The 57550-nt window shown below is 67.3% G+C and carries 51 protein-coding genes (1 of these 51 cut by a window edge); 37 read left to right on the top strand and 14 right to left on the bottom strand.

What is annotated here, in order from left to right:
- A protein-coding gene (locus JHD80_RS09530; RefSeq protein ID WP_199086435.1) for a methyl-accepting chemotaxis protein crosses the window boundary here: on the bottom strand, window positions 1-1398 show its 5' portion. Its footprint begins 75 nt before the window's first position; 1398 of the gene's 1473 nt are visible here — the first part of the coding sequence; its start codon is at window positions 1396-1398; the stop codon falls past the left edge of the window.
- Between the two features lie 280 nt (window positions 1399-1678).
- On the opposite strand from JHD80_RS09530, the gene JHD80_RS09525 reads away from it, so the two are divergent.
- Complete coding sequence (locus JHD80_RS09525; RefSeq protein WP_199086433.1) at window positions 1679-2425, top strand: superoxide dismutase; 747 nt, start codon at window positions 1679-1681, stop codon at window positions 2423-2425.
- A 114-nt stretch (window positions 2426-2539) separates the two neighbouring features.
- Here the strand turns inward: JHD80_RS09525 and JHD80_RS09520 are convergent, their stop codons facing one another.
- From JHD80_RS09520 to JHD80_RS09495, 6 genes are all read right to left on the bottom strand, one after another.
- On the bottom strand, window positions 2540-3763 hold the full coding sequence (locus JHD80_RS09520) for an MFS transporter (protein ID WP_199086431.1): 1224 nt from the start codon (window positions 3761-3763) through the stop codon (window positions 2540-2542).
- A 169-nt stretch (window positions 3764-3932) separates the two neighbouring features.
- Window positions 3933-5420 (bottom strand): M81 family metallopeptidase, encoded by a 1488-nt coding sequence (locus tag JHD80_RS09515; RefSeq protein ID WP_199086429.1) that lies wholly within the window; start codon window positions 5418-5420, stop codon window positions 3933-3935.
- Between the two features lie 37 nt (window positions 5421-5457).
- Window positions 5458-6303, bottom strand: a complete 846-nt coding sequence (locus JHD80_RS09510) for an ABC transporter permease (RefSeq protein ID WP_199086427.1) — start codon at window positions 6301-6303, stop codon at window positions 5458-5460.
- Complete coding sequence (locus JHD80_RS09505) at window positions 6300-7232, bottom strand: ABC transporter permease subunit (RefSeq protein WP_199086425.1); 933 nt, start codon at window positions 7230-7232, stop codon at window positions 6300-6302. The genes JHD80_RS09510 and JHD80_RS09505 overlap by 4 nt, the downstream gene beginning before the upstream one ends.
- Before the next feature lie 30 nt (window positions 7233-7262).
- Window positions 7263-8822: an ABC transporter substrate-binding protein gene (locus JHD80_RS09500; protein ID WP_199086423.1), complete on the bottom strand. Its 1560-nt coding sequence runs from the start codon at window positions 8820-8822 to the stop codon at window positions 7263-7265.
- A 62-nt stretch (window positions 8823-8884) separates the two neighbouring features.
- A complete protein-coding gene (locus JHD80_RS09495) occupies window positions 8885-9763 on the bottom strand; it encodes a MurR/RpiR family transcriptional regulator (RefSeq protein ID WP_199086421.1) in 879 nt (292 codons plus the stop codon).
- Window positions 9764-9904: 141 nt separating this feature from the next.
- Here JHD80_RS09495 and JHD80_RS09490 point away from each other — a divergent pair, with 141 nt between their 5' ends.
- The 10 genes from JHD80_RS09490 (at window position 9905) to JHD80_RS09445 (ending at window position 22100) form a co-directional block, all read left to right on the top strand.
- Window positions 9905-11182 carry an NAD(P)/FAD-dependent oxidoreductase gene (locus JHD80_RS09490; RefSeq protein WP_199086419.1) on the top strand — a complete coding sequence of 426 codons (1278 nt, stop codon included), beginning with the start codon at window positions 9905-9907 and terminating at the stop codon, window positions 11180-11182.
- A 159-nt stretch (window positions 11183-11341) separates the two neighbouring features.
- Window positions 11342-12979 (top strand): methyl-accepting chemotaxis protein, encoded by a 1638-nt coding sequence (locus JHD80_RS09485; RefSeq protein WP_199086417.1) that lies wholly within the window; start codon window positions 11342-11344, stop codon window positions 12977-12979.
- Window positions 12980-13004: 25 nt separating this feature from the next.
- Window positions 13005-13469 (top strand): chemotaxis protein CheW, encoded by a 465-nt coding sequence (locus JHD80_RS09480; protein ID WP_199086415.1) that lies wholly within the window; start codon window positions 13005-13007, stop codon window positions 13467-13469.
- Entirely contained in the window at window positions 13469-14740 is a 1272-nt protein-coding gene (locus tag JHD80_RS09475) for a CheR family methyltransferase (RefSeq protein ID WP_199086413.1), read from the top strand. The genes JHD80_RS09480 and JHD80_RS09475 overlap by 1 nt, the downstream gene beginning before the upstream one ends.
- Complete coding sequence (locus JHD80_RS09470; protein WP_199086411.1) at window positions 14740-15435, top strand: chemotaxis protein CheW; 696 nt, start codon at window positions 14740-14742, stop codon at window positions 15433-15435. Before JHD80_RS09475 ends, JHD80_RS09470 begins: the two co-directional genes overlap by 1 nt.
- Window positions 15432-17699: a hybrid sensor histidine kinase/response regulator gene (locus tag JHD80_RS09465; RefSeq protein ID WP_199086409.1), complete on the top strand. Its 2268-nt coding sequence runs from the start codon at window positions 15432-15434 to the stop codon at window positions 17697-17699. Before JHD80_RS09470 ends, JHD80_RS09465 begins: the two co-directional genes overlap by 4 nt.
- 28 nt (window positions 17700-17727) lie before the next feature.
- Window positions 17728-18747, top strand: coding sequence for a chemotaxis response regulator protein-glutamate methylesterase (gene cheB / locus JHD80_RS09460; protein ID WP_199086406.1), 1020 nt, complete (start codon window positions 17728-17730; stop codon window positions 18745-18747).
- A gap of 12 nt (window positions 18748-18759) precedes the next feature.
- Window positions 18760-19782 (top strand): GGDEF domain-containing response regulator, encoded by a 1023-nt coding sequence (locus JHD80_RS09455; protein ID WP_199086404.1) that lies wholly within the window; start codon window positions 18760-18762, stop codon window positions 19780-19782.
- A 162-nt stretch (window positions 19783-19944) separates the two neighbouring features.
- Window positions 19945-20940 (top strand): sterol desaturase family protein, encoded by a 996-nt coding sequence (locus tag JHD80_RS09450; RefSeq protein WP_465246510.1) that lies wholly within the window; start codon window positions 19945-19947, stop codon window positions 20938-20940.
- The gene (locus JHD80_RS09445) at window positions 20937-22100 is read left to right on the top strand and encodes a GNAT family N-acetyltransferase (protein WP_199086400.1); all 1164 of its coding nucleotides are present in this window, start codon (window positions 20937-20939) and stop codon (window positions 22098-22100) included. The genes JHD80_RS09450 and JHD80_RS09445 overlap by 4 nt, the downstream gene beginning before the upstream one ends.
- Here JHD80_RS09445 and JHD80_RS09440 read toward each other — a convergent pair.
- Entirely contained in the window at window positions 22024-23547 is a 1524-nt protein-coding gene (locus JHD80_RS09440) for a glucosamine inositolphosphorylceramide transferase family protein (RefSeq protein WP_199086398.1), read from the bottom strand. The two genes, JHD80_RS09445 and JHD80_RS09440, sit on opposite strands and share 77 nt — an antisense overlap.
- Before the next feature lie 206 nt (window positions 23548-23753).
- On the opposite strand from JHD80_RS09440, the gene JHD80_RS09435 reads away from it, so the two are divergent.
- Together JHD80_RS09435 and JHD80_RS09430 are read left to right on the top strand one after the other, a co-directional pair.
- On the top strand, window positions 23754-25892 hold the full coding sequence (locus JHD80_RS09435; RefSeq protein WP_199086396.1) for a GumC family protein: 2139 nt from the start codon (window positions 23754-23756) through the stop codon (window positions 25890-25892).
- A gap of 59 nt (window positions 25893-25951) precedes the next feature.
- A complete protein-coding gene (locus JHD80_RS09430; RefSeq protein WP_199086394.1) occupies window positions 25952-27286 on the top strand; it encodes a VpsF family polysaccharide biosynthesis protein in 1335 nt (444 codons plus the stop codon).
- Here the strand turns inward: JHD80_RS09430 and JHD80_RS09425 are convergent.
- Window positions 27228-28472: a glycoside hydrolase family 5 protein gene (locus tag JHD80_RS09425; protein ID WP_199086392.1), complete on the bottom strand. Its 1245-nt coding sequence runs from the start codon at window positions 28470-28472 to the stop codon at window positions 27228-27230. The two genes, JHD80_RS09430 and JHD80_RS09425, sit on opposite strands and share 59 nt — an antisense overlap.
- Window positions 28469-29641: a DUF1972 domain-containing protein gene (locus JHD80_RS09420; protein WP_199086390.1), complete on the bottom strand. Its 1173-nt coding sequence runs from the start codon at window positions 29639-29641 to the stop codon at window positions 28469-28471. Before JHD80_RS09420 ends, JHD80_RS09425 begins: the two co-directional genes overlap by 4 nt.
- 171 nt (window positions 29642-29812) lie before the next feature.
- Here JHD80_RS09420 and JHD80_RS09415 point away from each other — a divergent pair, with 171 nt between their 5' ends.
- The 3 genes from JHD80_RS09415 to JHD80_RS09405 all read left to right on the top strand — a co-directional run bounded on the left by JHD80_RS09415 (window position 29813) and on the right by JHD80_RS09405 (window position 33604).
- Window positions 29813-30952 carry a glycosyltransferase family 4 protein gene (locus JHD80_RS09415; protein WP_349237240.1) on the top strand — a complete coding sequence of 380 codons (1140 nt, stop codon included), beginning with the start codon at window positions 29813-29815 and terminating at the stop codon, window positions 30950-30952.
- Window positions 30949-32205, top strand: a complete 1257-nt coding sequence (locus JHD80_RS09410; protein WP_199086386.1) for a hypothetical protein — start codon at window positions 30949-30951, stop codon at window positions 32203-32205. Before JHD80_RS09415 ends, JHD80_RS09410 begins: the two co-directional genes overlap by 4 nt.
- Window positions 32206-32359: 154 nt before the next feature.
- Window positions 32360-33604: a Zn-dependent hydrolase gene (locus JHD80_RS09405; protein WP_199086384.1), complete on the top strand. Its 1245-nt coding sequence runs from the start codon at window positions 32360-32362 to the stop codon at window positions 33602-33604.
- Between the two features lie 188 nt (window positions 33605-33792).
- On the opposite strand, the gene JHD80_RS09400 is transcribed toward JHD80_RS09405, so the two are convergent.
- On the bottom strand, window positions 33793-34743 hold the full coding sequence (locus JHD80_RS09400) for a LysR family transcriptional regulator (protein ID WP_199086382.1): 951 nt from the start codon (window positions 34741-34743) through the stop codon (window positions 33793-33795).
- Window positions 34744-34895: 152 nt separating this feature from the next.
- On the opposite strand from JHD80_RS09400, the gene JHD80_RS09395 reads away from it, so the two are divergent.
- The 5 genes from JHD80_RS09395 to JHD80_RS09375 all read left to right on the top strand — a co-directional run bounded on the left by JHD80_RS09395 (window position 34896) and on the right by JHD80_RS09375 (window position 39773).
- On the top strand, window positions 34896-35570 hold the full coding sequence (locus JHD80_RS09395; RefSeq protein WP_199086380.1) for an RraA family protein: 675 nt from the start codon (window positions 34896-34898) through the stop codon (window positions 35568-35570).
- 79 nt (window positions 35571-35649) lie between these two features.
- Entirely contained in the window at window positions 35650-37173 is a 1524-nt protein-coding gene (locus JHD80_RS09390; protein ID WP_199086378.1) for an ABC transporter substrate-binding protein, read from the top strand.
- A gap of 94 nt (window positions 37174-37267) precedes the next feature.
- A complete protein-coding gene (locus JHD80_RS09385) occupies window positions 37268-38185 on the top strand; it encodes an ABC transporter permease (RefSeq protein WP_199086376.1) in 918 nt (305 codons plus the stop codon).
- Window positions 38185-39057 carry an ABC transporter permease gene (locus JHD80_RS09380; protein WP_199086374.1) on the top strand — a complete coding sequence of 291 codons (873 nt, stop codon included), beginning with the start codon at window positions 38185-38187 and terminating at the stop codon, window positions 39055-39057. The genes JHD80_RS09385 and JHD80_RS09380 overlap by 1 nt, the downstream gene beginning before the upstream one ends.
- 92 nt (window positions 39058-39149) lie before the next feature.
- Window positions 39150-39773, top strand: a complete 624-nt coding sequence (locus JHD80_RS09375; protein WP_199086372.1) for an FMN-binding negative transcriptional regulator — start codon at window positions 39150-39152, stop codon at window positions 39771-39773.
- A gap of 17 nt (window positions 39774-39790) precedes the next feature.
- Here JHD80_RS09375 and JHD80_RS09370 read toward each other — a convergent pair whose 3' ends face one another.
- The 3 genes from JHD80_RS09370 to JHD80_RS09360 all read right to left on the bottom strand — a co-directional run bounded on the left by JHD80_RS09370 (window position 39791) and on the right by JHD80_RS09360 (window position 42597).
- A complete protein-coding gene (locus JHD80_RS09370) occupies window positions 39791-40186 on the bottom strand; it encodes a hypothetical protein (protein WP_199086370.1) in 396 nt (131 codons plus the stop codon).
- 84 nt (window positions 40187-40270) lie between these two features.
- The gene (locus JHD80_RS09365) at window positions 40271-41419 is read right to left on the bottom strand and encodes an acyl-CoA dehydrogenase family protein (RefSeq protein ID WP_248311459.1); all 1149 of its coding nucleotides are present in this window, start codon (window positions 41417-41419) and stop codon (window positions 40271-40273) included.
- A 14-nt stretch (window positions 41420-41433) separates the two neighbouring features.
- On the bottom strand, window positions 41434-42597 hold the full coding sequence (locus JHD80_RS09360) for a dihydrodipicolinate synthase family protein (RefSeq protein ID WP_199086369.1): 1164 nt from the start codon (window positions 42595-42597) through the stop codon (window positions 41434-41436).
- A gap of 165 nt (window positions 42598-42762) precedes the next feature.
- Here JHD80_RS09360 and JHD80_RS09355 point away from each other — a divergent pair, with 165 nt between their 5' ends.
- From JHD80_RS09355 to JHD80_RS09280, 16 genes are all read left to right on the top strand, one after another.
- Window positions 42763-43815, top strand: coding sequence for a LacI family DNA-binding transcriptional regulator (locus JHD80_RS09355; RefSeq protein ID WP_199086367.1), 1053 nt, complete (start codon window positions 42763-42765; stop codon window positions 43813-43815).
- Window positions 43816-43840: 25 nt separating this feature from the next.
- Window positions 43841-45433 (top strand): acyl CoA:acetate/3-ketoacid CoA transferase, encoded by a 1593-nt coding sequence (locus JHD80_RS09350; protein WP_199086365.1) that lies wholly within the window; start codon window positions 43841-43843, stop codon window positions 45431-45433.
- The gene (locus JHD80_RS09345; protein ID WP_199086364.1) at window positions 45430-46203 is read left to right on the top strand and encodes an enoyl-CoA hydratase/isomerase family protein; all 774 of its coding nucleotides are present in this window, start codon (window positions 45430-45432) and stop codon (window positions 46201-46203) included. The genes JHD80_RS09350 and JHD80_RS09345 overlap by 4 nt, the downstream gene beginning before the upstream one ends.
- A 1-nt stretch (window position 46204) precedes the next feature.
- Window positions 46205-46966: a 3-ketoacyl-ACP reductase gene (locus JHD80_RS09340; RefSeq protein ID WP_199086362.1), complete on the top strand. Its 762-nt coding sequence runs from the start codon at window positions 46205-46207 to the stop codon at window positions 46964-46966.
- 112 nt (window positions 46967-47078) lie between these two features.
- A complete protein-coding gene (locus tag JHD80_RS09335) occupies window positions 47079-47747 on the top strand; it encodes an amino acid ABC transporter permease (RefSeq protein ID WP_199086360.1) in 669 nt (222 codons plus the stop codon).
- Window positions 47748-47756: 9 nt separating this feature from the next.
- Window positions 47757-48407, top strand: coding sequence for an amino acid ABC transporter permease (locus JHD80_RS09330; RefSeq protein ID WP_199086358.1), 651 nt, complete (start codon window positions 47757-47759; stop codon window positions 48405-48407).
- Window positions 48408-48452: 45 nt separating this feature from the next.
- Window positions 48453-49289, top strand: coding sequence for a transporter substrate-binding domain-containing protein (locus tag JHD80_RS09325; protein ID WP_199086356.1), 837 nt, complete (start codon window positions 48453-48455; stop codon window positions 49287-49289).
- A gap of 197 nt (window positions 49290-49486) precedes the next feature.
- Window positions 49487-50209 carry an amino acid ABC transporter ATP-binding protein gene (locus JHD80_RS09320; RefSeq protein ID WP_282568374.1) on the top strand — a complete coding sequence of 241 codons (723 nt, stop codon included), beginning with the start codon at window positions 49487-49489 and terminating at the stop codon, window positions 50207-50209.
- Between the two features lie 93 nt (window positions 50210-50302).
- Entirely contained in the window at window positions 50303-51217 is a 915-nt protein-coding gene (locus JHD80_RS09315; RefSeq protein ID WP_199086354.1) for a LysR family transcriptional regulator, read from the top strand.
- A gap of 140 nt (window positions 51218-51357) precedes the next feature.
- A complete protein-coding gene (locus JHD80_RS09310) occupies window positions 51358-52164 on the top strand; it encodes a nitrilase-related carbon-nitrogen hydrolase (protein WP_199086352.1) in 807 nt (268 codons plus the stop codon).
- Window positions 52165-52179: 15 nt separating this feature from the next.
- Complete coding sequence (locus JHD80_RS09305) at window positions 52180-52848, top strand: RraA family protein (protein WP_199086350.1); 669 nt, start codon at window positions 52180-52182, stop codon at window positions 52846-52848.
- A gap of 95 nt (window positions 52849-52943) precedes the next feature.
- Complete coding sequence (locus tag JHD80_RS09300) at window positions 52944-53984, top strand: ABC transporter substrate-binding protein (RefSeq protein ID WP_465246509.1); 1041 nt, start codon at window positions 52944-52946, stop codon at window positions 53982-53984.
- Window positions 53985-53996: 12 nt separating this feature from the next.
- Window positions 53997-55088 carry an ABC transporter ATP-binding protein gene (locus JHD80_RS09295; RefSeq protein WP_199086348.1) on the top strand — a complete coding sequence of 364 codons (1092 nt, stop codon included), beginning with the start codon at window positions 53997-53999 and terminating at the stop codon, window positions 55086-55088.
- Window positions 55085-55960, top strand: coding sequence for an ABC transporter permease (locus JHD80_RS09290; RefSeq protein ID WP_199086347.1), 876 nt, complete (start codon window positions 55085-55087; stop codon window positions 55958-55960). Before JHD80_RS09295 ends, JHD80_RS09290 begins: the two co-directional genes overlap by 4 nt.
- A 12-nt stretch (window positions 55961-55972) precedes the next feature.
- On the top strand, window positions 55973-56767 hold the full coding sequence (locus tag JHD80_RS09285) for an ABC transporter permease (RefSeq protein WP_199086344.1): 795 nt from the start codon (window positions 55973-55975) through the stop codon (window positions 56765-56767).
- Window positions 56768-56881: 114 nt separating this feature from the next.
- A partial coding sequence (locus JHD80_RS09280) for a hydantoinase/oxoprolinase N-terminal domain-containing protein (RefSeq protein WP_199086342.1) occupies window positions 56882-57550 on the top strand: 669 nt, incomplete at its 3' end.

Below are 57550 nucleotides of genomic sequence, written 5' to 3'. Positions count from 1 at the left end.
CACCAGGAACTGCCCGCCGCCCATGTCACGCCGGTAGCTCTGCAGCAGGAACGGCTTGCGGTTGCGCGCGGCGGCAAGCCCGGTCCGGTCGTCGAAGATGCGCCGGTTGCGGCAATTCGCATTGTTCCAGACCGGATCGTTGCCCTGGGCTTGCGCATACTTGCGGTTATGCGTCGGCAGGAAGCCGTTGCGGTCGACGGCCGCGCAGAACACGATCCGCCCGTTCGAGGTCAGCAATTCCTCCTGCAACGGCGGCAGCAGCCGGTCGGTCAGCGCGACGAAGCGCGTCATGTGCTGGACGGGGTCCGAGCCCCGCACCGGCTGGTAGGCCTCGTCGAACAGGTCCGCTAGCCCGATCTCCCCACGCGCCAGCGCCGCCTCGAACAACTCACCGATCCGGCCGGCGGTCTCCATGGCCGTCGCGATCAGCTCCGACTGCGCAGTGCGCACGCCCGACGCCGCGATCGAGCCGAGGATGCCTTCGCTGATAGCCACCAGCGCCTCGGTGCGCTGCCCCGCCTGCTGGAGATTGTCGGTGGAAGCGTCGACTCCGCTGACCAGCGCCGCGAGGTCCTGCCCCGCCTTGGCGCAAGCCTCCGCATTCTCGCGCGTGGGACGTGACACCGCCTCGATCTCGCCGATCAGCCCGACCACCGAACGGCCGAAGCTGTCGAACTCCCCGATCTGCTGCGAGATGGTCTGGCTGCCCACCTGCGCGCGCTGCGCGGTCTGCGCATTCTCCTGGCTGCGGCGGGCGACGGCATCGACCGCCTTGACCAGCAGGTCGAGCTGGGCGGCGCTGGCCGCCGTCGCCTCGCGGGTCTGCTCCGCCAGGGCCTTCACGGCAGCAGCAATGACCGCGAAACCCTTGCCGGCCTCGCCGCTGCGCGCCGCCTCGACGCCGGCATTGATCGACAGGAGCTGGATCTCGCGTGTGATCGACTGGATCGCATCGCTGGACGCCCGCGCCTTGTGCGCGTCGCCGACGGCCTGCGCCAGCGCCTGCGACATCGATTGCGCTTCCTGGGACAGGGTCTCGATATCGGCCTGCGCGGCATTGAGTCCGAGCCGGACCGATTTCGTCACGCGTTCCAACCCGTTGCGGACACCGGAAGCGGCCGCCTGCGCGCCCTCGGCCGCCTGCCGGATCGCGTTATTGGCCTGCGAGACCTGCTCGACGGCGCCGACCACCCGGCGCAGGCCCGCCGTCTGCTTGTCGAATTGCTGCGTCACGTCGCCGACACGCCCGGCGATATCGGTGATCTCGGCGCTGAGCTTGCCGAAGCGGGCGGCGATTTCGCGCACCGCGCGCTCGGCGCCGGCCCCTGCCGGCTCGCCATCGGGGCCTGGCAGCACAGCACGAACGGGCAGATCGAGCTTGCGAGCCAGTGCATGCATGGCGGGACGCCCCTTCAACCCGGGAAGATTTCTTCCAGAACCGTAGAGAAACGCGGTAAATCGCAGGTTAAGAGCTGTTTCCGGCGACTTAACCAGATCGCTGCGCCCGGCATGATCGCATGGCTGCCCCTGGGTCAACCCGCCGCATTCTCGTGCTACAGCTCCTTGATCGACAGCGGACCCGTGACGGGCATCGCGCGTTGAGCAGGAAGAAACCAAGACGCCCTGGCCCGACCGTTCCCGCGTCGCGCGCCGCCCGAATGCTTTCAGGAGGATCGTCATGACCGCAGTTTCCGCCCTCTCCCGCCGCGGCCTGATCGGCCTCGGTGCTGCCACGCTCGCCATCGCCGCCGCGCCGAAGGTCTGGGCCCAGGCGGCTGCGCCCGCCGCGCCGGCCGCGCCGTTCGCGCTGCCCAAGCGTGCCTATGAGGCCAATGCGCTGGAGCCGCATATCGACGCGGCCACGATGGACATCCATTACAACCGCCACCACGCGGCCTATGTCGCGGCGCTGAACAACGCCGCCAAGGACAATGGCGTCATCGCCAAGGCCTCGGTCGGGGAGCTGATCGCCGATCTCAACCAGGTGCCGGAGAGCATCCGGACCGTCATCCGCAACAATGGTGGCGGCCATGCCAACCACAGCATGTTCTGGGAAGTGATGGGTCCGGGCGCCGGCGGCGCGCCGACCGGCGAGGTCGCCGAGGCGATCACGCGCGATCTCGGCGGCTTCGACAAGTTCAAGGCCGATTTCGAGGCGGCGGGCCTGCGCGTCTTCGGCTCGGGCTGGGTCTTCGTCACCGTCGACAAGGCCGGCAAGCTCGCCCTGCTCGGCAAGCCGAACCAGGACAGCCCGATCATGGACAAGCAGATGGTCCTGCTCGGCAACGACGTCTGGGAGCACGCCTATTACCTGAAATACCAGAACCGCCGCGCCGACTACCTCAAGGGCTGGTGGAACGTGGTCGACTGGAAGAAGGTCAACGAGCGCTACGCCGCCGCCAAGGCCGGCAAGCTGGCGCTCTGACAATACGCGTCATTCTCGGGCGAAGCGACGCTTCGACCCGAGAATCTCGCGCAGGATAAGGCGCTCATCGTCCAGAGATGCTCGGGTCAAGCCCGAGCATGACGGCGCTATGCGCTAGTGGCCGACCTTGGCGCCCTTCGTGCCCTCGCTCAATCGCGGCAGGAACCAGGCGAGCAGGCCCATCAGCGGGATGAAAGAGCAGATCTTGTAGACCATCTCGATGCCGAGATGGTCGGCGAACTCGCCGAGCAGCGCGGCGGCAAGCCCGCCGAGCCCGAACGACAGCCCGTAGAAGAAGCCGCCGACCAGCCCGACGCGGCCGGGCAGCAGCTCCAGCGCGTAGATCAGGATCGCCGCAAACGCGCTCGACATGATCAGGTTGATCACGATCGTCAGCACGCCGGTCCAGAACAGGTCGGCATAGGGCAGGATCAGCGTGAACGGCAGCGCGCCCAGGATCGAGAACCAGATGATCTTGTTGCGGCCGATCCGGTCGCCCAGCATGCCGCCGGCCAGCGCGCCCGCCGCCGAGGAGGCGAGGAACAGGAACAGCATCACCTGCGAGTTCTGGATCGAGATGCCGAACTTGCCCATCAGGTAGAAGGTGTAGAACGAGGAGAAGCTCGCCGAATAGGCGTTCTTCGAGAACAGCAGGATGATCAGGATCGAAATCGCGAAGGCGACCGAGCGCTTGCCGGGACGGGCGGGCGCTGCGCTCGCAGCCGCGGCTTTCGGAGGCCTTGCCCTGTCGAGCCGGGCATAGCTCGCCGCCGTCCAGACCATCAGCATCATCGCGACCAGCGCCGCGACCGAGAACCAGGCGAGGCTCCCCTGCCCGCGCGGCACGATGACGAAGGCGGCGAGCAGCGGCCCGAGTGCCCCGCCGGTCTGCCCGCCGACCTGGAAGATGCCTTGCGCCAGGCCGTGCTGGCCGCCCGAAGCGTTACGCGCCATGCGCGTCGCTTCCGGATGGAAGATCGAGGAGCCGATGCCGACGCAGGCCGCCGAGAGCAGCAGGAAGCCGTAGCTGCCGGCATAGGCGAGCCCGATCAGGCCGGCGAGGGTGAAGCCCATGCCGACCACCATCGAATAGGGCATCGGATGCTTGTCGGTATAGAGCCCGACCGCCGGCTGGAGCAGCGAGGCCGAAACCTGGAAGGTCAGCGTGATCAGGCCGATCTGGCCGAAATCGAGCCGGTAGGAGTCCTTGATGATCGGATAGATCGCCGGGATCAGCGACTGGATCATGTCGTTGAGCAGATGCGTGAAGCTCAGCGCGATCAGCACCGGCATCATGGCGCGTTGCGGCAGGGAGGCGGTCGGCGCGCTGGCGGTCATCTGGCAGGTTCCGCAGCGTCTCCGGCAGGCCGATTCCTGCCTCGTGACGCGGCCGAAGGCTCTAGACGATCATCGCCACGCGCACAATTTCATCAGCCGGCGTCACGGCATTGCGCTGGCCGCATGGACCGGCGGCGGGCGCCCCGAACGGGACACCCGCGTTTCGGGCTCACGCCACCTTGTCGAGCGGATAGAGCGGCCGCCGCACGCGGCGATAGGGCAGCTTGCTGAGATCCGGCGTGCAGAGCGCTCCGCTGTCGCAGACGATGACCTTGCCGGCGATCGGCTCGAAGGCGGCGCGGAAATGCTGCATCGACTTCAGCCCCACGACGCGCTTGGCCGCCGGATCGATGCCGAAGGCGCGGAACTGCTGGAGATCGTTCATCTGCGCGCGGATCGTGGTGACGAGGATATCGATATCGCCGACGCGCAGCACGGCACAAGGTCCCCAGCTCGCGCTCAACCCGCCCATCATCGGGCCGTCGCCGACATAATCGCCATCGCTGACGCGGACGAGAATACCGGTGAGGTCGAGCGGCCCGCCGCCGATCTCCGGATCGACCTTGCCGCCGAGCCGGACCGAAACCGTCGCGCCCGGTTGGCCCTTGCGCAATTCGGCCGCGACCTCCGGATCGACCATCGGCCCGAAGCAGGCATCCCCAAGATCGGCGGCGATCATGCCCTTGAGCAGGCCGGTCGCGTCGCCATAACCGCCACCACCGGGATTGTCGGCATAATCCGCGATGATCAGCGGCCCCTTCGTCGCGACATAGGATTTCGCTTCCGCGACCGCATCCTCGACCGAGAGGAAGGGCGTCACCACGTCGAAGCGGCGTTGCCACATGTCCTCGACCAGCGCCTCCGCGAAGGCCTGGTGTTTCTCGCGCTCGCCCTCGCAGGTGACGAGCACGGTCGGGCCGACCTCACGGATATCTGCATTACCGAAGCCGCCATTGACGCTGACCGCGAAGACGCCCGCTTCCGTCTCATAGGCCTTGGCCTTGGCGATGCGTTCGACCATCGGGCCGATATCGGTGCGCCCGCCATTGACCTCCTCCAGCATCGGCCGCTCGGCCCGCAGCGTCACCGGCCTGATCTCGCCCTTCATCGTCCGCTGCAGGATGCCGGCCGCGAGCTTGCCGGTCTCGCGCATGTCGACATGCGGATAGGTCTTGTAGGACACGACGATATTGGCGAGCTCGGTCATCTTGCGGGTGACGTTGGCATGGGGATCGAGCGTGATGCCGATCGGCACGTCCGGTCCCAGCACGGCGCGGACCCGCTCCAGCAATTCCCCCTCCCCGTCCTCGCAGAACTCCGTGACCATCGCGCCGTGCAGGCCGAGCAGCATGCCGTCGATCTTGCCGGCATGGGCTTTCGCAGTCTCGACGATGACGCCCGCAATCCGGTCGAAGGCATCGCGCGTCACCGGGCCGGAGGGCTGCGCGGCGGCGCTGATCGCATGGATGACCGTCCAGCCGGCCGGGCGGCCGATATCGAGGAAGCCGGCGATCGGCGTATTGGCCTCGCCCCGCGCGGCGATAGCGTCGTCGCCGAGCTTGATGCCGCGATCGGTGAAGGCGGCGTAATCGGCCGGGCAGCGGCTGAAGGTGTTGCTCTCATGCGAGAACTCGGCGGTCAGGACGGTGAAGCTCATGGCGTTCCTCTGGCTGTTTCGCGCGTTTCTTGTCGTGTCAGCCGTCCCGAAGCGGGCGGCGGATATCGAGCGCCTCGATCAGCGCATCGCCGAACAGGTTGATGGCGATGACCGCGGTGGCGATGACGAGGCCGGGAAAGATGATGATCCAGGGCGCAATGAAGATCTGCGCGGTGCCGGAGCTCATCATCGCCCCCCAGCTCGGAACCGGCGGCTGTGCGCCCAGCCCGAAGAAGCCGAGCGTGGCTTCGAGCACGATCGCATCGCCCGTCGCCAGCATGCCGGCGACGATGACCGGCGTCATCGCGTTGGGCAGGAGATGCATGAACAGCACGCGCGCGGGTCTTGCCCCCGCCGTCACCGCTGCATCGACGAAGAGTTCGCCCTTCAGCGCCATCACCTGCGCCCGCGTCAGCCGGGTGAACTGCGCGAGATAGGCGATAGCAATGGCAATGGCCGTCGAATGCAGCCCGGGCCCCAGGATCGCGATGAGGATCAGCGCCAGCAGGATTTCCGGAAAGGACCAGGTTAGGTCGACGAAGACCGTGACGACCTTGTCGAAGATGCCGCCGAAATAGCCGGCGGCGGCGCCAAGCGTCGCGCCCATCAGGACCGAGAGCGCGATCGAGAGCACGCTGACGCTGAGCGAGGTGCGTGCGCCCTGGACGATGCGTGAGAGCAAATCGCGCCCGAACTCGTCGGTGCCGAGCCAATGCGCCGCCGAGGGCGGTGTGTTGGCGATGGAGAGCTTCTGCGCGGCATAATCATAGGGCGCGATCCACGGCGCGAAGATCGCGCAGAGCACGAGCGCGAGCAGGAACAGCGCGCAGATGGCGCCGCGCGGCGACCGGAGGATGCGACCGGCGAGAGAGGAGCGGCTCATCGGGCACCCATGGCTTCGCGCAGGCGCGGATCGAGGGCCGCCTGGGCAAGATCGCCGATCAGCGTGCCGAGCATTACCGCGATCGCCAGCATCAGCAGGCAGCCCTGCACCAGCGGATAGTCGCGTTGGCCGAGCCCCGTGATCAGCAGCGAGCCGAGCCCCGGCCGGGCGAAGACGTATTCGACCGTGACCGCACCGCCCAGAATCCAGCCGATGCGCAGGCCGAGAATGGTCATCACCGGCAGCATCGCCTGCTGCAGGATATGGCGCAGCTGGATGCGCCAGAACGGCACCCCCTTGGCCTGCAGCACGCGCACGAAATCACGGCTCGCGATCTCGACCATGGCGGCGCGGGTGACGCGGGCGATCAGCGCTGTGCCGCCGATGCCGATGGTCAGCGCCGGCAGCACCAGCGCGTCCCATGTCCGTGCGCCCGAGACGGGGAACCATTCGAACTGCACCGCGAACATCAGGATCATCAGGAGCGCCAGCCAGAAGCTCGGCAGCGTCGAGCCCAGCAGGATGAAGCCCATCACCGCCCGGTCGAACAGGCTATCGCGGAAGGAGGCTGCGAGCACGCCGGTGACGATCCCGACCACCGTCGAGAAGAGCAGCGCCGTGCCGCCGAGCGCGAGGCTATGCGGCATGTTCTCGGCGATGAGCTGCGAAACCGGCTGGCGCATCACGATGGCGTCGCCGAAATCGCCGGTGACGACCTTGGCGAGCCAGCGCTCGTACTGGACCAGCAGCGGCTGGTCCAGGCCGTAGCGCGCAATCATCTGCGCCCGCTGCTCGGGCGAGGAGCCGACCTGGATCAGGTGTTCCAGCGGGTCGCCCGGCACGAGATGGATGATCATGAAGATCACCAGCGAGACGGCGAGGAAGACCGGCACCAGCATGGCGAGACGCCGGATCGCGAAGCGCAGCACGGGATATCTCCGGCGTGAGTTCGTCCCGGCTCAGTTCGCCGGGGCGATGTCGATCATCGACTGGCTGGAGAAGCCGATGCCGCGGATCGTCTCGGGCATCACGACGCGCTTGCCATAGGCCAGGCTCTGCACCGGCTGGTAGATCGGCGCGAACGGGTACTGCGACAGCACGTATTCGTGGTACTTCGTGAAGTTCGCGACGCGCTCGTCCCAGGTCTTCGACTTGTTCATCGCGATGTCGTTGAGCTTCTCGGCCTCGGGATCGTTGAACATCGAGACATTGGGGTAGCCCGCGCGCTTGGCCGCGAAGAACCAGTCGACGATATCGGCATTGGTCCACTGATAGGCGCGCACCGCGAGCTGGTGCTCGGTCTTCTTGCGGTACTGCGCATTGATCGAGCCGGCGTCGACGATGCTGATATCGGCCTGCATGCCGACCGCCTTGAGCTGCGCCTGGACGATCTCGGCGAGGCGCTTGAACTCGGTGCCGTTCTGGGCCCAGAGCTTCACCTCGAGGCGCTTGCCGTCCTTGACGCGGATGCCGTCAGGGCCGGGCTTCCAGCCGGCTGCGTCGAACACCTTCTTGGAGCGCTCGGGATCGTAGGCGATCTTGTACTTGGGATCGACCTGCGACTCCTTCAGCGAGGAGATCAGGAAGGTGTCGGCGACCGCGCCGTTGCCGCCATAGAGGCTGGTCAGGATTTCGGTCTGGTTCACGGCGAAGGCGGTCGCCTCGCGCATCTTGATGTCGGTGAACGGCTCGACGCTGGTGTTGATCGGCATATAGACCACCTCGTTGCCGGGGATAGTCACGAGCTTCACCGCCTTGTCGGCCTGGATGCGCGGCAGGAAGTCGGTGGGGACATTGACGAGCACGTCGGCGCCGCCGGTCTTCAGTTCGAGATAGGCGGTCGATTCCTCGCCGATCTCGCGGAAGGTCAGCTTCTTGAACTTGGCCGGCCCCTGGTTCTTCGAAAGGTCAGAGGCCGATTTGTAGTCGTCGTTGCGGACGAGCACGGTCTGCTGGCCGACCGTGAACTGCTGCATCTTGTAGGGGCCGGTGCCGATCGCCTCTGTCACGCCGAACTTGTCGCCGAGCGCCTCGTAGGATTTCGGCTCGGGCACGCACATGAACGAGCTGGCGAGGTTGAACAGCAGGTTCGGGTCGGGATGCTTCATGTGGAAGCGGACCGTCACGTCGTCGACCACCTCGACCTTGTCGATCGCCTCGACGGTGAAGGCGTTCTCGGTGCCCTTGAACTGCGGCACCCACCATTCGATCGTCTTGGCGTTGAACGGCTCGCCATTGTGGAACTTCACGCCGGGCTTCAGCTTGAACGTCCAGAGCATGCCGTCCGGGCTCGACTCCCACGAGGTCGCGAGCTGGCCATGGAAGCTCTGGTCGGCATCCTGCACGACCAGGCGATCGAAGATCAGCGTCGTCGCGGTGTTGAGCTTCGTCGCCTTGATCGGGTTGTAGGTCGGCGCGCCGACGAGGCGCGCGGTCATCACGAACGTGGCCTCCTGGGCCAGCGCCGTGGAGGCGGCGAGTGCCGACAGGCCCAGCGCCAACAGGCTCCCCTTGATCATCGTCTTCATCCCGCTTCCCCTTTTGTTTCGAGATGTTGCGAAAGTCGTATCGCCGGCTGCCGTCAGCCGAGCGGGCCGGAACTGTCCCCGACATGGCCGGTGAAGCGGCCGTAGAGCTCTGCCATCCGGTTCAGCCGCGCCTCGACCTGCGGACCGAGCTCGACGAAGACCGCGTTGATCAGCAGGTTGCTGAGGCTCGCCATCTGGGCGGTCGAGTCCCAGAACAGGTTGAACTCGGTCGACACGACCAGCATCTCGTCGACGAGCCCCTGCCCCCAGTCACAGAAGGAATCGGTAATGAGCGTGGTCCTGATGCCCGCCGCCTTCGCCTGCTCGGCCAGCACCTTGGCCATGCGCGAATAGCGCCGCGCCTCGAAGATCACGAGGCAGCGCTCGGTCTCGGACGAGAGCAGCAGGTCCGAGAAATTCCCGGCCGCGAGATCGGCCAGATGCACGCCGTCGCGCAGGTACTGGAGCTGGTTGGCGAGATATTGCGCGAGCCCGCGCTCGGTCTGGAAACCCGTGACATAGACGGAGGACGCCGTCGCCAACCGGCGGGCGACGCGCTTCCACTCCTCGCTCTGCGCCAGTTCGTAGATGCGCACGAGCCCGGCGATCTCCAGTTGCAGACTGCGCGCCAACTGGTCGTCGCCGGCGAGGCTGCGCTGCTGGAAATCGCGCAGGCGGTCGCTGATCAGCCAGGGCCGGTCGCCGATCTCCTCGCCGAGGCTGGCCTTGAGATCCTTCAGGCTCTTGTAGCCGAGCGTCCGGCAGAAGCGCCCCACCGTCGGCTCGCTGAGCGAGACTTTCTCGGCCAGGCTCGCCGCCGTCTCGAAGGGCAGGCTCGCCATCTGCGCCAGCATATAGCTCGCCAGCGCCTTGTCGGCCCTGGAGCCGTTGGCGAGGCAAGCCTGCAATCTCTGGCGAAGCGTCTGCGACATCGGCACTCCCGGACTGCGGGAGATGAAGAAATTTTTCTTTCAATCTGTCAAACGATTTTTATTTTCTTGCAAAACCGGTCCAATTCGGGCTCGGTTCCGCTATGCCCGGTCTCGGGCCGAAGGGGATGGATTCGACGGGCGATGGCGAGCGCGACTGAACAGGCCGATGTGATCGTGCTCGGTGCCGGCATCGTCGGCATCAGCGTGGCGCTACACCTGCAGGAGCGCGGCCGGCGCGTGCTGCTGGTCGATCGCGGCGAGCCTGGCGCCGAGACCAGCCACGGCAATGCCGGGCTGATCGAGCGCTCATCCGTCGTGCCCTATGCCTTCCCGCGCGATATCGCGACGCTGGCCAGCTTGGCCTCGAACCGCTCGATCGCTGTGCGTTATCGCCCAGCGGCCTTGCTGCGGATGGCGCCCTGGCTCGCGCGCTACTGGTGGAATTCGGCCCCGGACCGGCTCGACAGGTTAGGCCGCTCCATCCTGCCGCTGATCGAGCGCTGCATCGATGAGCACCGCCGCTGGACTGTGGCCGCCGGCACCGAGGCCCTGATGCGGGGCGAAGGCTGGATCGAGCTCTACCGCACCCGGCAGGGGCTCGACGCGGCGACCCGGGGGGTAGCCGAGCTTGCTGCCTACGGCCTGACCTACGACCTCCTCGACGAGGATGCGCTGCGCCGCCTTGAGCCGGGCCTGCTCGGCGGGGGCGTTTCCGGCGCCGTGCATTGGCGCGACCCTGTTACCGTCAGCGACCCCGGTGCGGTGACCCGCGCCTATGCCGCGCTGTTCGTCGCGCGGGGCGGCGTCTTGAAGCATGCGGATGCGGGAGGGCTGAACCAGGACGCTGGGGGATGGCGCCTCTCCGCCGACGGCCAGGAATGGCACGCCCCCGAAACCGTCGTCGCGCTCGGCCCCTGGTCGAACGATCTTGTCGAGCGCTTCGGCTACCGTTTCCCGATCGGCTTCAAGCGCGGCTACCACATGCATTACGAAAGCGCTGCCGAAACGGCACCGCGGCATCCGCTCTGCGACGCCCAGGCCGGTTTCGTGCTGACCTCCATGCAGCGCGGCGTGCGCCTGACCACGGGGATCGAACTCGCCGGGCGCGACGAACCCTCGGACTCCTGGCAGCTCGATCGGGCCGAGCGCATCGCGCGGCGGATCGTGCCGCTGGGCCGCCGCCTCGATGCCGAGCCCTGGCGCGGTGCCCGGCCCTGCCTGCCCGACATGCTGCCGATCATCGGCGCCGCCCCACGCCATCGCGGCCTCTGGTTCGCCTTCGGCCATGCCCACCACGGCTTCACGCTGGGCCCCGCGACCGGCCGCCTGCTCGCGGAGATGATGACGGGCGCGCAACCCCTGTGCGATCCCGCGCCCTTCGCGGCCGAGCGCTTCCTGCCCCAGGCCCGCAGCGCCTGAGGGCGCAGCCGCAAAGCTCCACAACCTTCATTCGATATGTTTCCGCAACGGAGATGCAATAACTCCCCGCTAACGATGATCTGCGCACGCTTCGGCTCATGATCACTGCGGCTGCCGGCCGGCTACCGCCGGTTGCGCGCCGCAACGATGGATTGAGCGATGAAGAGCCTGACGATACGCCGCCGCATCCTGATCAGCTTCGCCGCCATTCTCGCGGTCATGACTGCGATGGCCGGGGCCAGCTATTTCTGGTTCCTCGAAACCGAGCGCGAGGTGGTCGACGTCGAGACCAAGACCATTCCCAGCCTGTACTACAGCGCGCAGCTGATGGTGGTCTGGTCGGACAGCACAAGGCTTTCCCGGGACATGGCACGGGCGGACAATGCTGCCGCCAAGAGCCAGGCGAGCGAGGCGATCCTCGCCAACCGGGGGCGGGTGCGCGAGTTGCTCAAATCCTACGAAGGCACGATCGATAGCGACACGGACCGGCGCAACTATACCTTGGCCGCGCAGTTCGTCGACCAGTTCGCGGCGGCCGAGGATGCCATCATCGCCGCCGGCAGGCAGGCGATCGCGAACGGTCAGGCGGCCGATCAATCCGCCGCCATCCGCAGCGATCTCGACCCGATCGCCGCCAAGATGCGCGCCACGCTGCGCGAGATGGTCGATTTCAACAAGAGCGAGGCCGATGTCTCGACCCGCAAGATCGTCTCGATCATCCGCTCCGCCGAGCTCGGGCTGATCGTCTGCTTCGTGATCGCGCTCGTCCTGGCGATCCTCTGCGGCGTGCTGCTGTTCCGGGCCATCACGATGCCGCTCGGCAAGCTGCTCGGCATCGTCGACCTGATGCGGCGCGGCGATTTCAGCGAGCGCCTGACGCTGGAGCGGCGCGACGAATTCAGCACGCTGGCCGACGGCGTCAACGGAATGGCCGACGATCTCGCCGGGCTGATCGGCCAGATCCAGAAATCGAGCATCCAGGTCAACACCTCGATCACCGAGGTCGCCGCCACCTCCAAGGAGCAGCAGGCGACGGCCAACGAGATCGCCGCGACCACGACCGAGATCGGCGCGACGGCCAAGGAGATTTCCGCCACCTCCAACGAGCTCGCCCACACGATGGACGAGGTCTCGGCCGTCGCCGAGCAGACCGCGACGCTCGCCAATGGCGGGCAGGCCGGGCTCGCGCGCATGGAAAGCACGATGCGGCAGGTGATGGAGGCGGCCGGCGCGATCAACGCCAAGCTCGCGATCCTCAGCGAGAAGGCCGGCAACATCAATCAGGTCGTCACCACCATCACCAAGGTCGCCGACCAGACCAACCTGCTCTCGCTCAACGCCGCGATCGAGGCCGAGAAGGCCGGGCAATACGGCCGCGGCTTCGCCGTGGTCGCGACCGAGATCCGCCGCCTCGCCGACCAGACGGCGGTCTCGACCTATGATATCGAGCAGATGGTCAAGGACATCCAGTCGGCCGTCGCGGCCGGCGTGATGGGCATGGACAAGTTCTCCGAGGAGGTCCGCCGCGGCATGCAGGAGGTGCAGCAGGTCGGCGGCCAGCTTTCGGAGATCATCGAGCAGGTTCAAGGGCTGGTGCCGCGCTTCGAGGGCGCCAACGAGGGCATGCAGGCGCAGGCGACGGGCGCGGGCCAGATCAGCGAGGCCCTCTCCCAGCTCAGCGAGGCCGCGCAGCAAACCGTGGAATCGCTGCAGCAGTCGACGCTCGCGATCGACGAGCTCAACCAGGTCTCGAACGGGCTGCGCAACTCGATCTCGCGCTTCAAGCTGCGCGCCTGACAACAAGAGCGGAACGGAACCGCGCATGCTGTTTCTGATGTTCCAGTTGGGGCGTGATCGCTACGTGCTCGAGACCGGGCAGGTCGAGGCCGTGCTGCCGCTGCTCACGGCCAAGCAATTGCCGGGCGCGCCTGCGGGCGTGGCCGGCGCGATCAGCTATCGCGGCCGGCCCGTGCCGGTGGTCGATCTCGCGCTGCTGGCGCTCGGCCGCCCGGCCGAGGCGCGCCTGAGCACCCGCATCATCCTGCTGCGCTACCCGTCTGGCCCTGGCCGTGACGACCTCCTCGGCCTGCTGGTCGAGCAGGCCGTCGAGACGATCGAGCGCGATCCCGCGGACTTCATCACCTCCGGCGTGGAGGCCGGCATGCCGGCCTATCTCGGCCCGGTCGCCAGCGACGAGCGCGGGCTGATCCAGTGGGTGCGGGGGGAGGCCCTGCTCTCGCCGGAAATCCGCGACATCCTGTTCCGCCAGCTTCAGGCGGTACCTTGATGGACGAGACAGCCCAGATCAGGGATTTCGAGAAGCTGCTCAAGGAAACCATCGGCCTGAGCATGGAGACGGTCGGCGCCTCCGTCATCCGCCATGCCCTGAAGCGGCGGATGGCGGCCTGCACCATCTCCGATCTGCACGCCTACTGGGCCTTCGTGACCGCAAACCCCGCCGAGCGGCAGGAGCTGGTCGATGCCGTCATCGTCCCGGAGACCTGGTTCTTCCGCGATCGCGAGGCCTTCGGTGCGATGGTCCGGCACTTGCGCGAGCACCGTAGCGGCGATCGCCCGTTGAAGCTGCTCAGCCTGCCCTGCTCGACCGGCGAGGAGCCTTATTCCATCGCGATGGCCCTGCTCGATGCCGGCTTTCCGGATTGCAGCTTCCAGATCGATGCGATCGACATCAGCAGCCGCAACCTCGTCCATGCCCAGCGCGCCATCTACGGCAGGAACTCCTTTCGCGGCGACGATATCGCCTTTCGGGACCGCTATTTCGAGGCCTGCGAGGGTGGCTTCAAGCCGCACGACATCGTCCGCCGGCAGGTTCGCTTCCGCCTGGGCAACGTGCTCTCCGCAGCAGCGCAGACCGGCCCGGAGGCTTATGATGTCGCCTTCTGCCGGAATCTCCTGATCTATTTCGACCGCGAGACGCAAGGAGCGGCGCTGACTCGCCTCAGGCAGATGCTGGCCGATGACGGGCTGCTGCTGGTCGGCCCGGCCGAATCCGGCCTCCCGCCCCTGCTCGGCTTCGCATCCGTGCGCTTCCCGCGGGCCTTCGCCTTCGTCAAGGCGCCAGCCGCGCGCGCGACAACGGTCGAGCCGCCGGCGCTGCGAAAACCGCGACGGGCGCCGGCGAAGGCTGCCCCCGCGCCGCAGGCCGCCGCGCCGCGACCGGCCTCACGCCCGTTCGTGCAGAAGGCGGCTCCGGCCCAGCCATCCGCATCGTCGCCCGATCGGGCGGACGCCAGCCTGACCGAGATCGAGCGCGCGGCCGATGCCGGGCGCCTGACCGAGGTCCACGCCGCCGCCGAACGCCATATCGCCGAATTCGGCCCGTCGCCGGACGCGTTCTACTGGCTCGGGCTCGCCCATGACGCGGCCGACGCGGCGGAGGACGCGATGCGCAACTACCGCAAGGCACTCTATCTCGCCCCGGACCATCAGCGCGCGCTGGCCCAGCTCAGGCTGCTCCAGCAGCGCCTGGGCGACCATAGCGGCGCCAAGGCCCTGGCCGACCGGCTCGACCGGCTGGCGAAGCGGAGCGGCACCTGATGTCCGCCGAAGCTCATCCGATGACGACCGACGATATCGTCGAGTGCTGGCGCGAGATCGGCGTCAGCGGCGACCGCTCCTGCTCGGAGCTGGAGAAGCATCTCCATTGCCGCAACTGCCCGACCCACGCACAGATCGCCCGCAGGCTGCTCGACCGCCCCTTGCCGGCGGGATACCGGGACGCGTGGACGCAGCATTTCGCGGCGCGTGACGAGACGGCGCCGGAAGGCGAGGAGATCGATAGCGTCCTGATCTTCCGCATCGGCGACGAATGGCTCGGCCTGCCCACGGCGATCTGCCGCGAGATCGCCGAGCCGCGCCCGGTCCATTCCCTGCCCCATCGCCGCAGCGAGGCCGTCCGCGGCATCGTCAATGTCCGCGGCGAATTGCTGATCTGCGTCTCGCTCCCGGCGCTGCTGGGCATCGGCGCCATGTCCTCGGCTCGCGGCACCGACCGGATCGCCGTCTTCCCCCGCCTCGTCGTCACCGGCGAGGAGACCCGGCATGTCGCCTTCGAGGTCGACGAGGTCCATGGCCTCCATGCCTACCGGGCCCATGAGCGCATTGCCGTGCCCGCAACGGTCGGCCGCGCCGCGGCGAGCGTCGTCGCCACGATGATCGCGTGGAACGGCCGCGCAGTCGGCTGCCTCGATGCCGAGCGCCTGCTTGCCCTGATCGACCGGAGCATCGCATGAGCGGCGAGGACCTCAGCGACTTCTCCATGCTCGATCTGTTCCGGGCGGAGCTTGCATCGCAGTCGCAGGCCTTCACCGCCGGCCTGCTGGCGCTGGAACGCGATCCGACCGCCGCCGTCCATCTCGAAGCCTGCATGCGCGCGGCCCATTCCTTGAAGGGCGCCGCCCGCATCATCGACCTCTCGCCGGCGGTTCAGGTCGCGCATGAGATGGAAGAGTGTCTCGTCGCCGCGCAGCACGGAAAAATCCGGCTGAGCCGAGCCCATATCGACACGCTTCTGCAGGGCATCGACCTCCTCGCCGCCATCGCCGCCGGATCGGAGGAATCGGAGCCGGAGACGAAACGCCGGGTCGACGCTTTCGCGCAGATCCTGCGACGAGCTTCCGAAGACCTGGATGCCGCCGGTCCCGCGGCATCCGGCGACAGCGCCGCCCCCGTCGGCGCGGAGCCCATCACGGAGCTGCCGGCACCTGCGGCTTCCCCGCTCCCGGAAACGCCTGCCCCTGCCGGGGACGTGGCGGGTGGCGAGCGCATGGTCAGGGTCACCGCCGACAGCCTGAACCGCCTGCTTGGCCTCGCCGGCGAGTCGCTGATGTCGGCACGCAGGCTGCGGCCGTTCAATGACGGCTTGCTGCGATTGCGACGCATTCAGGCCGAGCTCGCCAAGAGCTTCGAGGACCTGCGCGCCGCGATGCCGGCCGATGCCGACGATCGCGCCGCACAGGCGCTGGCGGCCGCGCAGCTCAAGCTGGCCGAGGGCCAGGCGCTCCTCGCCCAGCGCCTCGACGAGATGGACACGGTCGACCGGCGCGCGACCGATCTCGCCAACCGGCTCTACGACGAGACGCTGGCCAGCCGGATGCGGCCCTTCGAGGACGGCGTGCGGCATTTCCAGCGCAATGTCCGCGACATCGGCCGGGCGCTCGGCAAGACCGTGCGCCTCGACATCGTCGGGGGCGCGACCAGCATCGATCGCGACATCCTCGACCAGCTCGACGCCCCCCTCGGCCATCTCCTGCGCAATGCCGTGGATCACGGCATCGAGATGCCAGAGCAGCGCCGCGCCACCGGTAAGCCGGCCGAGGGGCTGGTGCGGCTGGAAGCCCGGCACAATGCCGGCCTGCTCCAGATCATCGTCTCGGACGATGGCGGCGGCATCGATCTCGAAGCGCTGCGGCAGGCGACGCTGGCGCGAGGCCTCACGACCACCGAGACCGTCTGGGACCTCAGCGACGAGGAACTGCTCGAATTCCTCTTCCTGCCCGGCTTCTCGATGAAGGCGACGGTCAGCGACATCTCGGGCCGCGGCGTCGGCCTCGATGCCGTGCAGGCCATGGTCCGGCAGGTGCGCGGCCAGGTGACCGTCACGTCCGAGCCCGGCATCGGCACCCGCTTCCAGCTCCAGCTCCCGCTGACGCTCTCGGTGATCCGTGCCCTCCTCGTCGAGATCGACGGCGAGCCTTATGCACTGCCGCTGACCGCGATCGCGCGCGCCTTGCGGCTCCCGCGTGACAGGATCGAATTGCTCGAAGGCCGCCCGCATTTCCGCCATGGCGAGCAGCAGGTCGGCCTCGTCACCGCCCACGAGATTCTCGGCCGCGGCGAAGCCGCAGCCGGCGAAACCGAACTGGCGACGGTCGTGGTCGGCGAGGGCGACAATCTCTATGCGCTGGTGGTCGATCGCTTCCTCGGCGAGCGCGAGCTCGTGGTCCGGCCGCTCGACCCGCGTCTCGCCAAGGTCAAGGACGTCAGCGCCGCCGCCCTGATGGACGACGGCTCGCCGGTCCTGATCCTCGATGTCGAGGACCTGATCCGCTCGATGGAGAAGCTCGTCTCCGGCGGGCGCCTCAGGACGCTTGAGCGCAGTGTGGCGCGCACGGGGCAGAAGCGGCGCAAGCGCGTCCTCGTCGTCGACGATTCGCTGACGGTACGCGAGCTCGAGCGCAAGCTGCTCGACCATCACGGCTTCGAGGTCGAGGTCGCCGTTGACGGCATGGACGGCTGGAACGCGGTCCGCTCCGACGCGTTCGACCTCATCGTCACCGATGTCGACATGCCCCGCATGGACGGCATCGAGCTCGTCACCCTGATCAAGCGCGATCCCGGCCTGCGCAACCTGCCGGTGATGATCGTCTCCTACAAGGACCGCGAGGAGGATCGCCGCCGTGGGCTCGATGCCGGTGCCGATTACTATTTGACCAAAGGGAGCTTCCACGACGAAACTTTGATTCATGCTGTGGTCGACCTGATCGGCGAACCATGAATCCGGGCATGCGCTGTGGGGGCGTTTTATGAGAATCGGGCTGGTCAACGACCTGCCGATGGCGGTCGAGCTGTTGCGACGCGTCATCGCTTCCACGGCGGAACACGAAGTCGCCTGGATCGCCATGAATGGCCGCGAGGCGGTCGAGGCCTGCCGGCGCGACAGGCCGGACCTGATCCTGATGGACCTGAACATGCCGGAGATGGACGGCGTCGAGGCGACGCGCCGGATCATGGCCGAGACGCCCTGCCCGATCCTGCTGGTCACCGCCAGCGTCGATGCCAATGTCTCCGGCGTCTACGACGCGATGGGCTATGGGGCGCTCGACGCGGTCGATATCCCCAGCGTCGGCCTCGACGGCCACGGCTCGGCGCAGACCACCGCTTTGCTGGCGCGCATCGCCACGATCGGCCGGCTTTCGCGCGTGTCGCCGCCGGTGAGCAGCGTCCGGCGCCGGCCGCCTGCCCCGGCCTCTCCTTCCCAGCGCCTCGTCGCCATCGGCGCCTCCGCCGGCGGCCCGGCCGCGGTCGCGACGCTGCTCGGCGGGCTGGCGCCCGATTTCCCGGCCGCGATCATCCTGGTCCAGCATCTCGACGAGCAGTTCGTGCCGGGTTTCGCGAGCTGGCTCGGCCAGCATTGCCGCCTGCCCGTCCGGCCCGCCCGCGAGGGCGACCGGCCGGAACGCGGGGCCGTCCTGATCGCGGCGAGCGCCGACCACCTCGTGTTCAAGTCCGACGGAGAGCTCGGCTACCGGGCCGAGCCGCGCGACTATCCCTATCGCCCGTCGGTCGACGTGTTCTTCGAGAGCGTCGCCGAACGCTGGCAGGGAGACCCGGTCGGCGTCCTCCTGACCGGTATGGGACGGGATGGCGCCCGCGGCCTGAAACTGTTGCGCGACAGGCAGTGTTTGACGATCGCGCAGGACAAGGCCACAAGCGCGGTCTACGGGATGCCCAAAGCCGCCGCCGCCATCGGCGCGGCCGCGGAAATCCTGCCGCTGGCCGCGATCGCCCCCCGCCTGACCGAGGCGTGCGCTCCGTCGTCGTGATGAAGGTTGTCCATGACAGGCGAAACGAAATCCTCCCTGCCTGATGTCCCGCCGCCGGCCGACAGCTACCTGTCCATGGTCCTGCTGGTCGACGATCAGGTCATGGTCTGCGAAGCCGTGCGGCGCGCGCTCGCCCATCACGGCGATCTCGATTTCCACTATTGCACCGATCCGCTGGAGGCGATCGCGGTCGCCCAGCGCGTCAAGCCGACGGTGATCCTGCAGGACCTCGTCATGCCCGGCGTCGACGGGCTCGACCTCGTCCGGCAATACCGCAAGCACCCCGCCCTGCATGCGGTGCCCGTCATCGTGCTCTCGACCAAGGAGGACCCGGCGACCAAGAGCGAGGCCTTCCAGGTCGGCGCCAACGACTATCTCGTCAAGCTGCCGGACAAGGTCGAATTGATCGCCCGGGTGCGCTACCACACCCGCGCCTATCTCGATCATCTCCAGCGCGACGAGGCCTATCGCGCGCTGCGCGAAAGCCAGCGCGAACTGATGCGCGCCAATCTCGAGCTGGAACGCCTGACCCGGATCGACGGCCTGACCGGCCTCGGCAACCGCCGCTATTTCGACGAATATCTCGGCGCCGAGTGGAAGCGCTGCCAGCGCACCAAGAGCCCGCTCTCTGTGCTGATGATCGATGTCGACCATTTCAAGCGCTATAACGACGCCTATGGCCATCTCGCCGGCGACGACGTGCTGAAGCAGATCGCGCATGTGATCCAGGAGGGCTCGACCCGCTCGACCGACCTCGCCGCCCGCTTCGGCGGCGAGGAGTTCGTGGTCATCCTGACCGGCGTCCCGCAGGAAGGCGCGAGCCATGTCGCCGAACGCCTGGTGCAGGGCGTGCGCGACCTCAATATCGCGCATGGCGCCGACCGGGTGACGATCAGCGTCGGCGTGGCCACCGCCTGGCCGGATGCCGAGGGCGACCCCGCCCGGGTCGTCAATGCCGCCGACCTCGCCCTTTTCCGCGCCAAGAACGAGGGCCGCAACCGGCTGGTCTATGCGGAGCTGCCGCCCGATCGTTGAGGGAAGCAGCCTCCGACATTCTGCGAACGCGGTCGCCCAAGCTTAACCAGAAATGGCTTAACCTTGGGCGACGATCTTTCATCGCCTCAGTCGAAGCCTTAATCACCGGCGTGCCAATGCTGTGGTCCCGCATCGTTGATCGAGATGCCGATGTTTGCTGAGATGACCGACTTCGTCGGCAGAATCCTCGACAAGATCTCGGCGACGAGCCTCGTCGCAACCGGGCTGCTGTTCCTGACGGCGCTCGTCAGCGCGCTCGTCGCCTATCTCAGGACGACGAAGGAGCGCAGCTTCCGCGAGTTCTTCGATTTCGTGTTCCCCCACGAGATCATCATGCACCCTTCGGCGAAGGCGGACCTGCTGTTCTGGGTCACGCGCAAGGCGATCATGCCCTTCCTGATGCTGCCGGCGGGGATCACCTTCGTCGTCGCGGTTGGCTATGCGACCAACCGGGTGCTGGCGACGCTCTTCCACATCGATCCGCCCCTGATCCCCGGCCCGGCCGGCCCGCTCACCACGGTGATCTTCACCGTGACGATGCTGCTCGCCTACGACATCTCCTATTATCTGTACCATGTCGCGCAGCATCGCTTCCCGATCCTGTGGGAGCTGCACAAGGTCCATCACTCCGCCGAGGTCATGGTCGGCATCACCAAGGACCGCGTCCACCCGCTGGACGAACTGATGAACCGCGCCTGGGACGGCGTCATCCCCGGCATCTGCTTCGGCATCTGGTCGCTGGTCTCGCTCAACCTCGTCGAGCTCACCGTCTTCGGCATCAATGTCTACGTGATGCGCAACATCCTGATGATGGATTTCGTCAGGCATACGCATTTCAAGATCTCGTTCGGACGGCTCAACAATGTCGTCCTCTGCCCGCACTGGCACCAGTTGCACCACAGCGTCGACCCGCGTCATTACGACAAGAATTTCGGCCTGCTCTTCTCGTTCTGGGATCGCTTCTTCGGGACGCTCTGCGTGCCCAAGCCCGACGAGGACTTCAAGTTCGGGCTGATGGAGCGCAATGTCCGCGACTACCAGTCCCTTTCCGGCCTTTACCTGATGCCGCTGAAGCGGATGTGGCGTCAGATCAGACTGCGCCTGCGCCCCCGCGCGACCCGCCAGACGGCCCAGGAGATCGAGGAAACCCAGTCGTGACCGGGCAGAAGCGGCTCGCCGCGGCGGCCGGCCGCGAACTGGAGATCGTCACCTCCTACCGGCGGCTCGCGGCGCTCGCGCCGGCCTGGGACGACCTGTGGCGGCGCGCCGACGGGCTCGTGTTCCAGAGCCATGCCTGGATCGATGCCTGGTGGCGCACCGCGACGCGCCGCGACGATCGCGACCTGCTGATCGGGCTGGTCTGGAACGGCGCCGCGCTCGAAGCGATCCTGCCCTTCGCCACGATCCGCCGCCGCGGCGTCACCGTGCTGGAATGGGCCGCCAAGGAGCATAGCGACTACGGCGACGCCCTGCTCGCGCCGGACCGGAACCGCGATGCCGTCACCGCCCTGTGGTGGGAGATCGCCGCCGCTGGCGGCTTCGACATGCTCTACCTCAACCGCCTCCTGCCGGATGCGGCGATCCGGGGCATCATCGCGCCCGACGTCGCGAGCGGCCGCTTGCGCCCCAATCATCGCAGCGAGATCAGCTATCGCGTCGCCGGCCCCTGGCGGCGCGGCACGGACTGGTTCGAGGCACAGTCGAAGAAGATCCGGCAGAACTACCGGCGCGGCCGGAAATTCATGGAGGAAGCCGGCGAACTCCGCTTCCGCCTGATGACGCCTGACGAGCCGCTGGAGCCGGTGCTCACACGCGTCGCCGCGCTCAAGCGCAAATGGCTGGAGCGGCATGGCCGCGCCTCCGACCTGTTCGACGAGGGCGCCCCTGCGCTCGCCGCGCTGGTCGACGTCATGGCCCGGCTCGGCATCCTGCATGTCTTCGTGCTGGAATTGGCCGGCACGGTCGTCGCCGTCTCGATCAATGTCGTCCAGCGCCGCCGGATGATGGCCTTCATCACCACCTACGACCCGGAATTCGAGCGTGCCTCGCCCGGCATGGTCCTGATGATGGATTATATCCAGTGGTCGATCGACCAGGGGCTGGAGATGGTCGATTTCATGTGCGGCGGCGAGGATTTCAAGCGGCGCTTCGCCACGGAATCCGCGACGCTGGAATCGGTGACGGGCGCGCGCACGCTTGTCGGCCGTCTCGCCATGCTGGCCGACAACGCCGGCCACGCTATCAGGAACTGGCGCTCGCGCCCGGCGGCTGCCGGCGCGCCAGCGGATTCCGCCGAACCATCGCCGAGCCATCGATAAACTCGAACCCGCCGGCACTGTTCAGGCTGTGCAGGCGCCGGCCGGGCCAGAGCGGCCCTCCCGCCTCAAGGATGGTCTCGACCTCCTGCGCGAAACCCGTGTCGTCGAGTTGGGTCACGCGGGCGATGCCGAGCGCCTTGCCGTAACCCTGGCGGCAATCCTGCACCGGGCGCAGCAACTCCCCCTCGCGCAGCACCATCCGCCCCGCAGGCCGTGCCGAGGCGATGTCGATCAGCACGGGATTGCGCGGATGCGGCGTCCACGGTCCGCGGAAATCCGGCGCCGACCACAGGTGCAGCGCGTCCGAAAACGAGCCGCCGCCGTCGCGCACCGTCGCGAACAGCCACCACCGGCCATCCTGCTCGATGAGGGTGGCGTCGCTGGCGACCACGCCCTCGATCAGGGTCGCCTCCTTCACCCAGCCCCCCGGAAAAGCCGTGGCGCGGAAGAGATCGACCCGCGCCGCGCTGCAGCTTTCCGGGATCATCCAGATTTCGCCGTCGCGTGCGAAGACGAAGGGATAGGACAGGTGGCCCGGCTGCTCGAACACGGGCTCGGGTCGGCCCAGCGGCCCGTCCGGCCCGAACGCAACCGCCGAGATGATGCCCTTGCCCGTCGCATGGACGAAATCCTCGACGAAGAGCGTGACCCGGCCCTCGTGCAGGATCGGAAACGGATCGGCATAGAAGCGGGTGCCGTCATCCGGCAGGTCGGTCCAACCGCTATCGGGATGGCGTTGCATCGTGAACAGGTCGGGCCCGTCGAGCTTGCGCCAGCCGACCCGCCAATGCGGCGCGTGGAAGCCCGTCCGGTAGACCAGCTCGATCGCCTTCCCGATCCCGGCCTTGACCATCGTCTTCGCGATGCCGGCCTGCGCGGCGGGCGGTGTCGGCGGCCCCGTCTCGGCCGCAGGCAGCGTCGGAACGCGCAATCGTCTGCCCGCCATGGCCGCGACGATCAGCGTCACGATCCGGCTGAGGATATCCTCCAGCTTCGCCAGGAGGATGCGGCCGTTTTCGGAGCCCGGCCGGCCCGCGGCGACGAGATCGCCGCCTTCCCTGAGTTCGACGAGGGGAATTCCGCCGCCGAGCAGGGCGGCGACCAGAGCGTCCTCTCCCGCCTTGCCGTCGAAATGCAGGGTCCAGTGCCGCCCGGCTTCCGCCGCGCTCCCGTCCCCGAGATCGAGAACCAGATCGGCAGGGCCGGCCTGCCAGCTGATCGGAACGGCCGCATCGCCGGGCTCAGCCACGGCGAACAGGCCGTCGGGGCGCAAGCCATGGAGCAGGCCCTCGACGCGAAACAGAGGGCCAAGCCCGCTCCGGTCGACGGGAGCGCTCTCCGGCAGGCACAGCGACAGGTCGAGGCCCGGAAGGCTCCGCAGGCGATCGATCAGCAGCAGATGCCATCGCCGCAACGGCGAAGCACCGATAGTCAACCTCAGTCGCATGCCCCATCCCACGCGGCCGCGCGCACCGTGCGGCCCGCGAACGGAAGGCAGCCTGCCATGCCGGGATTTCGATTTCGTTAGCCCTGCCGGTGCTGGGGCGCGGGGGCAGAGCGGGGCTTGTTAAGGACTCGATGCCATTGTCCCCGCCGGTATCGCGACCGGGAAAAGCCGCGGTGCCGGCGTTGTTGCGTTGGTAGAGTTGAGGAATGGCCAGCCTGGCTGCGACCGATCATCGGCAGGAGGAAGCGGTGCAGCCGGCTCCTCGGGAGACTTATCGCCGGCGTCAGGATGGCGCTGTCGAGATCTCCGAGCTCTGGCGCATCCTCTGGCATCGCCGTTTCATGATCCTGGGCATCGCCGGCGTGCTGGCGGGCCTGGCGCTGGCCTATGGCGTCCTGACCTCCCCGCTCTACACCGCATCCGCCCAGTTGCTGATCGATCCGCGCGACCGCAATGTCGTCAGCAACGACGTCAACCCGAGCTCCGTTTCGCCGGATGGCGGGCTGGCGCAGGTCGAGAGCCAGGCCAGCGTCATCCAGTCCACCAGCGTACTGATGCGCGCGATCCGCGCTGCGCATCTGGTTGACGACAGCGAGTTCAACGGCCAGGGTCTGCTCTCGCGCCTGCTCGGCCGGGTCGCGGCCGATCCACCGAACGCCGATGGCAGCCTGACGCCGGCGGAGGCGCGCGCGCTCGCCAATCTGCGTCGCAAATTCTCGGTCCGGCGCGCCGACAAGGTCTTCGTCGTCGACGTCGTGGTGACGACCAAGGAGCCGGAGAAATCCGCCAGGCTCGCCAACGCCATCGCGGAAGCCTATCTCGCCGACCAGGCCGATGCCCGCAGCAAGGCGGCGAACGAGGCCTCCGACGCGCTGACCGCCCGGCTCGACGAACAGCGCAAGCGCGTCGAGAAGGCCGAGAACGCCGTCGAGCGCTATCGCGCCCAGAACAACCTCGTCGCGTCGTCCGGCCGCCTGATCAGCGACCAGCAGCTCGGCGAGATCAGCAACCAATTGTCCGCCGCACAGGCCCGCACGGCCGCGCTCAAGTCGCAGGTCGAGCAGATTGCCCAGCAGCGCCGCGGCGGCAGCCTTGCCGGCAACTCGACCGAGGCGATCCAGTCCCCGGTCGTCGCCAAATTGCGCGAGCAGGAGGCGACGCTGGTCCAGCGCGAGGCCGACCTGCAGAGCCAGCTCGGCCCGCGCCATCCCTCGATCGGCGCGGCCCAGAGCCAGCTCGTCCAGATCCGCCGGATGATCGCGACCGAGATCGCCCGCGTCGAACAGTCCGTGCGCACCGATTACGAGCGCGCGCAGGGCAACGAGAAGCTGCTCGCCGGCAAGCTCGAAGCCCTGACGCGGCAGACGCAAGGCGCCGACCAGGCCTCGGTGCGCCTGCGCGATCTCCAGCGCGATCTGGAGGCTGCCCGCACGGTTTATGCCAACTTCCTGCTGCGCGCTCAGGAAACCCGCGAGCAGGCCAATCTCGACACCACCAATGCCCGCATCATCAGCCGCGCGCAGGCGCCGCAGCAGGCGAGCTGGCCGCCGACCCTGCCGCTTGTCGCCGCGGCCGGCATGCTGGGGCTGGGGCTCGGCGCAGGCCTCGCGTTGATCCGCGAATATGCCGCGCCCCATCTCATCTCCCGCGCCCAGGCCGAGGCGCTGATCGGCGCGCCGGTCATCGCCGTGCTGCGGCCGGGCAAACCTGTCGCGAAGCGGCGCTGGCGCCTGCGCAAGACACCGCCTGCCCCGGCGGAGGCCGATGGCGAGGCCGGGCTTGCGCTGCTCAGGCTGTTCAATACATCGCAAACGACGGCCACCGCGGCGCACAGCCTGCTCCTGACCTCGGTCGAACGCGATGCCGCCGATCGCGAGCGCGTGACCGACCAGCTCGCGGAAGCCGCCGTCCAGCAGGGCGAGCGCGTCCTCCTAATCGACGCCGATCTCGAGAAGGCACCGGAGGATTCAGGCCCCGGCCTGATGGACCTGCTGCGCGGCGAAAGCAGCCTGGAGGCGGCGATCCATTTCGGCGCCAGCAAGGATGTCGCGATGATGTCCGGCGGGCGCCGCAAGGCGCCGCCGCAGAAGAATATCGGCCGGACCTTCGCCACGCGGATGCTGGCCGATGCCGGCCGGCATTTCGACCTCGTGGTGATGGATGGCGGCGCGCTTGGCCGCAATGTCAGGATCGCTCCGCTCGTCGGCATGGCCGAGGAGATCGTGCTGGTCGCACGCCTCTACGGCACGCGCCAGCAGGACATCGTCCAGGCCATGGAGGCCGCGCGCATCATGGGCCGCTCGATCACGGCCACGATCCTCGTCGACTCCGGCGGGCGCGGCTAGAGCATTTTCAAGCGAAGTGGACACCGGTTCGCGTGAAGAAAATGCAGCAAAATCTCCTCATGCGCACCGCCGGGCTGCGGGCTGCACCGGGCTGGGCCCGGCTCGACGGGATCAGCCGCATCGGCCTCATCGCCACGGTGCTCGTGCTGTTCTGCATCTCCGGCGGCATGCTCTGGCTCGTCGGCTACAATTACGACGGCCTCGCCGGCTCGGCCGCGACCAAGATCCATCCCTCGACCTACATGGTCGTGCTGTTCTTCTGCTGGAGCGTGCTCGCCAGCGGCGATCCGGTCAGCCGCGCCATCCACCTCGCCAGCGCCCGGCCGGCGACGCTCCTGATGCTGGTCGTCACCATCGCCGTCATTATAGTCACCATCCTGCGCGGCGGCGCCGGCATCGGCGGCATGGTCGACACCTATGTCGCCGCCTGCCTGCTGGTCTTCCTGCTCGCCGACGCCGACGACGAGACCATGGCGACGCTGACCACGATCCTGCATGTCGTGATGACGGCGAACGCCCTGCTCGCGCTCGCCGAATTCGTCACCCAGATCCGCCTCTTCCCCTATCGCTTCGACGGCATCGCCTTCGAGACGGATACACGCTCCGCCGCACTGCACGGCCATCCGCTGGCCAATGCCATGATCACCGCCTGCTATCTGATGGCACTGATCAGCGGCTCCCGCCCGCTCTCGCCGGCCGTGCGCGGCACGCTGATCGCCTTGCAGAGCGCAGCCCTCGTCGTCTTCGGTGGCCGGACGGCGCTGCTGGTCTCGCTGGCGCTCGGCCTCTGCTACGGCATCGCGATGCTGTTCGCCTCGTTGCGCGGCGGGCGCGTCTCGCTCGTCGGCGCCGCGATCGCCTGCCTGCTGGCGGCGCTGCTGCCGGTCGCGATCGGTGGATTGGCGACCGTCGGCTTCTTCGACGACGTCGCGACGCGCTTCGTCTCCGACGGCGGCAGCGCCAATGCGCGCAAGGAGATGCTCGACCTGCTCGGCATGTTCTCGCTGGGCGATCTCGTCTTCGGCCCCGACAACGACCTTGTCGACACGCTCCGGCGCGTCAACGGCCTGGAATGGGGCATCGAGAACCCCTTCATCCGCATGACGCTCTATCAGGGCGCGATCGTCACCGCGCTGGTGACCGTGGCCTTCGGCCTGTTCATGTACGAGCTCGCGCGGATCGGGCGGGCGGGCGGCGTCTGGCTGCCGATGCTCGTCTGGATCATCCTCTTGAACGGCTCGGAGAGCATCGCGACGAAGACGAACCTGCCCGCCAAGTTCGCGATCGTCGTGCTCTGCCTCTATCGCCCGGAGCACCAGACCAAGGCAGCTCCGCTCAGCCCGGCATCTTCAGCCCGAGCGCCTCGATCATGGCCGGGTCGGGCTGCCGGCTGACATCGTCGACCAACAGGCCCAGGCTGTCGAACAGGTTCCAGAACGCCCAGGGAAAACCGAGTGCCTCGGCGCTCGTTCGAACATCCCTGACATAGCGCGCGCGGTCGGCGGGGGCGGAAGCGGCAATGCCCGCGCCCGTCCGGACCGCGCCGAATTCGCCCATCAGGACACGGCCGGGCGCGATGCCCTCGCGCTGCGCCCAGGCCCGGACCTGGCGCAGATAGCCCTCGATGAAGGGCCGGTCCGGCCGGGCGTCGAAATACTCCTTCAGCACCCGCTCGGTCTCCCGATAGGTCGCGGCGCCGCTCCCTGATGCCGGCTGGCCGAGTTCTGCCATCCGGGCACGGACGGCGGCGAGCGTCGTCTCCAGCGTGCCGCGCGACGCCGGCCATGGCACCGCGTTGAGCGCCGGATAGAACGGCTCGCTCATCCATTTCGCGCCCTGATGCGAGAACAGGTAGGGCTCGTAGAAGTGGAAGGTGAAGAGCAGCGGCTCAAAGGCCGCGAGCGCGCTCGCCTTCAACGGTTCCAGCCCGGCGATCATGCTACCGCAAGCCCCCGTCGCGACCAGCGTGAGATCGGGAGCAGCACTTCGCGCGGCGCCGAGCATGCGTCGCTGGATCCGATCCCATTCGGCGGCGCCGCAAGCCTGGAACGGTTCGTTGACGGGTTCGAGCGCGACACGGCCCGGCCCCAGCCGTACCAGCCGGCCCGCCAGTTCCGCAATCAATGCGAGATAGGCCGGAAAGCCCGGCGCGGCCTCGCTGCCGAAGAGATACGTCGGGGTCCAGTGATGCGTGGCCGCATTGGCATGGAGATTGAGGACGACGGCGAAACCCTGGCCGAGCGCCTGTGCGACCGCCGCCACGACCTGGTCCAGCAGGATCACCCGCTCGCGCGACGCGGCGGTCAGGATCGGCCCGGGATCGACGGGAATGCGCACGAAATCGAAGCCCGCCCGGCGCAACCGGCCGAGATCGCGCGCCGTCGGAACGGGACGATCGAGCTGGAAAGGCGGCCAGTCATAGTCGGTGCGCGGCGCCGGAAATTCCCGCGTCAGCGAGAACCACGGCCACAGATTGATCCCGCGCCGAAGAACGAGCGGTTGCGCGGCCTGCGCCGGCCTCGCGCCGAGCAGCGTTGCCCCGACGCCTCCCGCCAGGACCGCCCGGCGGCTGAAGCTCATCCGGAACTCTTGTCGGCCAGCTTGACGGCGGCCAGTTCGGGCGCGGCAGCGGCACCGCCCATCAAGGCCAGCGCCTCGCGCTCGTAATGCTCGAGCACGGCCTGCCACTTGAACTTTTCCTGCGCTCGCGACAGCGCCGCTTTCTTCAGGCGCCCGGCAAGGATGTCATCGGCGATCAGCCTGTCGATCGCCTCGGAGCAGCCGGCCTCGTCCTTGAAGAACAGCCCGGCCTCCCCGGCGGTCCAGCGGTTATAGGGATTGTCATGCGCGATGACCGGGTTGCCCGCCCAGAGCGCCTCGACCAGCGACGGATTGGTGCCGCCGACCGTATGGCCATGCATATAGGCCCGCGCATGGAAGCGCAGGGCCTGGACGACGCCGGGGTCATAGATCGCGCCGGGCGTCAGCACCTCCGGCCCTGCCGCGGCCATGACCTCGCGGTGATACGCGATCTTGTCCGAGAACGTGCCGAGGACCACGAGCTTCATGCCGCGCGGCTTGCGTGAGAAAGCCTCGACCAGCGTCAGGATCGAATTGTCGGGTTCTATCCGGGCGATCGACACGAGATAGCGGCCGCTTTCGAGGCCGAGCCTCGCGAGAGGGGCCGTCGGCGCCGAAGCAATCGGCACGCCGCCATAGGGGATCATGGCCGTCGCCGAGCGCGGACGCCGGGTCGCCAGATGGTCGGCGATGACGGGATGGTCGGCCACCAGCCGGTTGGACGACCAGGCGGCGATCCATTCGTTGAGCCAGAACCAGGCGCGGACCGGAAAGGACCATTTCGGCCGGCGCCATTCGATGCCGTCCATGTTGGTCAGGATCTTGCGCCCCGCCAAACGCAGATAGGGCAGGAAGACCGCCCCGTTATAGCCCAGCACGAGGCTCACCGCCTCGCGGCGCGCCGCATCCCGCACGCAATGCCAGTCGAATTCGAGCGTCGCCCGCGGCCCGTCGGACGCGACCTGCGTCCGGATCAGCTCGATGCCGCGCCACATCTCGCTGCGAAACCGCTGCGTGACGGCGGGGACCTCGTCCTGGCAATAGACGCCCACGCGCCAGCCGCGCTCCACGAGAAAGAGCGCCAGCTTCTCGGCAAAGGTCTCGAAACCGCCATGCGCTGCCGGAATCCCGCGCGTTCCGAGGATCAGCAGGGTGGGAGGGGTGTCCATTTCAACCTGTCCAAACCGGCCCGCACATCATCGCAGGCAAAGCGTCGCACTTTCATTATGCCTTGAATTTCCGTGATTTATCCTCCTTTCATCCGGAATGGTTAGGACGGGCTTTCTCGAATTCCGGACATGTCCGGAACGGACCGCTGCGGCCTCGAACGGAATTGGATCGTGACGCTCCGCATTGCCTGCATACATCAAGGGTACGAACTCTACGGCTCGGACCGCAGCTTCGCCGAAAGCGTCGCGGCGCTGCGCCAGGCCTATCCGTCGGCCGAGATCGAAGTCGTGCTGCCGCGCGACGGGCCGATCCGCCGGCTGCTCGAAGGCAATGCTAGCCGCATCGTGATCGAGCCGCTCTGGGTGCTCCGCCGCAAGGATTTGCCGCGGCTGGTCGCGACCGCGCCGATCGCCCTGCCCCGCGCCGTCTTGCGGGCCGCCCGGCGCCTCAGGCGCTGCGACCTCGTCTACATCAACACCTCGGTCATCGTGGACCATGTGCTGGCCGCCCGTTTCTTTCCGGGCAAGGCGCTCCAGCACATCCACGAGATCCCCGAAGGCGCGACCCGCACGCTGCTGCGCCGGCTGATCCTCTGGGGCCGCGCCCGCCTGATCTTCAACTCGCGGGCGACGCGCGACGCCTTCGAGGCACCGCTGGGCACGCCCTCGGACGTGATCTATAACGGCGTCGCCGGCCCAGCCGACTGGGCGCCGACCGACTATGACGGCAAGCGCCCGCTGCGCGTGCTGATGCTCGGCCGGATCAACCGCATCAAGGGCCAGGAAGTCCTGCTCGCGGCGCTGGCGTCCCTGCCCTCGGAAACCCGCGACCGCATCGAGACCCGCATCGTCGGCAGCGCCTTCGAGGATCCCGGCCTCGAAATTGCCTTGCGCGAAGCCGTGACCAGCGCCGGCCTCGCTTCCCATGTCAGCGTCGAGCCCTTCCTCGACGATCCGACCCCGCTCTATCGCTGGGCGGATGTCGTCACCGTGCCGTCGCGCCGGCCGGAATCGCTCGGCCGCGTCGCGATCGAGGCGATGGCCTTCGGCCGCCCGCCGCTCGCCTCGGCCATCGGCGGCTTGCGCGAGGTGGTCGATGACGGCGTCACCGGCTGCCTGCTGCCGCCGGGGGATGCCGACGCGCTGGCACGGGCTCTCGCTGGTATCGTCAGCCATCCGGAGGCTCTCGCGCCGATGGCGCAGGCCGGTCGCGAACGCTTCAACGCCCTGTTCAGCGAGCAGGCCGTCGCGCAGGCGATCGCGGCGGTGGCCGCCGACATGCTTCGCCAGGGCTCGAGCCGCCCGCGATGAACCTCCAGGCCATCCGTCATATCGTGCTGCGACTCGTCGTCATGGTCGGCGGCGAAGCGATGCAGAGCGCCTTCCATCTCGGCCTCAACATTGCGCTGCTGCATTCCGTATCGGCACGCGACTACGGCATCTTCGCCCTGGTGATGGTCGTCGGCGGCCTGGGCCTGACCTATATCCGCGCCTTTACGGCGCTGCCTGCCAGCATCGCGATCGCCCAGAGCCGCGGCTCCGGCGCGGCCGGCGCCTATGAGGTCACCTTCGGTTCGGCTGCGATGCTGCTGTCGCTGCTGCTCGGCCTGGTCGTCACCGGCGTCCTCGGCGTCTGGCTCGACGAGGGCGCGCTGTTCGGCGGAGCCTTCATCGGGCTGTGGTCGATGCGCGCGCATGTCCGCACGGTCCTGTTTGCCCGCAATCGCCAGATGCTGGTGAGCCTCAGCGATCTCACCTTCACCCTCAGCGGCGCCGCCGGGACCGCCTGGGTGATATGGGACGGCACCCATATCCTCCAGCACACCTTCGCGGTGATGACGGCAGCCAACGCGCTCGGCATCGCGGTGCTGTTGATCCTCTCGCGGCGGCGCCCCCTGCGGATCAATTTCGGCCGGCATGTCTGGCGGCGCTACCGCAAGCTCTGGCGCGAGCTCAAATGGTCCGTGCTGAGCGTGACGATCACCAACCTCCAGGGCCAGGGCATGGCCTTGATGGTCGCGGCGATGGCGGGTCCCGCTGCCTATGCCCCGATCGCGGCGGCGCTGGTCAATTTCGTGCCGCTGCGTATCGTCTCCACCGCCTTCGCCAACATGATGCATCCCGAGCTCTCCAAGCTCATGGCGCATCGCGATTTCGCCAAGGTCGGGCAGCGGCTGCGGCGCTGGCCCCTGCCGCTCGCCTGCCTCGGCATCCTCTACGGCATCGTCGTCCTGATCGCCTTGCCCTTCATCGAGCCCGACAGCCTCGAAGGCACGCGCTTCTTCAAGATTTCCGTCCTGGCCTGGGTGATGAGCAGCCTGCCGATGCTCTATGTCATGCCGCGCATCTGGCTGGAGATCGCGCAGGACTACCGCTCCATCGCCATTCTCTCGGCCATCGCCGCCGCGGCCGGCCTGCTGCTCGTCTTCGTGCTGCTGCTGACCGTCCCGCCGTCCTGGGCCTTGCTCGGCGGCGCGCTCTCGGAGGTCATTGTGCTCATCGGCTCCTGGGCGATCGTCCGGCCAAGGCAGCGCGCAGCCGAGCAAGCCGCCAGCCGGCGCTGACGCGCCGATGGCAAGCATAGGCAATATCTATTTGCCTGCGCCGCCCCTCGCCTGAAATCCTGAGCTGGACGGTTCGCCTGCGCACGCGGCGCGAAACCCGTCGCGTCATCGCCCCGCAGCAGCTCCCGCCCGGCCCGGCGGAGAGGAGACCGTCATGCCCAGCCTCGACACGGCCCGTATCGACATCGAGCGCTTCTGGACCACGATCGAGCGCTCGGCCGAGATCGGCCCGGGCCGGCCGGGCGGTCTCTCGCGCCTCGCGCTTTCCGATGCCGACAAGGAGGTGCGCGACACCTTCGTCGGCTGGTGCCGCGAGGCGGGTCTCACCGTTCGCGTCGACGGCATCGGCAACATCTTCGCCCGCCGCGCCGGCACCGATGACAGCCTGCCACCGGTGGTGATGGGCAGCCATCTCGACACCCAGATCAATGGCGGCCGCTTCGACGGCATCGCCGGCGTGCTCGGCGCGCTGGAAGTCTGCCGCACGCTCGATGCGCTCGGCCATCGCACGCGCCGGCCGATCGAGATCGTCAACTGGACCAACGAGGAAGGCGCGCGCTTCTCGCCGCCGATGGTCGGCTCCGGCTGCTTCGTCGGCGCCTATACGCTCGACTTCGCGCAAGGCCGCACCGACGAAGACGGCCGCACGATCGGCCAGGAGCTGGAGCGGATCGGCTATCGCGGCGCGATGGAAGCCGTGCCGCACGCCTTCGACGCCTATGTCGAGTTCCATATCGAGCAAGGCTATTATCTCGACCGCGACGGCATGCAGGTCGGCGTCGTCACCGGCGGCTTTCCGAGCACGGGCATGCTCGTCGAGTTCAAGGGCGAGACCGCCCATACCGGCCCCTGGCCGATGGAGCGCCGCCGCAACGCCCTTCTGGCCGGCGCCCGCCTGCTTGTCGAGACCGACGAGATCGGCTGGGCCTATGCCGCCGGCGGCGGCAAGGCGACGGCCGCGCGCCTCGCCGCCTGGCCGAACAAGCCGGGCATCCTGTCAGATTGGGCGCAGGCCGTCTGCGACGTCCGCCATCCCGATCCGGAAACCTCCGAGGTCATGGCCGAGCGCGTCCGCCGCGCCGTCGGCGAATCCGCCGCCCGCGCCGGCTGCACCGCCGAAATCCTCGATGTCTGGAAATGGGGCGGCAAGATCTTCGCGCAGGAGCTGATCGACAGCGTGCGCAAGACCTCGCTGGCGCTGGGCTACCGCACGCAAGATATCCTCAGCCAGGCCGGGCACGATGCCTATTTCGTCGCGCGCCATGCCCCCACAACGATGATCTTCGCGCCCTGCAAGGGCGGCATCACCCATAACAATGCCGAGCTTTGCACGAAGGAAGACCTGGAGCCCGGCCTCAACGTGCTCTTGCACACCGTCATGGCACGGGCCGATCGCTGAGAGACCGCGGAAACTCCCGAGCTCACTTATTTGATACGGAAACGCGCCGTCATTCCGGGCTTGACCCGGAATCCATCGGAGAGCGCTGAGCTTTACGGTGGATTCCGGATCGGCGCGGCTTCGCCGCTTGTCCGGAATGACGGTGTTACCGTGGTAACGAAGCAGGCAACCAATGGGCGTTGCGCCCCTTAGACGGCCTCCGCGGCCGGCTCCTCCTCCGTCGCGCCGAGCCGCTGCTCGAACAGCCGCAGGAACGCCTCTTCCGCGGCGCTGAGCTGCATGGCCGGGTTGGAGACGAAATAGAGATCGGCGCCGAGCAGGTCCTCGGACCGCGCGAGGTTCCACAGCGAACGGCTTTCCAGTGCCTCGGCCACCGAGGCCAGCGGCAGGATGCCGATGCCGAGGCCGGCGGCGATCATCCGCGTGACCTCTTCGAGATTGGGGCTTGAGCCGACGACCCGGCTGCCGAGCCCGGCCCCTTCCCGGACCGAGACCATCGGCTCCAGCGCGCCGTCCTGCCCGCAGGCGAGCGCAACGAAAGGCTCGTCGCGCAGTTCCGCCAGCGGCACGTCCGCGAGCCCAAACAGCGGATGACCGCGCCCGCACAGGATGCCGAATTCCTCGCGCAGCAGCGGGCGGCAATCGAGCCCGGCCAAAGGCTTCGACAGCAGGCAGAAGCCGAAGGGGCTGAGCTTCTGCGAGACCGCACGCACGATGTCCTGGCTGTTGGCGACATCGATCCGCACGCTGACGCCGGGATGCTTGCGGTTGAGCAGCGTCAGCGTCCGGTCGAGCGGCGGCAGCACGACATGGGTCACGACGAGCAGGCGCACCAGCCCGGTCAGGTCGTCATGGTCTTCCGACAGGCGGTCGCCGATCCGCGCCACGCTGCGGTAGATGTCGACGCATTCCTTATAGAGCAGTTCGCCGCGCTTGGTCAGGACGAAGCGGCGGCTGTCGCGCTGGATGAGCTGGCCGCCCAGCGTCTCCTCCAAGCGTTGAAGCGCCGCGCTGACCGTCGGCTGGCGCACGAGCAAACGGTCGGCCGCCCGCGTGATGCTGCGCTCCTCGACGATGACGAGGAAGGTATGCAGCAGGTTCCAATTGAGATGGTGCAGCTTCGGCTTCGTTCCGCTCAAGCGCGTATCTCTCTTCCGTTCGTGACCCCTGCCCCTTATGCAAACCCGCTGCCGTGGCAAGCCTATGCTTAGCATAGGAACTGTCTATTGGACCCGGTTTCGCGGCTTCCGTAGGTTCGGCAGAACGGACATTCTCCAGCGCAAGGGCGACCATGACAGCGACCGGATCATCGGCCGAAGCCTCGATCGCGCAGCGCGCCGCGCTCTTCCGCGAGATCGAGACCGCGACGCTCGGCCATATCCTGACCGAGGGTTTCATGGCTCCGGCGATCCAGTGCGTCATCGAGGGCCCGCGCGTCTGCGGCCCGGCTCTCACCGTGAGCGTTTCGCCCGATGACGGCGCGGTGCTCTCCTGCGCCCTGACGCAGGCGAAGCCCGGCGACATCCTCGTCATCGACCGCCAGGGCGACGACCGCCATGCCTGCTGGGGTGCGGTGATGACGGCCGCCGCGCAGGCCGCGGGCATCGTCGGCGTCGTCATCGACGGCTTCGTCACCGATGTCGCGGCGATCCGCGCCTCGGGCCTGCCGGTCTGGTGCCGCGGCCGCTCGCCGCTGACGACGAAGCTGCTCGGCAAGGGCGGCACGATCGGCGAGACCGTGAACTGCGGCGGCGCGACGGTGCGCCCCCGCGACCTCGTCCTCGCCGACGAGAACGGGGTCTGCGTCATCGATCCCGCCGAGGCCGAAGCGCTGGCCCGGACCTGCGCCGCCATGCAGGCGGCCGAGCCAGGCATCATCGAGCGCGTCCGCAAGGGCGAGCGCATCGACGAGATCAATGGCGCGAGGAAGCTCTGGGAAAAGTTGCGGGCCTCCAAGAGCCGCTAACAGACTCCGGCCGCAGAATCGCCCATAGAGGCGCGCTCCGGCCGGATGGATCATCCAGAAAACACAGGGGAACACACCGATGAAGATTTTTGGAACGACCGCGCTGGCCGGCGCGCTCTTGGCCGCCTCCTTCGCGCTGGCGCCAGTGCCGGCCCTAGCCGGCAAGGCCGACGACACGCTGAACGCCGCCTTCGCGCTGGAGCCGGAAGCGCTCGACACCTACAAGATCGCCGGCCGCGAGGGCCTGATCCTCGCCCGGCACATCTATGACGGCCTGCTTTACAAGGATCTCGACACCGGCGAGATCAAGCCGGCGCTCGCCAAGGCCTGGCGCTTCGTCGACCCGACCACGATGGAATTCGACCTGCGCGAGGGCGTGACCTTCCACAACGGCGCCAAGTTCACCGCCGACGACGTGGTCTACACCCTGACCACCGTGCTCGACCCGGCCTACGGCACGCGCTTCCGCATCGCCGTGGACTGGATCGACAAGGTCGAGAAGGTCTCGGGCTTCCAGGTCCGGATCAAGATGGCCAAACCCTTCGCGGGCGCCGTCGAGATGCTCGCCGATGCGCTGCCGATCTATCCGGCCGCCTATTTCAAGGAGGTCGGCTCGGCCGGCATGGCGGCCAAGCCCGTCGGCACCGGCCCTTACAAGCTCACCGAGATGACGCCGGGCATCCGCTATGCCTTCGAGCGCTTCGACGGCCATTATGCCGGCAGCCCGAAGGGCAAGCCCGCGATCGGCAAGATCGTCGTGCGCACCATCCCCGAGCTCAACACCCAGTTCGCCGAATTGATGGCCGGCAAGCTCGACTGGACCTGGCGCATCCCGCCGGACCAGGCCGCGCGCCTCGCCAGCCGCGTGCAGATCGTCAACGGCCCGATCATGCGCATCTCCTATGTCGGCATGACCGTGACCGGGAAGGGCAAGGACTACCCGACCAAGAACCTGAAGGTCCGGCAGGCGATCAACCACGCCGTCAACCGCGAGGCCATCGTCAAGGCCTTCGCCGGCGGCGCCTCGCAGGTCCTCAACGCCGCCTGCAACCCCAAGCAGTTCGGCTGTGCCCAGGACGTGACGAAATACGCCTATGACCCCGCCAACGCCAAGGCGCTGCTGACCGAGGCCGGCTTCGCCAACGGCGTCGATATCGAGATGGTCTTCGCCGCCATGCCGCGCCCGGTCGCCGAGGCGATCGCCAGCGATCTCGGCAAGGCCGGCATCCGCGTGACCTTGAACGAGCAGCAATATGCTGCCGGCGTGCAGAAATGGCGCGCAGGCGAACTGCCGGCCTTCTTCACCAACTGGGGCAGCTACGGCACCGGCGACGTCGCCTTCATCATCTCCAACTTCTTCGGTGGCGGCGCCGACGACCTCGTCCAGGACAAGGAGGTGATCGAGCTGGTCAATGCGGCCGACACCTCGCAGGACCGCGCGCTGCGCGAGGCGAACTACGCCAAGGCGCTGAAGAAGATCGCCGATCAGGCCTATTGGCTGCCGATGTACGACTTCAACATCAATTATGGCTTGTCCAAGGACCTGACCTTCAAGCCCCATCCGGACGAGTTCGCCCGCTGGTGGCTGTCGAGCTGGAAGTAACCGCTTCGGCCCTATCGCCGCGCCGCTACCGGCTTTCGCCTGGTAGCGGCCCCATCCCTGCCAGGCAGGCCGACCCGCTATCCCCGGAGCCGTCATGCTGCCCTTTCTCGCGCGCCGCCTGATCGTCGCCGCCCTCGTGGCGCTCGCCGTCTCGGCGGTCGCCTTCGGATTGATGTTCGTCTCCGGCGACCCCGCCGTCGTCCTCGCCGGACAGGCCGGCCGGGCGCAAGACGTCGAACTGATCCGCCACGCCTATGGCCTCGACCGGCCGATCCCGCTGCAGTTCCTGAGCTGGATCGGCAATGCCTTCACCGGCAATTTCGGCACGAGCCTCTATTTCAACCTGCCGGTGGCGCCGATCATCGCCGAGCGGCTCTCGGTCACGCTCGTGCTGGGCTCGGCCGCCTTCCTGCTCGCGCTCGTCGTCGCGGTTCCGCTCGGCATCCTCGCCTCGCTCAAGCCCGGCGGTACGCTCGACCGCATCGCCCTGATGCTCGCGGTGCTCGGCCAGGCGATCCCGAGCTTCTGGCTCGGCCTGATCCTGATCGTGATCTTCGGCGTCTGGTACGGGCTCGTGCCGATCTCCGGCACCGAGAGCTGGCAGGGCTATATCCTGCCCGTCGTGGTGCTCAGCTACTACGCCATGCCCGCCCTGATGCGCCTCACCCGCGCCGGCATGATCGACGTGCTTACCGCCGACTATATCCGTACCGCCCGCGCCAAGGGCGCCTCGCAGCCGCGCGTCCTGCTGGTCCATGCCCTGCGCAATGCCGTGCTGCCGCTGGTCTCGCTCGCCGCCGTGCAGTTCGGTCTGATGCTCTCGGGCTCGATCGTGATCGAGAGCGTCTTCGCCATCAACGGGCTCGGCCGCCTCGCGTGGGAATCGCTGCTGCGCAGCGACCTGCCGGTGGTGCAGGCGATCATCCTGATCCTCTCGCTGATCTACGTGACGCTGACGACCGTGGCCGACCTGATCAATGCCTGGCTCGATCCCCGCCTGAGGAGCGCCTGATGTCGATCGCCGACAGCCCTGCCATCCGCCGGCGCAAGCTTTTCAAGGGCCTGAGCGCCAGCAGCGCCATTCGCATCGGCGGCGGCCTGCTCGCCGTCATCGTCTTCGTCGCGCTCTTCGCGCCCTGGCTCTCCAGCCATGATCCGATCGCGCAGGATCTCGGCAAGCGCATGATCCCGCCCTTCTGGTATCCGGGCTCGGACCCGGCGCATCTCCTCGGCACCGACCATCTCGGCCGCGACTATCTCGCCCGCCTGCTCTATGGCGCTCGCGTCTCACTGCTGATCGGTCTCGGCGTCACGCTCTGCGCCGGGTTCATCGGCACGATGCTCGGCGTCGCCGCGGGCTATTTCGGCGGCCGCGTCGATATGGCGATCAGCTTTGTCGTGACGACGCGGCTGTCACTGCCGATCGTGCTGGTCGCGCTCGCGGCGGTCGCGCTCGGCGGCGCCTCGCTGAAGACGCTTGCGATCGTGCTGAGCCTGCTGCTCTGGGATCGTTTCGCCGTAGTCGTGCGCGCCGCGGCGCAGAGCCTGCGCAGCCGCGAATTCGTCCAGGCGACCCAGTCCTTCGGCGCCTCGCATCTCTACATCATGCTGCACGGCATCCTGCCGAACCTGCGCAACACGCTGATCGTGGTCGCGACGCTGGAGATCGCCAACGTCATCCTGCTGGAGGCCGCGCTCTCCTTCCTCGGCCTCGGCGCCCAGCCGCCGACACCGTCCTGGGGCCTGATGATCGCGGAAGGGCGCGAGCACATCCTGTTCGACCCCTGGCTGATCGCCTTGCCCGGCGCAGGGCTTTGCCTCCTGATCCTGGCAGTCAACCTGCTCGGAGACGGCATCCGCGACGCGCTCGATGAACGGCGCTAAAGGTTAAACTGGACCAGATGAAACGCTGATAACTGGATATTCCGGCCAATCCAGATTGGTGGCATGAGGCCTCCGACAGAGGGAGTTTCCGCATGTACACCCCACCGGCCTTCCGCGACGAGGACAGGGACAGCCTCCTGGCGACAATCCGCTCCGCGCGGCTTGCCACCTTCGTCACCGCAACGGCGGAGGGGCCGCTGGCAACGCCGCTGCCGCTCTTCATCGATGCAAGCGAGGGCGAGCATGGGGTGCTCTATGGGCACCTGGCCAAGGCGAACCCGCAATGGCGGGTGCCGGCCATCGGCAACGGGCTTGCCATCTTCGCCGGTCCGGACGCCTATGTGACGCCGAGTTGGTATGCGCTGAAGCAGGAGACCGGCAAGGTCGTGCCGACCTGGAACTATGTGGCCGTTCAAGCCTCCGGCCCGGTGGAGTTCTTCGACGACCCCGCCCGGCTGCGGGATGTCGTCACCCGGCTCACCAACCTGCACGAAGGCGAGAGAACCGCGCCTTGGGCGGTCTCCGACGCGCCGCCCGAATTCATCCAGTCCCACCTGCGCGGCATCGTCGGCCTGCGCATGCCGATCGCGTCGCTCGAAGGCAAGCGCAAGCTCAGCCAGAACCGCAGCCCGGCGGACCGCGCCGGCGTGGCGGCGGGTCTCGCCGAGAGCGAGCGGCCGATGGACCGCCATGTCGCGACCCTGATCCCCTCCTAGGGAACGGGCCGGCCGGTTCAGGTCGCCCGCTTGGCGACGATGGTCAGTTCGCCGTCATCGTCGAGCGAAGCCATCACCACGTCGCGGGATGTGAAGCCCTTCGTGGCAAGCGCCGATTTCAGCTTCGGCTCGTTCTCGATCGTGGCCTGAATCTGCTGAAGCTGCCCGGCCGGCTGCGCCTTTGACTGTTGCGCCACCTGTTCCTGGGTCGCGGCCGGCAAGGCGTCCAAATCGACGACGCTGACCGACTTGATCGTGGCGGCCCTCTCATCCGAGGGGGCGGATCGAGCTGGCGGTGCCGGCGTGGCGGGCGCTTGCGCCATGGCGCTGCCCGAGACGAGCAGCGCGGTTCCGATGGCAATCATGGCCTTTCGCATGGAGAGTTCTCCTCTGTATTGGCGATGAGTAGCCATCGGACAGTCCAAATGCGGTCTCAGCCTGAAGCCGGTCTGGTCATTTCGCGGTGATGTTGTGGCGAGAGCTGCCACAACATGGTTTCAAGCACCGTTCCTGATCAATTCCCGCGCGATGATCGTGCGCTGGATCTGGTTGGTGCCTTCGTAGATCTGGGTAATCTTCGCGTCGCGATAGAGCCGCTCGACCTCGAAGCCGCGGATATAGCCGGAGCCGCCGAAGACCTGCACGGCGTTCGCCGTCTGCGCCACCGCCATGTCGCTGGCGAAGCACTTGGCCATCGAGGAGGCGGAGGTCGCGGGCTTCTCGTGGTCGATCAGCAGCGCAGCGCGCTCGACCAGCGCACGGGCGGCCGCGATGTCCTTGGCCATGTCCGCCAGCAGCCATTGCAGGCCCTGGTTGTCGAGGATCGGCTTGCCGAACTGGCGCCGGTCACGAGCGTAGCCAAGCGCCGCCTCCAGCCCCGCCTGCGCGATGCCGACCGCCAGCGAGGCGATGCCGACGCGGCCCTTCTCGAGCACGCTCATCATGATATGGAAGCCGCGCCCCTTGGGGCCCAGCAGCGCCTCGCGCGGCACCGTGACGCCGTCGAAGTTGAGCGCACCGACCTGGCTGGCGCGCTGTCCCATCTTGTGCTCCTTCGGCCCGCGCGAGACGCTCGGCGCATGCAGATCGACCAGGAAGATGCTCATGCCGCGATGGCCGGCGGCAGGATCGGTCGAGGCCAGCACGAAGCCGAGATCGGCGACCGGCGCGTTGTGGATCCAGAGCTTGCCGCCGTCGATGACATAGCCGTCGGCCGTCTCGCGCGCGGTCGTGCGGACATTGGAGAGGTCGGAGCCCGCCTCGGCCTCGGTCAGGCAATAGGCGACGCGCGTCTTGCCCGCGAGGATATCGGGCAGGCGCTTGAGCTGCTCCGGCGTGCCGTAACGGGTGAGCAGCGTGCCGATCAATTCGACGAGGCCGCACTGGTCGGCGACCGAGGCATAGCCGCGGGAGAGCTCCTCCATGACGATGGAGTACGCATAGGTATCGAGACCGGCGCCGCCATGCGCCTCCGGCACGGTGATGCCGAACAGGCCGAGCGAGCCCATTTGGGCGTAAATGTCGGCCGGAAAAGTCTCGTCGCGATCGAGATCGACGGCGGCGGGCCTGACGACATCCTCGGCGAAGCGCCGGGCGGTCTCACGGATCTGGTCGTAGATTTCGGCGTCGAGCAGCGGGGCGTGCATGATTTGCTTCCTCCTCAGGCGACACCATTGACGGCGCAGAGATGGGTCATCCGGCGCGCCGCCAATTCGGGATCGATCAGGAGCCCCGACTGGTCGGCGAGGCGGAAGAGATCGGCGTAATGCAGGATGCCGCGCGCGGATTCGGCACCGCCAACCATGCGGAAATGGCTCTGGAAGCCGTTCAGCCAGGCGAGGAAGACGACGCCGCATTTGTAATGCTGCGTCGGCGCCTCGAAGAGCCGGCGCGAGAGCGCGACGGTCGGGTCGAGGATGGCGTGGAAGCCGGCGCGATCCCCCGCCTCCAGCCTGGCGAAGGCGGCGGCCGCAGCCGGTGCGATCGGATCGAATATCCCCAGCAGCCCGTGCGAGAAGCCTTGATCGTCGCCGCCGATCAGCTCTGCATAGTTGAAATCGTCGCCGGTATACATGACCACGCCCGCCGGCAGGCGCCGGCGCATTGTGATCTCCTTGCCGGCGTCGAGCAGCGAGATCTTGATGCCGTCGATCTTGTCGGCGTGCTCGCCGATCAGGGTGAGCACCGTCTCCATCGACGGCTCGAAATCGCGGCTGCCCCAGTAGCCGGCGAGCGCCGGATCGAACATCTCGCCGAGCCAGTGCAGGATGACCTTTCCCGAGCATTGGCGGATCAGGCGGCCATAGACGGCGAGATAATCCTCCGGCCCCTTCGCGACGCGGCAGAGCGCGCGGCTCGCCATCAGGATGATCTTGCCGCCGTGCTCCTCTATATGGCCGATTTGCTCCTCATAGGCGCGGATCACGTCGTCGAGGCTTCGAGCGTCCTGCGGCGCAAGCTGATCGGTGCCGGCGCCGCAGGCGAGATCGGCGCCCGGCGTCGCCTTGGCCTCGGCGAGGACGCGGGTGATCAGCTCCGCCGCGTTCTGCCAGTCCAGCCCCATGCCGCGCTGGGAGGTGTCCATCGCCTCGGCGATCTTGAAACCCAGGCCCCAGAGATGGCGCCGGAAGGCCAGCGTCGCATCCCAATCGACGGCCGGCTCGCGCCAGGGATCGACCAGCCTGAGCGGATCGGCGACGACATGGGCAGCGGCATAGACGGTGCGAATACCGTTGGCCTTGGCTGCACGCGGGAAAGGCGAAGACGGCGCCAGCCTGTAGCGCTCGCTGCTGCCCTCCATGCGGGGCAGGCTGATCTCGACCATCGCTTCCTCCGGTTATTTATTGGAACGTTCCAATAAAGGAACGCGTTTCCAGCCTTATACAGGCGTGCAAAAAGCTTTGAAAGAGGGATATTGCGCACCGATCCATTCGCTGATAATGGAACGTTCCAAGAAAAGAACAGCGCCACGCGCATCAGGGGCGAAACGATGCCGCAGCCGCAAGGCAGCAACGGAAAGGTGACGATCATCGAGATCGCGGACGCCGCCGGCGTCTCGAAATCGACGGTCTCGCTCGTCCTCACGGGCCGCGGCGCAGTGAAGCCCGAGACCCGCCAGCACGTCCTGCAGACGATGGACCGGCTCGGCTATGTCTATAATCGCGGCGCCGCCAATCTGCGCAATGCGCAGTCCCGCATCGTCGGCCTCGTCCTCAACGACCTCTCCAACCCGTTCTTCGCGGAATTCGCCATCGGCGTGGAGAAGGTCCTGCAGATGGCCGGCTACGTCGCCTTTATGGCCAACACCGCCGAAAGCGTGGTGCGGCAGGAACAGGTGATGCGGATGATGCGCGAGCACGGCGCCGGCGGCATCATCCTTTGTCCGGCGCTGGATACGCGGCCCGAGCATCTCGACTGGGCCAAGGCGGCCGGAACCGCGCTGCTGGTCGCGATCCGCCGCCTGCCCGGTGCCGAGACAAGCGTCGTCGTGCCGGAAAATCTGGTTGGCGCCAGCCGCGTCACGCGCCATCTCATCAATCTCGGTCACGAGCGCATCGCCTTCCTCGGCGGCATGCATTCCATGGTCGTCCGGCAGGAGCGCCATGGCGGCTTCCTCTCGGCGATGGAAGCGGCCGGCCGCAATGTCGACCCGGCGCTCAATCTCGAGAGCATGCCGACGCGCGACGGCGGCTTCGGCGCGATGAGCGCGGTGCTCTCCCTCGCCGACCGGCCGACCGCGGTCGTCTGCTACAACGACGTCACAGCCATCGGCGCGATGCTGGCCGCCGCACGCCACGGTCTCGTCGTCGGGCGCGATATCGCCATCGTCGGCTTCGACGATACCAGCGAGGCGCGCCATGTCTCGCCCGCGCTGACCACCGTCGCGGTCGATCCCGTCGGCCTCGGCGAGCGCGCCGCAGCGCTGCTGCTGAAGCAGATCAACGATCCCTCAGCGGAGCCCGAAAGCTTCATCGGCCCCGCCCATCTCGTCATCCGCGAATCCTGCGGCGCCTATCAGCGCGCGCTCGCTGCCGCCGGCTGATCCCTTTTTCGAAGAGACGCAACCCATGGCCTTCCCCCGCATCCTCTCCGCCGACGAAGCCGCCGCCCTGATCCCGGACCAGGCGATCGTCACGGTCTCCTCCTCCTCCGGCCTCGGCTGCCCGGATGCCGTGCTGGCGGCGATCGGCCGACGCTTCGACGCCTCCGGCCATCCGCGCAACCTGACGACGCTGCATCCGATCGCGGCCGGCGACATGTGGGGCGTCAAGGGCGTCGACCACATCGCCAAGCCCGGCCTGCTGGCGCGGATCATGGGCGGTTCCTACCCCTCCGGCCCGTCCTCGGCCGAGCCGCCCGCGATCTGGCAGATGGTCACGGGCAATGAGATCCCGGCCTACAACATCCCCAGCGGCATCCTGTTCGACATGCATCGCGAAGCCGCCGCCAAGCGGCCGGGCGTGCTGACCAAGATCGGCATGGACACTTTTGTCGATCCCAAGCACCAGGGCTGCGCCATGAACGCGCGCGCCATGGCCGAACCAATCGTCAGCCGCGTGGAGTTCGATGGCGAGGACTGGCTCTATTTCCGCAGCATCGTCCCGAAGGTCGCGATCATCCGCGCCACCACGGCCGACGAGCGCGGCAATCTCTCCTACGAGCATGAAGGCGGCCTGCTCGGCCCGCTCGATCAGGCGCTGGCCGTGCGCAACAATGGCGGCATCGTCATCGCGCAGGTGAAGCGCGTGGTCGAAGCCGGCAGCCTCAACACGCAGGCAGTCTTCGTGCCCGGCATCCTCGTCGATGCGATCGTGGTCGCGCCCGACCAGATGCAGACGACGCAGACCGTCTACGACCCCGCGATCTCCGGTGAGGTGCGCCGGCCGCTGTCGAGCTTCGAGACCCCGGCTTTCGACGTCGCCAAGGTGATCGCGCGCCGCGTCGCGCAGGAGCTTCGCTACGGCGACGCCGTCAATATCGGCTTCGGCATCTCGGCTAATGTCCCGCGTATCCTGATCGAGGAAGGCCAACACGGCGCGGTCACCTGGGTGATCGAGCAGGGCGCGGTCGGCGGCGTGCCGCTGCTCGAATTCCAGTTCGGCTGCGCCTCCAATGCCGAGGCGATCGTCCCCTCCCCCTATCAGTTCACCTACTTCCAGGGAGCGGGCTTCGACCTATCGCTGCTCTCCTTCCTGCAGATCGACCGGCAAGGCTGCGTCAACGTCTCCAAGCTCGGCGTACGCCCGCATGTCACGGCGGGCGCCGGCGGCTTCATCGACATCACCGCGCGGGCCAAGCGCATCGTCTTCTCCGGCTATTTCAGCGCCGCCGCCAAGCTCGCGATCGCCGATGGCAAGCTCGTCATCGAGAAGGAGGGCAAGGTGAAGAAGCTGGTCGAGGCGGTCGAGCACATCTCCTTCTCCGGCCCGCGTGCGATCGCCCAAGGCCAGGACATCACCTATGTCACCGAGCGCTGCGTGATGAAGCTGACGGCCGAGGGCATCGTCGTCACCGAGATCGCACCCGGCGTCGATCTGGAGCGCGATATCCTGAGCCAGAGCGAGTTCCCGCTGCTGGTGCCGCAGCAGCCGAAGCTGATGGACGCCGCGCTCTTCGATGACGCCCTGATCGGCCTCGAACTCCCCGCGAGGGCGGCATGAGCGAGCCCGTCCGCCTCGACATCGCCCAGGGCATCGCGACGATCACGCTCGCCCGGCCGGAAAAGCTCAACGCGCTCGACGACGTCATGGTCGGCCTGCTCGGCCGCTTTGCCGATGCGATCGACGCCGATCGCTCTGTCCGCGCCGTCATCCTGACGGCCGAGGGAAAGGCCTTCTGCGCCGGCGGCGATATCGTCGCCTGGGGCGGGCTCTCGGCCCTGGAGATGGGTCAGGGCTGGGTCCGCTCCGGGCATCGCGTCTTCGATAAGCTTGCCCGGGTGAAGCCGCCGGTCATCGCCGCGCTGAACGGCCATGCCCTCGGCGGCGGGCTCGAACTCGCCGTCACCGCCGATATCCGCATCTGCGAGGTCCAGGCCAAGATCGGCCTGCCCGAAACCGGGCTCGGCATGATCCCCGGCTGGTCGGGCACGCAGCGCCTGGTCCGGCGCCTCGGCGGGCAGGTCGCGCGCCGCCTTGCGCTCACCGGCGAAATCGTCACGGCCGAGACCGCGCTTTCGCTCGGCATCGTCGATCAGGTCGTCGAGAAGGGCGGCGCGCTCGCCGCGGCGCAGGCCATGGCCGAGCGGATCTGCCAGCGCGGTCCGGTCGCCAATATCGTCGTCAAGCAGCTCATCAATGCCGCCGAGGACGAGGATACCGGCGCGATCATGGAGACGTTGGCGAGCTCGTTCGTCTCCTATACGGACGACGTCAAGGAAGGCGTCTCCGCCTTCCAGGAAAAGCGCACGCCGACCTATCGGGGAGAGTGAGATGACACGTCCCGTCGCTCTCATCACCGGCGCCAGGCGCGGCATCGGCCGCGCCATCGGTATCGCCCTCGCCAAGGCCGGCTACGACATCGCTTTCACCGATATCGCCGAGGATGAGGCCGTCGCCGAAGCCGTGAAGCTGTTCGAGGCGGCCGGCGCGAAGGCCCGCTTCTTCAAGCATGATGTCGCGGCCGTCCCGAGCCATGCCGGCCTCGTCGCCGATGTGAAGGCCGCCTTCGGCCGGCTCGATCTCTTCGTCTCCAATGCCGGCATCGGCGCGCCTGTGCGTGGCGACATGCTGGAGATCACGGAGGAGAGCTTCGACCTCGTGATGGGCATCAACCTGCGCGGCGCCGCCTTCCTCAGCCAGGAGGTCGCGAAGGCGATGCTGGCGGACAGGCCGGAGCGTCCGGGAATCGTCTTCATCACCTCGGCTTCGACGGAGCTCGTCTCGATCGACCGGGCGCAATACTGCGTCTCCAAGCTCGGCCTCTCGATGTGGGCGAAGGCGCTCGCCGTCAGGCTGGCGCCGGAGGGCATTCCGGTCTTCGAAGTCCGGCCTGGCGTGATCCGCACCGACATGACCGCAAAGGTCGCGGCCAAATACGACGCCCGCATCGCCGACGGGCTGATCCCCGCCGGGCGCTGGGGCGAAGGCGAGGATGTCGCAGCCGCGGTCGCCGCCCTGACGAGCGGGCAATTCGCCTATGCGACGGGAACAGTGATCAATGTCGATGGCGGCTTGCTGATTCCGCGATTGTAGCAAGACTGGACCGGCACGACCGAGAAGCCGGCGGCAAGCCGGCCGGATATTCAGGGAGGACATGATCGATGCAGGCTGTCGAGCAGCGGAAGCCCCTGAGGGGCCTGTCCGCATGAGCTATGAATTCGATTTCACCGACGTCTTCGCGGCCTGGCCAGAACTGCTGCAGGGCTTGCTCAACTCGCTGGTGCTCTCGGCGCTGGCGATGGCGATCGGCATGGTGGTCTCGGTTGCCGGCGCGCTCGGCAAGACCTCGGGGCCGAAATGGCTGGTCTTGATCATCGACGAATATATCGAGCTGATCCGCAACACGCCGTTCCTGATCCAGATCTTCATGATCTATTTCGGCCTGCCCTCGCTCGGCCTGAAATTCTCCTCCAATGGCGCGGCACTGCTGGCACTGGTGGTGAATGTCGGCGCCTATGGCATCGAGATCATCCGCGCCGGCATCGAGAGCATCCAGAAGGGTCAGGTCGAGGCGGGCAAGTCGCTGGGCATGCGCCCGCTCCAGATTTTCCGCTACATCATCCTGAAACCGGCGATCCAGGCGATCTACCCTTCGCTGACCAGCCAGTTCATCCTGCTGATGCTGAACACCAGCGTCTGCTCGGCGATCGCGGCGAGCGAGTTGACGGCGGTGGCGGGCGATATCCAGTCGCGCACCTTCCGCAGCTTCGAGGTCTATTTCGTCGTCACCTGCATGTATCTTGGCCTCTCCGTCTTCTTCTGGTCGGTCTTCGCCGGCATCGAGCGCGCCTTCCTGCGCAAGCCAACCCGGTGAGGTGACGACATGCGCACGCTCGGATCAGGCGACATCATCTACATCATCATGGCAGTGCGCTGGACGCTGCTGCTTTCGCTCGTCGCCTTCCTCGGCGGCGCGCTCGGCGGCGTGCTGGTCGCGCTCGCCCGCACCGGCGAATACAAGTGGCTCAGGGTCGCCTCGGCCGGCTACATCAAGGTCTTCCAGGGCACGCCGCTCTTGATGCAGCTCTTCCTCGCCTTCTTCGTGCCCGGCCTGTTCGGCTGGTCGGTCGATCCCTGGATGGCGGCCGCGCTCGGCCTCTCGCTCCATGCCAGCGCCTTCCTGGGCGAGATCTGGCGCGGCGCGCTCGAGGTCGTGCCCCGCGGGCAATGGGAGGCTGCGACCTCGCTCGGCCTGCGCTACTGGCCGAAGATGGTGCTCGTCCTCGCGCCGCAGGCGGTCCGCATCGCCATTCCGCCGACGATCGGCTTCCTCGTGCAGCTCATCAAAGGCACCTCGCTCGCCTCGATCATCGGCTTCGTCGAGCTGACGCGCGCCGCGCAGATCATCAACAACGCGACCTTCCGGCCCTTCACGATCTTCGCGCTCGTCGCGCTGATGTATTACGTCATCTGCCGGCCGCTCTCGGCCTACAGCAAGAGGATGGAGCAGAAGCTCCTCGTCGCCGCGCGCTAGGCGCGGCTGCGCAATACCAAGCCTACACCCCAGAGGAGAACGTCCATGTCGCTGTTTAAATCGATTTGCCGCCGCAGCCTCGGCGCGCTGGTCTTCGCCGGCCTCGCTTCCGCCGCACTCCACGCCGCCCCGGCCCAGGCCGCCACGCCCGACGAGATCAAGGCCCGCGGCAAGCTGATGGTCGGCGTGCTCACCGACTATCCGCCCTTCGGCGGCACCGACGCCAACCAACAGCCGGCCGGCTACGATGCCGACGTCGCCGCGCTGATGGCCAAGTCGCTCGGCGTGAAGCTGGAGCTCGTGCCCGTCACCGGCCCGAACCGCATCCCCTACCTGCTGACCAACAAGGTCGACCTCCTGATCGCGACCTTCGGCATCACCCCGGAGCGCCAGAAGCAGGTGCTGTTCTCCAACCCCTACAGCACGTTGACGATCTATGTGCTGGCGCCCAAGAGCCTCAACATCAAGACGCCGGAAGACCTGAAGAACGTGACGATCAGCGTCGCGCGCGCCTCGACGCAGGACATCGCGCTCAGCGCCATCATCCCGCAGGGCACGCCGCTCAAGCGCTTCGACGACGATGCCACCACCCTCCAGGCGCTGATCTCCGGCCAGGTCCAGGCGATGGGCGCGAGCAACACCATTCTCGCCCAGCTCAACAAGGATTATCCGCAGCTCAATATCGAGCCGAAGATCACGCTGAAGGAGCAGGCCAACGGCATGGCCTTCCGCAAGTCCGACACCGCGCTGGCCGAGTTCTCCAACAAGTTCATCGCCGAGATCGACGGCAATGGCGAGCTCTCGAAGATCAACCAGAAGTGGTTCGGCATCCCCCTGCCGAAGCTGCCGCCGATGCCGGTGTTCGAATCCGGAAAGTTCTGATCGTCCATGCCACTACGACGTCGTCCCGGATCAGATCCGGGACGACGTACGGGCCGGCGCAATCGCGTCGGTTCCCGTCACAGCGCAAGCGCCCGGTCCCGAGGCCGGGCGCTTCTTCCACCAGCCAGTCCAGAACGGTTGTCCAGATGGCCGCTATCGCCTCACCCGAAGCCGAGATCGGCGCCCCGATCATCGAGATGCGCAAGGTCGACAAGTTCTATGGCGACTTCCACGTCCTGCGCGATATCGACCTCACGGTCTCGCGCGGCGAGCGCATCGTCATCTGCGGCCCCTCGGGCTCGGGCAAGTCGACGCTGATCCGCTGCCTGAACCAGCTCGAGGAGCATCAGAAGGGCGAGATCGTCATCGACGGCACCACCGTCCACGCCAGGCTCAAGGGCATCGAGGATATCCGCCGCGAGATCGGCATGGTCTTCCAGAGCTTCAACCTGTTCCCGCATCTCACCGCGCTGGAAAACTGCACGCTGGCGCCGATGAAGGTGCGCGGCACGCCGAAAGCCGAGGCCGAGGCCACCGCCCGCAAGATCCTGGAGCGCGTCCACATCCCCGAGCAAGCCCATAAATATCCGGTCCAGCTCTCCGGCGGGCAGCAGCAGCGCGTCGCGATCGCGCGCTCGCTCTGCATGAACCCGAAGATCATGCTGTTCGACGAGCCGACCTCGGCGCTCGACCCGGAGATGGTCAGCGAGGTCCTCGACACCATGGTCGAGCTCGCCGAGAGCGGCATGACCATGATCTGCGTCACCCACGAGATGGGCTTCGCGCGCAAGGTCGCCGACCGCGTGATCTTTATGGATGCCGGCGAGATCGTCGAGATGGCCCCGCCGGACCAGTTCTTCTCCGCCCCGCAAAGCGAGCGGACGCGCAAGTTCCTCGGTCAGATCCTGCACCACGCTTGACGCGCGTTCTACAGGCCTCGCTGTGGTCGCCCGGCCGGAATGGCGTTAGCCTGCCGGCCACGGACAGCCTGCCCCAGTGAAAGCGTCGTCGTCTTGAACCTGAAATTCCTGGAAACCTTCGTCTGGGTCGCAAGGTTGCGGAATTTCTCGCTCGCCGCGGAGAAGCTCTGCACGACGCAGGCCGCCGTCTCCAACCGCATCGCTACGCTCGAACGCGAGCTGGGCGTGCGCCTGTTCGAGCGCGACCTGCGCACGGTGAGCCTGACGCCGCATGGCCAGCGCGCCCTGCCGCAGGCCGAGGCGATCATGCGGCAGGTGGCCGAGCTCGAACGCTCGGTCGCCGATGCCGGCCAGATGCGCGGCACGGTGAGGATCGGCGCGATCGACTCGATCGTCTACGCCTGGCTGCCGCGCCTGATCGAGCGTGTGAAGGTCAGCTATCCGAATGTCGCCATCGACCTCAATGTCGACACCAGCCTGAACCTCGCGCGCCAGATCCAGGACGGCCAGGTGGATCTCGGCCTGATCATGGGGCCCGTCGTCGCGCCGCATATCCGTAATATCGAGCTCTGCGTCTTCGATTGTCTCTGGATCGCCGCGCCCGGGCTTGCGCTCAAGCCGGGGCGGCTGGCCATCGCCGATCTCGTCGACTACCCGATCTTCGCCTATTCGAAGGGCTCGCAGCCGCACCACTCCGTGCTGCGGGCGATCGAGGTTGCGGATGTCGATGCCGAGGCGGTCCGCGTCTTCAACTCGAACTCGCTCGCCACCATCACGCGCCTGATCCGCGACGGCGTCGGCGTCGCCGTGCTGCCGCAGGTCGTGGTCCAGGAATTCCTCGACAATGGCGACCTGCAGGTCCTCGAGGTCGACGCGAAGCTGCCGGCGCTGCATTTCCACGCCGTCTACAACGACAATCCCGGCAATGCCCTGCCCGCGCTCATCGCCGGCATGGCCGCCGAAATCGCGGCGTCCACGGCCCCTGCCCCGAGCTTGCGGCCGTCATAAACAATTCTTGTCGAGCCGGACAAGAATTTCGCGTTTGCCGGCACCGTCCGGCTTTGGTCTCCTGCCCCTCGGCCGACAGCAAGCAGGATATCCGCCGCAGAGCGCCCTGCCTCGATATCCCGGCCACAGGGAGAACGCCGGTGAAAGTCTCGCTCATCCAGATGAATTCGCAGGACGACAAGGCCGCGAACCTGAAAACCGCGCGCGCCATGATCGAGAAGGTCGTCGCCGAGGACAATCCCGACCTGATCGTGCTGCCGGAATACTACGCCTTCCTCGATGGCAGCCCGGCCGCGATGCGCGAGAGCGCCGAGACCTTCCCGAACGGCGAGAGCTATCGCCTGATGTCGGGCCTCGCCGAGAAGCACGGCGTCACCATCCATGCCGGCAGCGTCGCCGAGCGCGATGGCGACGACTATTTCAACGCGACCGTCGTGTTCGGGCCTGATGGCAAGGAGATCGCGCGCTACCGCAAGATCCATCTCTTCGATGTCGATGCGCCGGGCGGCGTCAGCTACCGTGAGTCCAATATGGTCTCGCGCGGCAAGGACGTCGTCACCTACCAGGTCGGCGACACCACGGTGGGCTGCGCGATCTGCTACGACATCCGCTTCCCCGAGCTCTTCCGCAAACTGCGCGATGCCGGCGCCGACGTGATCGTGCTGCCGGCCGCGTTCACGCTGATGACCGGCAAGGACCATTGGGAATTGCTGGCGCGGGCCCGTGCCTGCGAGACGCAGACCTGGTTCCTCGCCACCGGCCAGACCGGCACCCATGCCCAGGGCAAGAACGCCTGCTACGGCCATTCGATGGTGATCAACCCCTGGGGCCACGTCACCGCCCAGGTCTCGGACGGCATCGGCACCACCAGCGGCAAGCTCGATTTCGACTACACGGCCAAGGTCCGTGCCGCGGTGCCCGTCGCCAACCACCACGTCATCGCCTGATCCGGAGAGCCGCCCATGTTCATCGTCAACCCGATGCCGGCGCAGATCTCCGGCGAGCTGGTCTCCCTGCTGCAGCAATGCGAGGTCGCGACCATCGGCCATGTCCTGCATTCCGGCTTCGTCGATCGTGAGATCAGGGCGGTGCTGCCGACCAAGCGCATTGCCGGCACGGCGGTCACCATCCGCATCCCGCATGCGGATTCGACCGCGCTGCACTACCTCACCAAGCTGGTGCGCCCCGGCGATGTCGTCGTCATCGACCGCTGCGGTGACACCAAGCATGCCTGCTGGGGCGGCGTCGTCACCCATTCCATGAAGAATGCGGGCGTCGCGGCCGGCGTCATCGACGGCCCGGCGACGGATTTCTCCGAGATCGTCAAGACCGACATGCCGATCTGGTGCCGCGGCCCCTCCCCGATCACCACCAAGATCCTGGGCACCGAAGGCGCGATCAACGTGCCGGTCAGCGTCGGCGGCCAGACCATCGAGCCGGGCGATGCGGTGCTGTGCGACGAGAGCGGCGTCGTGGTGTTCAAGGCGGCGACGGCGGAGGCCTATGCCCGCAAGGCGATCGAGATGCAGCAGCAGGAACTCGTGCTGCTCGAGCGCTTGCGCAAGGGCGAGAAACTGCCCGACATTTCGGGCGCGACCGCGCTGGTGGAGGGCAAGCTCGCCAAGGCCTGAGCCTTGCATCGAACACGTCACAGAAGCGACCAGACCGAACGACGGGCGGCAAAGACCGCCTGCATAACCACAACAGAGGGGATCATCGCATGAATCTGTCGACCAAGCTCACCATCGCCGCCCTGCTCATGAGCGGTGTCTCCACGCAGGTGCTGGCGCAGCAGCAGACCGTCACCGTCATGGCCTATGCCGGCCTCTTCCAGGAGCGCTACACCAAGGCGGTGGTCGAGCCGTTCATGAAGGCCAATCCGGGCATCAAGGTCGAGTATTTCCCGATGCCGAACTCGGCCCAGATGCTGGGCACGCTGCGCGCCCAGAAGGCCGCGCCGCAGGCCGACGTCGTCATCATGGACGTTTCCGTCTCCAAGGCCGCGACCGACGAGAAGCTGTTCAACAAGATCGACGAGAAGGTCTCGAAGAACGTCGCCGATCTCTATCCCAACGCCCGCATCCCCGATGTCGACGGCGTCGCCGTGACCTTCGACAACCTCGTCATGCTCTATAACGGCGACACCGTGAAGGACGCGCCGAAGAGCTGGATGGATCTCGCCAAGCCCGAGTACAAGGGCAAGGTCGCGATCCCCGGCATGCCCGATATCCAGGGCCTCTCGCTGGTCCTGATCATGGACAAGGCCCGCGGCGGCACGGATTATCTCCAGAACGTCGACAAGGGCATTACCGCGCTCGGCGAGATCGCGCCCAATGTCCAGACCTGGGAGCCGAAGCCGGAAGTCTATCCGGTGATCATCTCCGGCCAGGCCGTAATCGGCGCCGGCTGGAACGCCCGCGCGCAGGTCAATGCCGACACCTCCGGCGGCAAGCTCAAGACGGTGCTGCCGCAGGAAGGCAGCGTCTTCCAGATCAACACGATCAACTATGTCGCCAATGGCCCGGGCAAGGATGCCGGCGCCAAGTTCATCGACTATGCCCTCTCGCCGGAAGCTCAGAAGGCCTTCACCGAGAGCATGTTCTACGCCCCGACCAACGCCAAGGCGCAGATCTCGGAGGCGGCCATCGCCCGCACCGCCGTCAAGTCGATGGACAAGGTCATCCCCGTCGACTGGATCGCGCTCGCCAAGGTCCGCGACCCGATCATGGAGCAATGGCGCCGCAAGGTGATCCCGCTGAGCCGCTGAGGACGCGCGATCATGACCGACCAGAGCACGGCACCGGACCAGGGTACGAATGGCACTGCGGGTGAAGGCTTCCTCTCCATCCGCGGGCTGACCAAGCGCTATGCCGGCTTCACGGCGGTCGACAATTTCGACCTCGAAGTGCCCAAGGGCGAGCTCGTCGCCTTCCTCGGCCCCTCCGGCTGCGGCAAGACGACCTCGCTTCGGATGATCGCCGGCCTCGTGCCGGCGACCGCGGGCCGCATCGTCGTCGGCGGGCAGGACCTCACCACGGTGGAAACGCATCGCCGCGACATGGGGCTCGTCTTCCAGAGCTATGCGCTGTTTCCGCATATGAGCATCGCCAGGAACGTCGCCTTCGGCCTGGAGATGCGGAAGGTGCCGAAGGACGAGATCGCCCGCCGGGTCAGGGAAGCGATCGCGCTCGTGCACCTCACCGGCAAGGAGGAGCACAAGCCGGCGCAGCTCTCCGGCGGCCAGCAGCAGCGCGTCGCGCTGGCGCGTGCATTGGTGATCCGCCCCTCGATCCTGCTGCTCGACGAGCCGCTCTCCAATCTCGACGCCAAGCTGCGCGACGAGATGCGCAACGAAATCCGCGACATCCAGAAGAGCTTGGGCATCACCGCGATCTTCGTGACCCATGACCAGGGCGAGGCCCTGACCATGTGCGACAAAGTCGTCGTGATGAACGAGGGCCGGCTGGAGCAGGTCGGCACGCCGGTCGATCTCTATGAGCGGCCGAAGACCGCCTTCGTCGCGAGCTTCGTCGGACGCACCAACCGATTGAAGGCCGTTGCGAAAGACGGCGCGGCGGAGTTCGCCGGCCAGCGCGTCCCCGCCCCTGCCGGCCTTTCCGGCCCGGTCCAGGTGATGATCCGGCCGCACCGCATCGCGCTCTCGCCGTCGACCGGCAGCGAAGGCGTTACCGGGACGATCGCCCGCGCGATCTTCTCCGGCGATATCCTGCAATATGATGTCGATGTCGGCGGCCAGATCGTCTCGGTCGAGCTCGCGACGCGCGGCGGCGAAACCGTGCTCGCGCCGGGCACGCAGGTCAGCCTGTCCTGGCGCCCGCAGGACATCTTCGTCTACGGGGCGGCGGCATGAGCGCGGCCACGGCCCTTGCGCCCGCCCTACCCCCGCGCCGCAGCAGGCTCGGGCTGATCGTCGCGCTCCTGGCGCCGATCGCGCTGATCAATGCGATCGGCTTCCTCGCGCCCGTGCTCAACCTCGCGCGCATGTCGTTCTACGAGGTGGAGCCGACCGGCGCGATGCGCGAGGTCTATACGCTGGCGACCTGGGCCAAGATGGTCACGGACAGCTTCTATGCCGAGCTGATCGTCAACAGCGTCTCGGTGAGCCTCGGCATCACCCTGCTGACGCTGGTCTGCTCCTACCCGATCGCGCTCTACCTGCATCGGTCGACAGGCACCTGGAAGACGATCCTGCTCGTGCTGGTGATCTCGCCGCTGCTGACCTCGGCGGTGGTGCGCACCTATGGCTGGATCGCGATCCTCTCCGACAGCGGCCTCGTCAACAATTCGCTCGGCGCGCTCGGCCTGCCGCCGCAGCGAATGATGTTCAACCTCACCGGCGTCACCATCGGCCTCACCGAGATCCTGATGCCCTACATGATCCTGGCGCTGCTCGCCGGCTTCGGCCGGCTCGACCCGCGCATCGAGGAAGCGGCCTCCACGCTCGGCGCTCCGCCCTTCACCATCTTCCGCCGCATCATCCTGCCGCTGACCCTGCCGGGCATCGCGCTCGGCTGCCTGCTTTGCTTCGTGCTGGCGGTCTCGTCCTTCATCACGCCGAAGCTGCTCGGCGGCGGGCGCGTCTTCCTGCTCGCGACCGAGATCTACGACCAGGCGATCGTCACGCTGAACTGGCCGCTCGCCGCGACGCTCTCGATCCTCGTCCTCGTCATCTTCGGCGGCGCGCTCGTGCTCTACACTCGCGCCCTGCGCGCAATCCTGTGAGGGAGGCCCGTCATGGATGAACGTCCCGTCTCGCTCACCCTGAAGATCCTCGCGGGGGTGATGTTCGCCTTCCTGCTGGCGCCGCTCATCGTCGTTCTGCCGATTTCCTTCTCCGGCGATGCCTTCATGACCTTCCCGCCGACGAGCTGGAGCCTGAAATGGTATCCGGCGATCTTCGCCAACAGCAAGATGACGGCGGCCTTCTGGACCAGCCTCGTGCTGGCCACTGTGGTCACCACAATCAGCCTCGCGATCGCGCTGCCGGCCGCCTATGCGCTGGTCAGGCTGAAGCCCGCCGGCGCGGAGGTGCTGTCGAGCCTGTTCACTGCGCCGCTGCTGCTGCCGACCATCGTGCTCGGCCTCGCGATCCTGATCGTCTTCGCCAGGCTCGGCCTGCTTGCTACCTTCCCCGGCCTCGTCCTCGCGCATCTCGTGGTGACGCTGCCCTATGCGCTGCGCGTCCTCACCACGGCGCTGGCCACCTTGCCGATCGCGGTCGAGGAAGCCGCCTCCACGCTCGGCGCCTCGCCCTTCACCGTCTTCCGCCGCATCACCTTGCCGATGATGAAATCGGGCCTGATCGGCACGACGGCTTTGTGTTTCCTTGTCTCCTTCGACGAGGTCGTGCTGTCGATCTTCATGACTGGCCCGCGCATCTCGACGCTGCCGGTCGCGATGTATCACCATGTCGAGCAGCAGGCGGACCCGCTCGTGGCGGCGCTCTCCGTGCTGCTCGTCGTCCTCAGCCTCGTCGTCGTGTTGGTGGTGGACCGCACCTCCGGCTTGGCCAAGACCTTCGTGAAATGACGCCCATGACGTTGCCCATGGCCGCCTGAGGCGCGCCAGCCCGACCGAACGCTGATCCTTCGACCAACCTGCCCCGCTCGCATGACCGCGAGCGGGAACCCTGGAGCTTTGCCTGTGGAGCCCGACATCCGCATCGCCGTCGATATCGGCGGCACCTTCACCGATATCGAGATCCTCGACGCCAATTCCGGCGCGATCCACCAGATCAAGACGCCGAGCACGCCGGCCGACCCCTCGATCGGCCTGATCACCGGCATCCGGCAGGCGTCCGAGCGCTTCGGCTTCCCGCTTGCAGCCGTGCAATACCTGCTGCACGGCACGACGATCGCGACCAATGCCGTGCTTGAACGCAAATTGCCGCTCGGCGCCGTCGTCACCACCGCGGGCTTCGAAGACGTGATGCAGATCGGCCGGCATGGCCGCACCGATGTCTACGCGATCACGCTCGCCCAGCCGCTGCCGCTGGTCGCGCGCCGCCTCTGCTTCGGCGTGAAGGAGCGCGTCAACGCGGCCGGCGAGATCACCGTGCCGCTCGACGAGGATGATCTCAGCCGCATCGCCAGCGAGATCGCCAAGGCCGGCGTCAAATCCGTCGCCATCTGCCTGCTCCATGCTTATGCCAACCCGGCCCATGAGCGGCGTGCCGGCGCCATCCTCTCGTCGCTGCTGCCGGGCGTCGCGATCACGCTGGCCTCCGACATTTCGCCCGAGATCCGCGAATACGAGCGCATGTCGACGACCGCGCTCAACGCCATGCTGGTGCCGATCGTGCAGCGCTACACC

It is taken from the genome of Allobosea sp. ASV33, assembly GCF_016428755.1.
In the GTDB taxonomy this organism is placed as follows: Bacteria; Pseudomonadota; Alphaproteobacteria; order Rhizobiales; family Beijerinckiaceae; genus Allobosea.
The sequence above is the reverse complement of the archived record's forward strand: the minus strand, read 5'-3'. Positions and strand labels throughout refer to the sequence as shown.

Bases quoted from the DNA above. Each gene is read 5' to 3' on its own strand.
- JHD80_RS09525 (WP_199086433.1), top strand. From the start codon at position 1,679: ATGACCGCAGTTTCCGCCCTCTCCCGCCGCGGCCTGATCGGCCTCGGT.
- JHD80_RS09520 (WP_199086431.1), bottom strand. From the start codon at position 3,763: ATGACCGCCAGCGCGCCGACCGCCTCCCTGCCGCAACGCGCCATGATG.
- JHD80_RS09515 (WP_199086429.1), bottom strand. From the start codon at position 5,420: ATGAGCTTCACCGTCCTGACCGCCGAGTTCTCGCATGAGAGCAACACC.
- JHD80_RS09510 (WP_199086427.1), bottom strand. From the start codon at position 6,303: ATGAGCCGCTCCTCTCTCGCCGGTCGCATCCTCCGGTCGCCGCGCGGC.
- JHD80_RS09500 (WP_199086423.1), bottom strand. From the start codon at position 8,822: ATGATCAAGGGGAGCCTGTTGGCGCTGGGCCTGTCGGCACTCGCCGCC.
- JHD80_RS09495 (WP_199086421.1), bottom strand. From the start codon at position 9,763: ATGTCGCAGACGCTTCGCCAGAGATTGCAGGCTTGCCTCGCCAACGGC.
- JHD80_RS09490 (WP_199086419.1), top strand. From the start codon at position 9,905: ATGGCGAGCGCGACTGAACAGGCCGATGTGATCGTGCTCGGTGCCGGC.
- JHD80_RS09485 (WP_199086417.1), top strand. From the start codon at position 11,342: ATGAAGAGCCTGACGATACGCCGCCGCATCCTGATCAGCTTCGCCGCC.
- JHD80_RS09480 (WP_199086415.1), top strand. From the start codon at position 13,005: ATGCTGTTTCTGATGTTCCAGTTGGGGCGTGATCGCTACGTGCTCGAG.
- JHD80_RS09475 (WP_199086413.1), top strand. From the start codon at position 13,469: ATGGACGAGACAGCCCAGATCAGGGATTTCGAGAAGCTGCTCAAGGAA.
- JHD80_RS09470 (WP_199086411.1), top strand. From the start codon at position 14,740: ATGTCCGCCGAAGCTCATCCGATGACGACCGACGATATCGTCGAGTGC.
- JHD80_RS09465 (WP_199086409.1), top strand. From the start codon at position 15,432: ATGAGCGGCGAGGACCTCAGCGACTTCTCCATGCTCGATCTGTTCCGG.
- cheB (WP_199086406.1), top strand. From the start codon at position 17,728: ATGAGAATCGGGCTGGTCAACGACCTGCCGATGGCGGTCGAGCTGTTG.
- JHD80_RS09455 (WP_199086404.1), top strand. From the start codon at position 18,760: ATGACAGGCGAAACGAAATCCTCCCTGCCTGATGTCCCGCCGCCGGCC.
- JHD80_RS09450 (WP_465246510.1), top strand. From the start codon at position 19,945: ATGACCGACTTCGTCGGCAGAATCCTCGACAAGATCTCGGCGACGAGC.
- JHD80_RS09440 (WP_199086398.1), bottom strand. From the start codon at position 23,547: ATGCGACTGAGGTTGACTATCGGTGCTTCGCCGTTGCGGCGATGGCAT.
- JHD80_RS09435 (WP_199086396.1), top strand. From the start codon at position 23,754: ATGGCCAGCCTGGCTGCGACCGATCATCGGCAGGAGGAAGCGGTGCAG.
- JHD80_RS09430 (WP_199086394.1), top strand. From the start codon at position 25,952: ATGCGCACCGCCGGGCTGCGGGCTGCACCGGGCTGGGCCCGGCTCGAC.
- JHD80_RS09425 (WP_199086392.1), bottom strand. From the start codon at position 28,472: ATGAGCTTCAGCCGCCGGGCGGTCCTGGCGGGAGGCGTCGGGGCAACG.
- JHD80_RS09420 (WP_199086390.1), bottom strand. From the start codon at position 29,641: ATGGACACCCCTCCCACCCTGCTGATCCTCGGAACGCGCGGGATTCCG.
- JHD80_RS09410 (WP_199086386.1), top strand. From the start codon at position 30,949: ATGAACCTCCAGGCCATCCGTCATATCGTGCTGCGACTCGTCGTCATG.
- JHD80_RS09405 (WP_199086384.1), top strand. From the start codon at position 32,360: ATGCCCAGCCTCGACACGGCCCGTATCGACATCGAGCGCTTCTGGACC.
- JHD80_RS09395 (WP_199086380.1), top strand. From the start codon at position 34,896: ATGACAGCGACCGGATCATCGGCCGAAGCCTCGATCGCGCAGCGCGCC.
- JHD80_RS09390 (WP_199086378.1), top strand. From the start codon at position 35,650: ATGAAGATTTTTGGAACGACCGCGCTGGCCGGCGCGCTCTTGGCCGCC.
- JHD80_RS09385 (WP_199086376.1), top strand. From the start codon at position 37,268: ATGCTGCCCTTTCTCGCGCGCCGCCTGATCGTCGCCGCCCTCGTGGCG.
- JHD80_RS09380 (WP_199086374.1), top strand. From the start codon at position 38,185: ATGTCGATCGCCGACAGCCCTGCCATCCGCCGGCGCAAGCTTTTCAAG.
- JHD80_RS09375 (WP_199086372.1), top strand. From the start codon at position 39,150: ATGTACACCCCACCGGCCTTCCGCGACGAGGACAGGGACAGCCTCCTG.
- JHD80_RS09370 (WP_199086370.1), bottom strand. From the start codon at position 40,186: ATGGCTACTCATCGCCAATACAGAGGAGAACTCTCCATGCGAAAGGCC.
- JHD80_RS09365 (WP_248311459.1), bottom strand. From the start codon at position 41,419: ATGCACGCCCCGCTGCTCGACGCCGAAATCTACGACCAGATCCGTGAG.
- JHD80_RS09360 (WP_199086369.1), bottom strand. From the start codon at position 42,597: ATGGTCGAGATCAGCCTGCCCCGCATGGAGGGCAGCAGCGAGCGCTAC.
- JHD80_RS09355 (WP_199086367.1), top strand. From the start codon at position 42,763: ATGCCGCAGCCGCAAGGCAGCAACGGAAAGGTGACGATCATCGAGATC.
- JHD80_RS09350 (WP_199086365.1), top strand. From the start codon at position 43,841: ATGGCCTTCCCCCGCATCCTCTCCGCCGACGAAGCCGCCGCCCTGATC.
- JHD80_RS09345 (WP_199086364.1), top strand. From the start codon at position 45,430: ATGAGCGAGCCCGTCCGCCTCGACATCGCCCAGGGCATCGCGACGATC.
- JHD80_RS09340 (WP_199086362.1), top strand. From the start codon at position 46,205: ATGACACGTCCCGTCGCTCTCATCACCGGCGCCAGGCGCGGCATCGGC.
- JHD80_RS09335 (WP_199086360.1), top strand. From the start codon at position 47,079: ATGAGCTATGAATTCGATTTCACCGACGTCTTCGCGGCCTGGCCAGAA.
- JHD80_RS09330 (WP_199086358.1), top strand. From the start codon at position 47,757: ATGCGCACGCTCGGATCAGGCGACATCATCTACATCATCATGGCAGTG.
- JHD80_RS09325 (WP_199086356.1), top strand. From the start codon at position 48,453: ATGTCGCTGTTTAAATCGATTTGCCGCCGCAGCCTCGGCGCGCTGGTC.
- JHD80_RS09320 (WP_282568374.1), top strand. From the start codon at position 49,487: ATGCGCAAGGTCGACAAGTTCTATGGCGACTTCCACGTCCTGCGCGAT.
- JHD80_RS09305 (WP_199086350.1), top strand. From the start codon at position 52,180: ATGTTCATCGTCAACCCGATGCCGGCGCAGATCTCCGGCGAGCTGGTC.
- JHD80_RS09295 (WP_199086348.1), top strand. From the start codon at position 53,997: ATGACCGACCAGAGCACGGCACCGGACCAGGGTACGAATGGCACTGCG.
- JHD80_RS09290 (WP_199086347.1), top strand. From the start codon at position 55,085: ATGAGCGCGGCCACGGCCCTTGCGCCCGCCCTACCCCCGCGCCGCAGC.
- JHD80_RS09285 (WP_199086344.1), top strand. From the start codon at position 55,973: ATGGATGAACGTCCCGTCTCGCTCACCCTGAAGATCCTCGCGGGGGTG.